Annotated in this window: 44 protein-coding genes and 1 riboswitch (1 of these 45 running past the window's edge); of the genes, 25 read left to right on the top strand and 19 right to left on the bottom strand. The window is 68.0% G+C overall.

Going from position 1 to position 57,671, the window contains the following annotated elements:
* Positions 1-2,687: the 5' portion of a DUF6259 domain-containing protein gene (locus LLH23_16290; GenBank protein MCE5240021.1), read on the bottom strand. Its footprint begins 928 nt before the window's first position; the window shows 2,687 of its 3,615 coding nt (coding positions 1-2,687); it begins with the start codon at positions 2,685-2,687; its stop codon lies beyond the left edge, outside the window.
* Positions 2,688-2,802: 115 nt separating this feature from the next.
* On the opposite strand from LLH23_16290, the gene LLH23_16285 reads away from it, so the two are divergent.
* Complete coding sequence (locus tag LLH23_16285; GenBank protein ID MCE5240020.1) at positions 2,803-6,720, top strand: hypothetical protein; 3,918 nt, start codon at positions 2,803-2,805, stop codon at positions 6,718-6,720.
* 66 nt (positions 6,721-6,786) lie between these two features.
* Here LLH23_16285 and LLH23_16280 read toward each other — a convergent pair whose 3' ends face one another.
* From LLH23_16280 to LLH23_16265, 4 genes are all read right to left on the bottom strand, one after another.
* A complete protein-coding gene (locus tag LLH23_16280) occupies positions 6,787-7,410 on the bottom strand; it encodes a hypothetical protein (protein MCE5240019.1) in 624 nt (207 codons plus the stop codon).
* Positions 7,411-7,586: 176 nt separating this feature from the next.
* On the bottom strand, positions 7,587-7,793 hold the full coding sequence (locus tag LLH23_16275) for a cold shock domain-containing protein (GenBank protein ID MCE5240018.1): 207 nt from the start codon (positions 7,791-7,793) through the stop codon (positions 7,587-7,589).
* 203 nt (positions 7,794-7,996) lie between these two features.
* Positions 7,997-8,854 (bottom strand): gamma-glutamyl-gamma-aminobutyrate hydrolase family protein, encoded by an 858-nt coding sequence (locus tag LLH23_16270; protein MCE5240017.1) that lies wholly within the window; start codon positions 8,852-8,854, stop codon positions 7,997-7,999.
* Positions 8,848-9,990 (bottom strand): Gfo/Idh/MocA family oxidoreductase, encoded by a 1,143-nt coding sequence (locus LLH23_16265; GenBank protein MCE5240016.1) that lies wholly within the window; start codon positions 9,988-9,990, stop codon positions 8,848-8,850. Before LLH23_16265 ends, LLH23_16270 begins: the two co-directional genes overlap by 7 nt.
* A 201-nt stretch (positions 9,991-10,191) precedes the next feature.
* Between LLH23_16265 and LLH23_16260 the strand changes: the two genes are divergently transcribed.
* From LLH23_16260 to LLH23_16250, 3 genes are all read left to right on the top strand, one after another.
* On the top strand, positions 10,192-10,479 hold the full coding sequence (locus tag LLH23_16260) for a DUF2089 domain-containing protein (GenBank protein MCE5240015.1): 288 nt from the start codon (positions 10,192-10,194) through the stop codon (positions 10,477-10,479).
* Positions 10,472-11,230, top strand: coding sequence for a hypothetical protein (locus LLH23_16255; protein MCE5240014.1), 759 nt, complete (start codon positions 10,472-10,474; stop codon positions 11,228-11,230). Before LLH23_16260 ends, LLH23_16255 begins: the two co-directional genes overlap by 8 nt.
* A 114-nt stretch (positions 11,231-11,344) precedes the next feature.
* A complete protein-coding gene (locus LLH23_16250) occupies positions 11,345-12,370 on the top strand; it encodes a UDP-glucose--hexose-1-phosphate uridylyltransferase (protein ID MCE5240013.1) in 1,026 nt (341 codons plus the stop codon).
* A gap of 44 nt (positions 12,371-12,414) precedes the next feature.
* On the opposite strand, the gene LLH23_16245 is transcribed toward LLH23_16250, so the two are convergent.
* The 9 genes from LLH23_16245 to LLH23_16205 all read right to left on the bottom strand — a co-directional run bounded on the left by LLH23_16245 (position 12,415) and on the right by LLH23_16205 (position 26,446).
* Positions 12,415-14,325 carry a hypothetical protein gene (locus tag LLH23_16245; GenBank protein ID MCE5240012.1) on the bottom strand — a complete coding sequence of 637 codons (1,911 nt, stop codon included), beginning with the start codon at positions 14,323-14,325 and terminating at the stop codon, positions 12,415-12,417.
* Between the two features lie 117 nt (positions 14,326-14,442).
* Positions 14,443-15,333, bottom strand: a complete 891-nt coding sequence (locus tag LLH23_16240) for an NAD(P)-dependent oxidoreductase (protein MCE5240011.1) — start codon at positions 15,331-15,333, stop codon at positions 14,443-14,445.
* Positions 15,334-15,382: 49 nt separating this feature from the next.
* Positions 15,383-17,080 carry a CocE/NonD family hydrolase gene (locus LLH23_16235; protein MCE5240010.1) on the bottom strand — a complete coding sequence of 566 codons (1,698 nt, stop codon included), beginning with the start codon at positions 17,078-17,080 and terminating at the stop codon, positions 15,383-15,385.
* A gap of 67 nt (positions 17,081-17,147) precedes the next feature.
* Positions 17,148-18,665 (bottom strand): 4Fe-4S binding protein, encoded by a 1,518-nt coding sequence (locus LLH23_16230; protein ID MCE5240009.1) that lies wholly within the window; start codon positions 18,663-18,665, stop codon positions 17,148-17,150.
* A 13-nt stretch (positions 18,666-18,678) separates the two neighbouring features.
* Positions 18,679-19,686 (bottom strand): tetratricopeptide repeat protein, encoded by a 1,008-nt coding sequence (locus LLH23_16225; protein ID MCE5240008.1) that lies wholly within the window; start codon positions 19,684-19,686, stop codon positions 18,679-18,681.
* A gap of 1,412 nt (positions 19,687-21,098) precedes the next feature.
* The gene (gene uvrB, locus LLH23_16220; GenBank protein MCE5240007.1) at positions 21,099-23,081 is read right to left on the bottom strand and encodes an excinuclease ABC subunit UvrB; all 1,983 of its coding nucleotides are present in this window, start codon (positions 23,079-23,081) and stop codon (positions 21,099-21,101) included.
* Positions 23,082-23,283: 202 nt separating this feature from the next.
* Complete coding sequence (gene groL, locus LLH23_16215) at positions 23,284-24,903, bottom strand: chaperonin GroEL (protein MCE5240006.1); 1,620 nt, start codon at positions 24,901-24,903, stop codon at positions 23,284-23,286.
* A 31-nt stretch (positions 24,904-24,934) separates the two neighbouring features.
* Positions 24,935-25,219 (bottom strand): co-chaperone GroES, encoded by a 285-nt coding sequence (groES, locus tag LLH23_16210; GenBank protein MCE5240005.1) that lies wholly within the window; start codon positions 25,217-25,219, stop codon positions 24,935-24,937.
* A gap of 222 nt (positions 25,220-25,441) precedes the next feature.
* Positions 25,442-26,446, bottom strand: coding sequence for a hypothetical protein (locus LLH23_16205; protein ID MCE5240004.1), 1,005 nt, complete (start codon positions 26,444-26,446; stop codon positions 25,442-25,444).
* 187 nt (positions 26,447-26,633) lie between these two features.
* On the opposite strand from LLH23_16205, the gene LLH23_16200 reads away from it, so the two are divergent.
* The 6 genes from LLH23_16200 (at position 26,634) to LLH23_16175 (ending at position 31,142) form a co-directional block, all read left to right on the top strand.
* A complete protein-coding gene (locus LLH23_16200; GenBank protein ID MCE5240003.1) occupies positions 26,634-27,152 on the top strand; it encodes a hypothetical protein in 519 nt (172 codons plus the stop codon).
* Entirely contained in the window at positions 27,070-27,906 is an 837-nt protein-coding gene (locus LLH23_16195) for a sugar phosphate isomerase/epimerase (GenBank protein MCE5240002.1), read from the top strand. Before LLH23_16200 ends, LLH23_16195 begins: the two co-directional genes overlap by 83 nt.
* A gap of 95 nt (positions 27,907-28,001) precedes the next feature.
* Positions 28,002-28,568, top strand: coding sequence for a DJ-1/PfpI family protein (locus LLH23_16190; GenBank protein MCE5240001.1), 567 nt, complete (start codon positions 28,002-28,004; stop codon positions 28,566-28,568).
* Entirely contained in the window at positions 28,568-29,773 is a 1,206-nt protein-coding gene (locus LLH23_16185; GenBank protein ID MCE5240000.1) for a Gfo/Idh/MocA family oxidoreductase, read from the top strand. The genes LLH23_16190 and LLH23_16185 overlap by 1 nt, the downstream gene beginning before the upstream one ends.
* Positions 29,774-29,881: 108 nt before the next feature.
* The gene (locus tag LLH23_16180) at positions 29,882-30,703 is read left to right on the top strand and encodes a sugar phosphate isomerase/epimerase (GenBank protein ID MCE5239999.1); all 822 of its coding nucleotides are present in this window, start codon (positions 29,882-29,884) and stop codon (positions 30,701-30,703) included.
* A 187-nt stretch (positions 30,704-30,890) separates the two neighbouring features.
* Entirely contained in the window at positions 30,891-31,142 is a 252-nt protein-coding gene (locus LLH23_16175) for a hypothetical protein (protein ID MCE5239998.1), read from the top strand.
* Positions 31,143-31,272: 130 nt separating this feature from the next.
* Here LLH23_16175 and LLH23_16170 read toward each other — a convergent pair whose 3' ends face one another.
* Genes LLH23_16170 through LLH23_16160 form a run of 3 tightly spaced genes read right to left on the bottom strand, consistent with a single transcriptional unit; the run spans position 31,273 to position 34,087 of the window.
* Positions 31,273-32,316: an iron ABC transporter permease gene (locus LLH23_16170; protein MCE5239997.1), complete on the bottom strand. Its 1,044-nt coding sequence runs from the start codon at positions 32,314-32,316 to the stop codon at positions 31,273-31,275.
* A complete protein-coding gene (locus LLH23_16165; GenBank protein MCE5239996.1) occupies positions 32,313-33,122 on the bottom strand; it encodes a heme ABC transporter ATP-binding protein in 810 nt (269 codons plus the stop codon). The genes LLH23_16170 and LLH23_16165 overlap by 4 nt, the downstream gene beginning before the upstream one ends.
* Positions 33,119-34,087: an ABC transporter substrate-binding protein gene (locus tag LLH23_16160; protein MCE5239995.1), complete on the bottom strand. Its 969-nt coding sequence runs from the start codon at positions 34,085-34,087 to the stop codon at positions 33,119-33,121. The genes LLH23_16165 and LLH23_16160 overlap by 4 nt, the downstream gene beginning before the upstream one ends.
* A 90-nt stretch (positions 34,088-34,177) precedes the next feature.
* Positions 34,178-34,390, bottom strand: a riboswitch (cobalamin riboswitch).
* Between the two features lie 148 nt (positions 34,391-34,538).
* On the opposite strand from LLH23_16160, the gene LLH23_16155 reads away from it, so the two are divergent.
* The 13 genes from LLH23_16155 (at position 34,539) to LLH23_16095 (ending at position 50,220) form a co-directional block, all read left to right on the top strand.
* On the top strand, positions 34,539-35,465 hold the full coding sequence (locus tag LLH23_16155; GenBank protein MCE5239994.1) for a hypothetical protein: 927 nt from the start codon (positions 34,539-34,541) through the stop codon (positions 35,463-35,465).
* Positions 35,466-35,630: 165 nt separating this feature from the next.
* Positions 35,631-37,853, top strand: coding sequence for a DUF5110 domain-containing protein (locus LLH23_16150; GenBank protein ID MCE5239993.1), 2,223 nt, complete (start codon positions 35,631-35,633; stop codon positions 37,851-37,853).
* 437 nt (positions 37,854-38,290) lie between these two features.
* Positions 38,291-40,234, top strand: a complete 1,944-nt coding sequence (locus LLH23_16145; GenBank protein ID MCE5239992.1) for a hypothetical protein — start codon at positions 38,291-38,293, stop codon at positions 40,232-40,234.
* 185 nt (positions 40,235-40,419) lie between these two features.
* Entirely contained in the window at positions 40,420-41,718 is a 1,299-nt protein-coding gene (locus tag LLH23_16140; GenBank protein ID MCE5239991.1) for a phenylacetate--CoA ligase, read from the top strand.
* 25 nt (positions 41,719-41,743) lie between these two features.
* A complete protein-coding gene (locus tag LLH23_16135) occupies positions 41,744-42,052 on the top strand; it encodes a nucleotidyltransferase family protein (protein MCE5239990.1) in 309 nt (102 codons plus the stop codon).
* Positions 42,039-42,380 carry a DUF86 domain-containing protein gene (locus LLH23_16130; GenBank protein ID MCE5239989.1) on the top strand — a complete coding sequence of 114 codons (342 nt, stop codon included), beginning with the start codon at positions 42,039-42,041 and terminating at the stop codon, positions 42,378-42,380. Before LLH23_16135 ends, LLH23_16130 begins: the two co-directional genes overlap by 14 nt.
* Before the next feature lie 20 nt (positions 42,381-42,400).
* Positions 42,401-44,227: an indolepyruvate ferredoxin oxidoreductase subunit alpha gene (iorA, locus tag LLH23_16125; GenBank protein MCE5239988.1), complete on the top strand. Its 1,827-nt coding sequence runs from the start codon at positions 42,401-42,403 to the stop codon at positions 44,225-44,227.
* A 143-nt stretch (positions 44,228-44,370) separates the two neighbouring features.
* A complete protein-coding gene (locus LLH23_16120; protein ID MCE5239987.1) occupies positions 44,371-44,952 on the top strand; it encodes an indolepyruvate oxidoreductase subunit beta in 582 nt (193 codons plus the stop codon).
* Between the two features lie 58 nt (positions 44,953-45,010).
* A complete protein-coding gene (locus tag LLH23_16115) occupies positions 45,011-45,220 on the top strand; it encodes an AbrB/MazE/SpoVT family DNA-binding domain-containing protein (protein MCE5239986.1) in 210 nt (69 codons plus the stop codon).
* Positions 45,217-45,612, top strand: a complete 396-nt coding sequence (locus tag LLH23_16110) for a type II toxin-antitoxin system VapC family toxin (GenBank protein ID MCE5239985.1) — start codon at positions 45,217-45,219, stop codon at positions 45,610-45,612. The genes LLH23_16115 and LLH23_16110 overlap by 4 nt, the downstream gene beginning before the upstream one ends.
* Before the next feature lie 63 nt (positions 45,613-45,675).
* Entirely contained in the window at positions 45,676-46,980 is a 1,305-nt protein-coding gene (locus LLH23_16105; protein ID MCE5239984.1) for a phenylacetate--CoA ligase, read from the top strand.
* An 89-nt stretch (positions 46,981-47,069) separates the two neighbouring features.
* Entirely contained in the window at positions 47,070-47,522 is a 453-nt protein-coding gene (locus LLH23_16100; GenBank protein ID MCE5239983.1) for an amino acid-binding protein, read from the top strand.
* 43 nt (positions 47,523-47,565) lie between these two features.
* Positions 47,566-50,220, top strand: a complete 2,655-nt coding sequence (locus LLH23_16095; protein MCE5239982.1) for a right-handed parallel beta-helix repeat-containing protein — start codon at positions 47,566-47,568, stop codon at positions 50,218-50,220.
* A 157-nt stretch (positions 50,221-50,377) separates the two neighbouring features.
* Here LLH23_16095 and LLH23_16090 read toward each other — a convergent pair whose 3' ends face one another.
* Complete coding sequence (locus tag LLH23_16090) at positions 50,378-51,037, bottom strand: DUF1559 domain-containing protein (GenBank protein MCE5239981.1); 660 nt, start codon at positions 51,035-51,037, stop codon at positions 50,378-50,380.
* Between the two features lie 176 nt (positions 51,038-51,213).
* Between LLH23_16090 and LLH23_16085 the strand changes: the two genes are divergently transcribed.
* Both LLH23_16085 and LLH23_16080 read left to right on the top strand, forming a co-directional pair.
* Positions 51,214-52,707 (top strand): L-fuculokinase, encoded by a 1,494-nt coding sequence (locus tag LLH23_16085; protein MCE5239980.1) that lies wholly within the window; start codon positions 51,214-51,216, stop codon positions 52,705-52,707.
* Positions 52,708-52,748: 41 nt separating this feature from the next.
* On the top strand, positions 52,749-54,803 hold the full coding sequence (locus LLH23_16080) for a hypothetical protein (GenBank protein ID MCE5239979.1): 2,055 nt from the start codon (positions 52,749-52,751) through the stop codon (positions 54,801-54,803).
* A gap of 73 nt (positions 54,804-54,876) precedes the next feature.
* On the opposite strand, the gene LLH23_16075 is transcribed toward LLH23_16080, so the two are convergent.
* A complete protein-coding gene (locus tag LLH23_16075; GenBank protein ID MCE5239978.1) occupies positions 54,877-57,489 on the bottom strand; it encodes a glycosyl hydrolase-related protein in 2,613 nt (870 codons plus the stop codon).
* Positions 57,490-57,671 lie beyond the last annotated feature (182 nt).

Here is a 57,671-nt window from a genome sequence, read left to right as displayed (position 1 = left end):
TAGCCCTCGATGTACACGCCCATCCGCACGCCCTGGTCCTGGGCTTCCTTGAAGGCCGCGCGCATGGCCGGCAGCCCGCCCAGCTCGTCATAGTGGTTGTAGTCGCCTACGCGCCCATACTTGCGGCTGTCGCCGAAATCGAAGACATGCAGGTAGTCCAGGCAGCCGAAGGCGTCCTTGCAGCGCTGGATGCGCTCGGACATGCGCCACTGCCCGGTCTTCGGGTCGCGCAGTTGGCTCCACGCGAGGGCCTGCTGGTAGTAGAAGACCTCCTGGAACCAGCGTTTGCGGGGGACCTGGGGCCTGAACCAGGATTGCGCCCACTGCCGGTACATGCCCAGCGCCGCGCGCCAGTCACCGAAGTGCCCGCGCAGGGCGGTGGGCACTGTCTCGATCTTGGCGCCCGGCTGCACCTCCTGCTGCCAGTACTCCATCTTCCACGTCACGCCCTCAGCGTCTTTGCTCATGTTCCAGAAGCGGTAGACGTCGTTCAGGTCATAGGTCAGCAGCGCCAGCCCACCGCTCTGGGGGTTGAAGACGTCCGCGACCTGCAGCGGGTATTCGCCGCCATAGGCCTTCCGCTGCGCCGTCGGGCGGTTGCTGACGAGCCCGCCCTTGCGGCAGTACAGATACCACGTGTCGTCTACGCTGCCGATCTTCATGCCGCGCAGCAGGGGGAAGTTGACGATCGGCTTGATGACGGTCGAGCCGACGTTCGCCACGTCGAGCCGCATCAGCACCTGGTCGTCCTCCAGCGTCACAACCAACTGCCCCGCCACAGCGGCCCCGCCGGGCCGGCCGTCGACCGGGATGGTCAGCGTCCGCCCCTCCAGCTTCGGCGTGCCGACCGTCACCTGCGTCGAGTCCAGCAGCGTCTTCCCGTCTGCGATCTCGAACAGCGGCCCGGGCTGCACCGCCAGCTTGACGATCGTGTTGTACGGCGACCCCAGGCGACGGACGGCCAGCCCCCCTTCGGTCTGCAGGTCCAGGCACAGGTTGCGGCTCTGGATGAAGTACCCGCCCGTGATGGGCTTGATGGCAGCCTGCGGCACGGGCATTGCGAAGACCATGGGCTTCGGCGCCGGTGGGAGCGCCTGCACGGCCGGCGCCACCATCGCGGGCTTCCCCTCATTCAGCGTCACCGCCGCCAGCAGGAAGCTCCCGCTCTCCATGCGGTTGATGAGGCTCAGGCGCTGGATCGGCTGGCTGCGCAGGCCGGTCAGACAGTACACGTCCGGGCCGCGCGACACCTCGAACTGCCCCGACCCGCACGCCAGCGGGAACATTTCGTCGCTCATCCCGTCCGCATACTCAACGCGCACGCGGAAGCGCTCCGGGTTGCGGAACACGTCCATCGGCACGGGGTCGCCCATCCTCGCCGCATCGGTCGAGGGCAGGCGCGACAGGAGCAGCAGGTACGCCTCCGTCGCCGCCTTGCCGCCGACGGGCACGCTGGCCGTCTGCGCGATGTCCGGCGGCGTCTGCAACACGTCCTTGGCCCCGGACAGGACACTGAACGGAATGCCGCGCGTGGTCAGCTTGCCGGCGGGGAGCCACGACTTGAGGCCGTTGGCCCGCAGCTTCGCCTCGGCCGGCGCGTTCGCCACGGGTGTCAGGTCAACCGTGCGGAACTGCGCCAGCTTGCTGTTCTCCCAGCCGCTCCGGTACGGCAACACATCGGCCATCTCCAGCAACGGGCGCTTGGTCGAGAAGCGAATGCTGTCTATCCACACGTCGCCGCGCGTCTGGGCTGTGGAGACCTGCAGGGCCATGTCCACAGCCTTGAAGTCCTCGCCCAGCGGCGTGATCGCCACATGCCACTCGCCGTCGGCCTTCAGGGCACGCAGGTCCAGCGGCCGGGCGAACCGGTCGGGCATCCCGCCCCCGCCGCTGCCCAGCCACACACAGTAGTCGCCCCACGGTGCCGTGCCCCGTGCCTTGTAGCGCACCGCCGCAAAGCGGAACGGCGACAGGTCCAGGGGCTCCCTGAGCTTCGTCGAGAACTTCATCCCCGCGTCCTGCCCCTCGGCCCACAGGTGCACGGCCCCCTCGGCCACGTCAATCCCGTAGCGCGCCGCATCGGCCGCCAGCCAGTCCGGCTCGGCCTTGGGCAACGGCAGGTCCGTCAGCTTCACGACCGCTTCCTTGGCCTCCGGCGGCGCGGCTGGGACGACCTTGGCCCCTGCCGGGATGTCATCCTGCAGGGCGATCGTGTCAAACGCCAGGTACGCCGGGGCCTGCTTGCACTGGACTTCCACCACCAGCGCCCGCACCGCCCCGGTCACGCCGCGCTGTACCAGGTCCACCGCCAGGTCATGCCACTGCCCGTCAGCCGCTAGATCGCGCGGATTGATGATCTCCAGCCCTTCCCGGCTGCCATCGAACGCCCACAGGCTGTAGCCGCCCCCGCCCAGGTTCTGCGCCCTGTAGCGCACCACGAGATACGGGTAGTAGCCCGAGTCGAAGGGCTGCAGGGGCAGCTCCCACTTCATGCCCTTGCCGGTCTCGTCGACTTGGAGCGTGTTGACCCCGCTGGCAGCGACAAGCTGCGCTTTCGCCGTCGGGTTGGCCAGGTAGCTGGGGCGCATCTCCCAGCCGGGATCGGTGTCGAAGCCGAGGGGCAGCTTCGCCTGCGCCCAGGCAACGGTAGCGACAAGTAGCACCAGACAGCAGAGACGTGGTTTCATGGCGGTGGTCCTGACGACAGAGTTCGGGTGTTCTTCCCGGCCGCGCGCCGCGAGACCTGCAGGTCTGTCGCGCCACCGGGCTGAACCCTAAGGCAGCAACCAAGGAGCCCCGCACATGCACCACTGGCCTACCATCCTGTGTGCTCTTCTCCTCGTCGGCGCTGCCGCTGCCCAGCAGGGCGAGGGCAACCTCGTCAAGAACCCCGGTTTCGAGGAGCCCGCCGCCGCCAACGCCTACCAGGGGTGGGCCTTCGTGGATCACGGGCAGGACTTCGCCCGCGGGGAGATTGAGGCGGTGGACTACCACAGCGGCCTGAAGGCCGCGCAGATCACGGTGGGTCAGCAGCCGAAGGTCTACGTGTCCTGGGCCCAGCATGTCCGCGTCGCCGACGACAACCAGGCCCCGGACCAAGTGGCGCTGTGGTACCGTGCCCCGGACGCCCCGGCCCAGCTCATCCTCAGCTACATCGCCATCGTGGACGGCAAAGGACAACCGCGCGGCGGGCAGGTCTTCACGCTCGACCCAGCCCGCGACTGGCAGGAAGTGAAGCACGACCTCGACGTGCCGGCCGGGACGCGCGACATCCAGCTCGAACTCCGCGTCAGCAAGCAGGGCCAGTTCCGGTTCGACGATGTCAGTCTCGTGCGCCGCGAGCTGGCCACAGGCGGCAAGTCCAGTCGCCTGCTCTTCGTGGGCCTTGACCGTAGCGATCTGTCATACCTGTGGAAGGACGAGTTGCCGAAGGCCGGGTGGGAGAGGATCTCCTTCGAGCAGTGGGACAACCTCACCCCGGAGCTGCTCAAGCAGTGCCGTGTCGTGTTCCTCACCGGCTTCCCCACGCGCTCCGATGTCCTGGATGCCGATGCGGCCATCGCCGACATGCTGGTGGACTACGTCAATCAGGGCGGCGGCCTGCTGCTCACGCAGAGCAGCGGGCAAGTCATCACCGCCATGACGCTCCACTACTACCTGGCTGAGCGCTTCGGCACGCGCATTCTGTTCGAGAAGACCATCTCTGACGCCAAGGCCGCCAAGCATTTCGGCAACTGGGGCAGTGACTACTTCACGTACACAGACAGAGTCGCCGCGCCACTCAACGACGGCGTCGCCGGCCTGCCTTACCAGTCCAGCGTGAGCATGGAGAGCCTCGCCGGCGTCCTGCCCTTCCTGCCGAACGCCGACTGGCAGGTCGTGCTGAGCGCCGGCCCCGGCACCAGCTCCCAGCCCACACTCCTGGGCCTGGAGGAAGTGGACAAGGGCTCGCGCCCGGAAGGCTTCGCCGCCGACGTCCCCCTCGCCGGGGTGCGGCAGATGGGCCAGGGCCGCGTCGCCTACTTCGGCCAGCGCCCGGACATCATCTTCGCGCGCGCCATGAGGACCGACGGGGACCGGGACATCTACGAGAGCTACATGCGCCGCGCCTTCGATGGCCGGCCCAATGGCCTCGTGCGCTTCATCCTGAACACCCTCAAGTGGCTGGGCGAGAACGCCGACGGTGTCGCGACCGCTCCGCTGGCCCTGCGCCCGGTGCCGCCCCAGGCGTTCACGACCGCCTGGAAGCTCCACCGGGGCGTCATCGGAGCGCGCACGACGTACTCCATCGGCGCCAGCACGCCCGAGGAGTACGTGCAGAAGGCCCGGGCTGCCGGACTGGACTTCATCGTCTTCCTCGAGGCCATGGCGCAGCTGAAGCCGGACGGCTTTGAGAGCCTCAAGCGCGATTGCCGGCGGCTCTCCACGGCGGACTTCCTCGCCATCCCCGGCGTCACGTACCAGAACTCGGATGGCAACCACGAGTACGTCATCGGCGACCGGGTGAAGCTCCCTTCGCGGCTCTTCCTGGACGACCAGCGCCGCCTGAAGGTCTATCCGCGCGGGCCCGACAAGGAGGGCGTCTGCGCCGAGCAGACATGGCTGTACCAGCTCCTGGGCTTCGAGAACTGCGCCGGCTGGTACCTGTTTGGCCAGAACCCTTACCCGCACTTCGACACCCGCGATGTCAACGCCATGGCTGTCGTCACCCAGCAGGGCGGCAAGACGCTCGAACGCATGGTGGACGCCTACGGCCAGGAGGCGCGCAACGGCCAGACGCTGTGGCCGCAGGCGCTGGTGCTGATGCAGAGTGCCGACGAGATCGGGCTGGTGGCCTCGGGCGCGCTCTATCAGAACATCATCGGCGCCGACGGCACCAAGATGCTCAACACACTCTTCAACACCCTCGGCGGTCGCAGCGCCCGCAACCTCTTCCCCGGCGCCCCGTGCTTCGGCTCCACATCCGTTACCAATGGCCCGATCATCGAGCTGACCATGCCGCGCGGCGACACCGACGCCCAGGGCAACATCTACAACCCCGCGCTGCAGGAGTGGCCCGTGAGCCTGAAGGTCACGTCGCCCGACGGCTTGCAGGAAGTCCGGCTCATGGACGGCGACACCGCCATCCGCACCTTCCGGCCCGGCGGCAAGGCCGAGTTTGCCTTCCGGACGACGCTGCCCAAGGAGCGCCAGAAGTACATCTGGGTCTACGCCCTGGACGGCAAGGGCCACGAGGCCCTCAGCCGCGACATCTTCTGCGACTCGTGGCTGCTGCGCGACCAGCAGTGCGCCGACCGCAACAACCAGCTCCTGTACAGCATGCAGCGCCGAGCGGATGGCTCGGACTACTTCGTCAGCTATGGCGCCGACACGTGCGTCCCGGACAAGGGCCCGTGGAACGGCCGCGTGCGGCCCGTCGGCACGTTCGTGTTCGACAGCAAGCTCGGCTCGGGGGCCATGAGCTACGATGGCTCGCCCGAGAACCACCCGCAGCTCTCGCTCAACCCGTTCGTGATCTTCGATGGCAAGGCGCCGGACTCAATGGGCTGGTCGCGCCGCCTCGTCGGCGACCTCGAGGGCTCGCCCCACGTGCAGCCCTACCGCGTGGTCTCCTCGTCGGAGGTGCTCATCGGCGACCGCATCCTCGATGGCGTCTTCCCCGTGGATGCCAAGCCCGTCATCCACGTCTGGCACACGCTCTATCCCGTCAAGCCCTCGCAGTACCTCAGAACCACGGCACGCTGCACCTTCTACCTGCCCAAGCCTGACGGCATTGCGGCCTACCTGTGGGATCAGACCTTCGAGACCCTCCGGGATATCCCCGTGAGGGCCGACCAGCCCTTCACGTTCGGCCTCGGCACCATCGGCGGCTGGCCCGGCCAGACCGATAAGTCCCAGCGCCTCATGGTCGTGGGCGGCAGGCAGACGGAACTGGTCAAGCTCGCCGGCCACCCCATGGCCGTCACGCGCTTCAACCGCGGCGACTACATCGGCATCCTGCATAGCGTCTTCGGCTCGCTGGCCGTCTACAGCCTCACCGATGGTCTCGTCCTGTGGGGCGATGGCATCAACCACCAGGTGGGGATCAAGACCCCGGCGGGAACGGTGGCGAGAGGGACGAAGCTCACGGCGAAGCTGCTGCTGGTCGGCATGAACCGGCTCGTGCCCGAGCCGGACAAGCTGGCGGCGCAAGTCGCCGCCGACTACGGCCTCAGCGGCCCGCCGGCCTACCAGGTGGTGGCCGAGCAGGGGAAGGTGACGGCCCAGGGCGCCGTGCTGGACCTGGACGCGAGCCAGGGCCAGTGCTTCCGGGGCAAGCTCACGGGCGTGGCCAGCCTGCCCGGCAACCTGGGCGCGCAAATCGCGGGCCTGACGGACACCTGGAGCGCCGTGCTGCAGGTCCAGGACGGCAGCGGCAAGACGCGGATCATCCCGGTGGAAAAGGACACGGGCTACGCCGTGCTGCGGACCGAGGACGAGGGCAAGCGCCTGTTCATTGGTCACCCGCTGATCTGCGACAGCCCGCAGGTGGTTATCAGCGTCGCCCGCTCGCAGGACTGGAAGACCTGGGAGGTGGAGATACACAACCCGACCGCGAAGCCGCTGACGGTCCAGGTGCGGCCCAACCCGCATGTCGAGGGCTTCAAGCTGACCGAGACGATCCAGTTGCCGGCGGGCTCATCGGTCCTGCGCACCGCCGGTCCGGCGCCACAGCAGTAAGCCTATCCCCACGAATCACCACGCCCGGCCAGACTGGCCGGGCGTGGTCGCTTCTCCGAGGCTCAGCTAGTGTTTCGCCATCGCCTGGATGATCGCGCTCAGGATGTTCAGCGCGATGCTCACGAGGAAGATGATGATGCCCCACATGTTCCAGGCCTTCATCGTCTCCTTGTACTGCTGCATGCTGTCAAAGTGGCGGTTCTGCCAGGCGAGCTTGTGGCCGGCGATACCCAGCCAGATCGCGATACCGATGTTGACGCAGGGGATCAGCGCCAGCAGCGCGATCCAGACCTTGTTCCCGATGCCCCAGATCCAGTTCAGCCCGAAGCCGCCCCAGCTCCAGCCCATCTGCTCGACTTCCGGCGGCACGGGCATGGCCGGGTTGCCGGAAGTGTTGCCGTCCGAGGCCGGGGCATAGGCCGGGGCCATCGGCGCGGCGTAAGTCGGCGGTACGGCTGGCGTCACGGGCGTTACGGGTGCGGCCACCGGCGGGGCAACTGCCGGGGGTGCCACGGGCGGTGGCGCCGCGGCCGGCTCGGTCTGTGCCCATGCTGCCGGCAGGTACTCGTTTACCTCATCCTCGCTCCACCCGCCCCCCAGGACTGCGGCTCTCACCTGGTCGTACGTCTGTCCGGCGGCTCGCGACTGCTTCACGTAGTCGGTCAACTGGGCCAGCCTAGTCGGGTCCATCTGTCACCTCCTGAGTGCGCTGCGTGGATGTTCGCCACCATCGTGGGACATTCCTGCTTCCGCCGAACACAGACATTGGGAGTTCGCCTGACACCTTCGCCCTCAACTGCTTTGCCTAACGCAAAACGCCCCCGGATGCACAAAGCACCGGGGGCGTTCGGGTCGGCCCGATGACGCTAGTCGTTCAGGATGGTGACCTTGTCGGCTCGCGGACCCTTGGCGTCGCTGACGATCTCGAACTCGACGCTGGCGCCTTCGGCCAGGGTGCGGTAGCCCTCACCACTGAGAGCCGAGAAATGCACGAACACGTCCGGCCCCCCGTCGTACTCGATGAAACCGTACCCCTTGCTGTCGTTGAACCACTTCACTTTGCCGGTAGGCATACTCTTTGCTCCGTTCTCTCTCGGTACTCGCTGGTTTCGCACCTGCAGCGAGACCTGGACGGGAGAGTATCCCAGACAAGCCGGCAAGTATCGTATCCACCATCAAGTACGTCACGCTTTTTTGGGCGGCACACGCCGCCGTTGACACTATGGTACACCAATCCGCCAAGTGCGTCAACGACCACTCCGTTCACGGGGCGGCGTTAGGGCGCCCTTAGCCCCGCGAGTGCGAGGAAATTGCCGATCAGGCGCCCACCATCCGGGTGTCCGGAGTCGAAGCGCTCCGCATGGAACTGTGTCCCGACGATCAGCTTCGTCTTGTGGCGGACGACCTGCACGGGACACTCGTCCGTCGCCGCGAGGCACTCCAGTTCCGGCGGCAGACTGCTCAGCCCGAAGGCGTGGACCTCGCGCACGATGAGAGTGCTGCCCAGCCCCGCGAAGAGCGGGTCGGGCTTCACGATTCGCACCGGCAGGAAACCGACCTCCTTGAAGGTGCCGGGGTAGTACGTCGGCATGGGGTCGGCTTCGCCCGGGCGCAGCGACCGCAGCCGCTCGCTCCTGGCCCCGAACGCTTCGCCGATGAGCTGCAGCCCGCCGCAGAAGCCGAGGATGGGGATGTCGGTGGTGCGGATCAGTGCCCGCAGCCTGCCCGTGTGCTCGGCACTGACACTCCGGTCCAGCGCCGTCAGCAGCAGCGCCCGGCAGATGGTCGGTGCCGGCGGCTGGTCCTCAAGCTGCAGGTAGTGCACCACCACCGCCGGCAGCCCCGACAGCCGCTCTGCAAGCTGGCGGGTGGTCTCGAGGTACGGCAGGTACCCATGCCCCTGCGTGGGCTCGTGCAGGGCCGACCGCAGGGGCTCCGGGTGCCGCGCCGCCACCACACACACGACCGGCTGCCCCGCCCGGCACACCGCGCCCCAGTCGTCAAAGAGCCCGTCACAGCCCTGTAGCAGGCCGTCGGTGAAGACCATCTTCCCGTCGGCGCGAACGCAGGTGGCGGCGAGAACCCCCGCCGCCACCATCCCGATCAGCAGTCGCCCTAGAAGCGAACCTACCACGCGACCTCCGGCACCTCCTGCACCTGTCCGCCGCTCCGCAGCGAGTCCGCGCCCGCGCAGCCTGCCGCTACGCTCATGCGGCCGGCCAGCGGCGTCGCCAGTGGCTCCTTGCCCTCCAGCACCATGTCCAGGAAGTCCTCGGTGATGACCGGGTCGGCGCCGCCGTGGCCGCCCATCGCCGGACGGATCTCATAGGTGCGGTCGGCCAACTCCTTCCAGGTGTTTGCCCGCCGCATCTTTACCCACACCTTGCCCTCGGGCTCGGAGTTCTCCACCCGGCCCTCGGTGCCGATGATCGTGTAGTTGCGGTGGTAGTCGGGCGTGAAGTGGCACTGCAGGTAGCTGGCCTTGATGCCCCCGTCCAGCTCCATGATCATCACATGGTTGTCCTCGACATCCACTTCCTGCCGGAAGCAGCACTGGTTGCGCGAGCAGCTCGGGTCGGCCACTTCCCAGCAGGTGTCCGCCTCGTCGCAGTCCGGGCAGCGCAGGTCGTTGGGCTTGTCGCCCCCGAACATGTCCAGCCCGCCGAAGGCGGCCACACGCTTGCTGTATTGCCCGGTCAGCCAGTGGATCATGTCAAGGTCGTGGCTGCCCTTCTGCAGCAGCAGCGTGTTGCTGCCCTGGCGGGTGGCGTGCCAGTCCTGGAAGTAGAACGTGCGCCCGTGGCCGACGAAATGCCGGCACCACGCCGCCTTGATTTCGCCGATGGTTCCCGTGTCAATGATCTCCTTCATCACGCGGAAGATGTTCATGTATCGCATGTTGAAGCCGACCATCAGGTGCTTGCCGGAGACCTTCCAGGTGCGCAGGATGCGGTCGCACCCGGCCGTCGAGATGGCCAGGGGCTTTTCGCAAAAGACGTGCTTCCCGGCCTCCAGCGCCGCGCAGGCCAGCTCCTCGTGCATGAAGTCCGGGGCGGTCACGGCGATGGCGTCCACGTCATCGCGCTCCAGCAGGCGCCGGTACTCCAGCGTCGTGAACACGTCCTCACCCATGCGCTCCCTGAAGTTCGCGAGCGCGGCCTCGGACACGTCAGCGCCGCCGACGACCTCCGAGCGCTTGTTGTTGTGCCAGTTGTTCGCGATGCCGCCGCGTCCGCAGACTCCGATGACACCGATGCGCAGCTTGTCCATCCGGTACGTCTCCCTTCGGGTTGGGGGATCTGGGGGGGCACAGGCCGGCGTTGCGGCCGCGAGCCCGTCCCACGGTGCCTGCTTCCACACCAGAGGTGTGTGCACCTGCACTTCTGTTTTCTTTATCGTCCGCTTGACATTCGTGATTGCTCGCTATATTATCGCTATCGTGTGATGCATGAAAGGAGGCGATGACTAGACATGGCTTCGGTAGTCGGCAGTTGTCCCAGTTGCGGTGGGCCGCTGAACATCCAGCGGCTGTGGTGCGCCAAGTGCGAGATTGCCGTGGAAGGGAACCTGACGATGGGCACGCTGGCGCGCTTGCCCCGGGAGGAGCAGCAGTTCATCCTGGAGTTCGTCAAGTCCAGCGGCAGCCTCAAGGAGATTGCGCGGCGCTACGGGGTGAGCTACCCCACCGTGCGCAACCGCCTCAACGAGTTGATCGCCCACATCGAGCAGATCGAGGGAGCAGGTGAGACCGATGAGTGACGAAGTGGTACGCGAGTTCCTCAGAAGGGACGAGGCGACGAGTCGAGGGATGCTTCTGGTCAACCCCTTCACACTGCTGTCGGGCGGCTCAGCCCTCCTTGTCGGTCTGCTGGTAGTCGCGGCGACAGTGCTCCTGGCGGCACACGGAGGTGTGCGTTTCGACGGGATTGCAGACTTGCACGTGGGGACCGGAGCCCCGGTGCAGATGTGGCGGACTCCCGGCGTAGAGGCTCACGCGGAGCCGCCGTACACCGGGCCCCCCTTCCCCGTCTGGGCGATCGCGACTCTCCCGGTGATGGACTGGCTGGTGGTGGCAGTGCTCTTCTGGGTTGCCGGCGCGGTCTTCGGCTCGGGTCCGCGTCGTCTGGTAGACTACTTCGCCATGTCGGCCGTCGGCCGCTTGCCCTTCGCGCTGGCCGGTCTGATGTGGACCGATGGCCTCCTCGGACACTTCCTGGGATCGCTTGGGAACCTCCAGGCTAGCCAGGTCATCTCCTACCTCCAGCAGACCGGGGCGTTCCCCTGGATCATTGCCGGCGGCTTGCTCACGATGCTGATCATGGCCTGGGGGCTGTTCCTCAACTTCTTCGCGCTGCGCGAGAGCAGCGGCATGAAGACCGGGAAGGCGATTGGCGTCTATGTTGGCGTGATCGTCGTCGGTGAGATCATCAGCAAGGGGCTGATCGTCCTGCCGTTTGTGCTGCTGACGGCACGGGATGTGAGCGCGCTGATGCGCTATGGCACGCCCTAGTATGCTGACGCGCACGTGGCTCGCGGGCAGGGAGGGGCAGGCCTCCTTGCCCCGCGCGGCGAACTCACCCTCGCCGTCTTGCGGTCCGCCATTCCCCTCCTACGGAGTCTGCCTGTGTCCACCTTCTCTCTGACCGACCATCCGCACCGCCGCTTCAACGCCCTGACGGGCGAGTGGGTCCTCGTGTCACCCCACCGCACCAAGCGCCCGTGGTCGGGGCAGGTGGAGGACGTGCCGCCCGACACGCGGCCGGAGTATGACCCCCAATGCTACCTCTGCCCAGGCAACACTCGCGCCGATGGCAGTGTGAACCCGAAGTACGAAAGCACGTACGTCTTCAACAACGACTTCGCGGCGTTGCTGCCGGACACGCCGGAGGGGGAGGTCCGCGAGGGTGACCTGCTGCTCGCCAGCGCCGAGCAGGGCCTGTGCCGCGTCATCTGCTTTTCGCCGAAGCACAACCTGACCCTCGCCCAGATGAGGCCGGAGCAGATTCTGCCGGTGGTGAACGTGTGGGCCGAGCAGACGGCGGAGATCGGGGCGCGGCCGGAGATCGGCTACGTGCAGGTCTTTGAGAACAAGGGCCCCATGATGGGCTGCAGCAACCCGCACCCGCATGGCCAGATCTGGGCGACGCGCCATCTCCCCAACGAGCCGGCCAAGGAGCTGGCCCGCCAGGAGGCCTATCGGCGCGACCGTGACTCCTGCCTGCTGTGTGACTACGCGGCGCTGGAGCTGCAGCGCGGCGAGCGCATCGTGTGCGCCAATGACCACTTCATAGCCGTGGTGCCCTTCTGGGCCTGCTGGCCGTATGAGACGCTCGTCGTCGCCCGCGCCCACTGCGCCGACATCCCAGTCCTCTCCCCCGACCAGCGCCGCGGCATGGCGGAGTTGCTCAGCACCCTCACCGGCGCCTATGACAGGCTCTTCAAGGTCAGCTTCCCCTACTCGATGGGCTGGCACCAGCAGCCCACCGACGGCGGGGAGTACCCCTTCTGGCACCTGCACGCGCACTTCTACCCGCCCCTGCTGCGCTCAGCGACGGTGCGCAAGTTCATGGTGGGGTTCGAGATGCTGGGGACGCCGCAGCGGGACATCACTCCCGAGGCAGCGGCGGAAACGTTGCGCGGGCTCGTATGAGGCGGCGGGTGCCGCGCCGTGTGCGGCACCCATGGCCTCAACGGCTACCCCGGCGAGAAGTCGTAGATCCGCTCCTTGAGGATTACGCTGAGTGCGCTCCAGAAGGCCCCCACAAAGTACTCCCCGAGGATGACCCCGTAGACCATGGGCATGAAGTTCCGGTGGGTCTTGTGGCCGCCCCAGCGCAGGATCGCCCACTTGATGAGCCAGGCAATCAGCAGGCAGCTCCAGAAGTAGTCCGTCCCGAAGAGCGCGCCCAGGGCGTAGCCGGCCGGGTGCAGCGGCCACCACAGGAAGTTCATCCGCATCCACATCATGCCGACCGTCGCCGCCCCGCCCAGGCCGATGAACAGCATCCGCTGCCAGCTCGGGTCCTTGGGGTAGTTCAGCCACGAAGCCAGTTCCGACCACTGCCCGCCGTTGTGGCCGACCAGGGGCGTCGTGCCATACTGGTAGGTCAGGTGGATGGCCGACCAGTAGGTGAACAGCGCCCCCAGCCCGAGGGCCAGGGCCATGCCCACGGCCAGGCGCTGCGGCTCGGCCCCCGACACCTCCGCCATCTTGAAGCCCTCGAGTTGCACCGGCATCGGCGTGGTGCGGTAGCCCCGTCCCGTGAACCACCAGAACAGCGGGAAGATGGTGAGGCTGCGCGCCCCGAGGCCCTTGGTGCCCGCGAAGATGGTGCCGAGGGTCACGGCGTTCATGTTGCCGGCCATCTCGTGGGCCGGCGGCCCCAGCTCCGCCCGCACCCGTGTCACCGTCAGGTGGATGAGGAAGCCGAAGCCATACAATAGCAGCGTGGCGGGCAAGCTCATGCCGGCCTTCATCGTCACCCACAGCAGGAACACCAGGCCGAGGCCCATGGCGCCGACGGCCGCGCGGTAGCTCATCGGGTCGCCCTCGGCGGTGGTGTCGTCGAGCGCCCCGCGCCACAGCCGTCGCCCCAACCGCGCCAGGTGCCGTCGCGCCACCCAGAGGCCGTACACGCCCAGCGCGAACCACGCCCCGAAGGACTGCTCGCCGAAGTACGGCAGCCCCGGCATCATGCGGATCGGCAGCGCCACCGCCCACACCTGCATGAGCTTGCGCACGATGAAGAAGAACCACATCGAGAAGCACAGGTCCAGCGGAATGAGGAAGCCCAGGGCGATGCAGAAGGGATACAGGGGGAAGTCAATGCGCCCCATGGCGCTCCACGGCTTGTCCCACGGCCGCGTGTCAATGAAGTGCTTGGGGCTGTCATGCCGCACGTCGAAGCTGAACCAGGCGGGCCAGAAGTGGTGCAGCCCGTTGGACAGGTCTATGGCCGCGGCGATGGCGATGCCGAGCCACAGCATGCGGCTGGCATAGAACGCGCGGCTGCCGCCCTCGGCCGTCATGGCCAGCGGCAACTGCACGATGGGGTAGCCCAGCCGCTCGTTCTCGGTCCACTGTCGCCGCATGATGACGTTCAGGCCGACCATCACCACCCCGACCGCCAGCACGATCCCCACCCACCACAGGGCCGGACCGACCCACGCCATCAGATGCTGCCGCGTGTAGAGCGTGCTGTCGCCGCTGTAGTAGGGCTTCAGCACCGCCTCGTCACTGACGGTCAGGAAGCGCGGCAGGTACTCGTGGAAGAGTTGCTCCCAGTGGTTGGCCTCGGTGGCGAACCACCAGCCATACGACATGTTGGGCACGCCCAACTGCAGCGTGTCATGTCCCGCAAGCATGACCGCGATGGCGACCATGGTGTAGATGGTGATGAGTTCGGCCTGGGTGAAGGCATGGCGGGGGGCGAACCGGCGCAGCAGCACGTTGACCAGCAGCAGGATGACGAGGTTGAACACCGCCCCCCAGGGCAGGGCCATGACCGAGGGATGGCCGCTGTGCCAGATGCCCTCGACCATCATCACCCAGTAGACATTGAGGGGGATGAGCAGAGCGCCCAGGACGATCGCCCGCACGGTCACACGCGCACGTGCAGGAGCAGCGGCGTGCGCGCCCGAGTGCTCAGCGACCAGTTGGGGAACAGTGGGCACCGACATGGCGGTAGTCAGGGAGCGGAAGGCAAGGCGTCGCGGAGCATTCTACTCGATCAGCCAGTATCGCCGGTCATACCCGAACGTCCGCCGCGCCCTGGTGATGGACATCAGCGGGGTCCGGCCGGGCAACTCCTCGGTCGGGCTCGCCGCCAGGTCCGGCCGGAAGCGCTCCAGGATCTCCATCGTCGGCTCCGGGCAGCGCGTGTCGGGCCCGGAGAGGGTGTAGACGCCGAAGTCCGGCAGTGTCGGGCATTCCAGCGCCGCCTTGATCCCACCCGCGACGTCCGCTGCGTGGACCCACTGGAACAGATCGTCGTTCCACGCCATCGTCGGAGCCAGGCTGTCCCGCAGCTGCTCATAGCCTTCCTGTCCCCGCACCCCGGCGAATCGGAAGGCCGCCGTCGTGATGCCATAGGCGCGCGTGAACGTGGCGCACGTCTCCTCGTTCACGCGCTTGCTCAGGCTGTACGGGTCCTCCTCGACCGTCTGGAAGTCCTCCGTCAGCGGCATCGTCGTGTACGGCGACGGCCGGCCGCTCAGGCGCCAGTAGATCGTGCCGAAGGCGTTGATGCTCGAAGCGCAGAAGAACCGCCGCACGCCTGCCTTCCGTGCCGCGTCCACGACGACGTACGTCCCCACGGCGTTGACCATCATCACGGCCTTGCCCTCGTCGGGATGACCCGTGGGGATGGCCGCCAGGTGAATCACTGCCTCCATGCCCTCGCAGGCCCGCAGCATGGCCTCCTCGTCGAGGATATCGGCGCGGACATAGGGCCACCTGGTGCGCAGCGGCACCTTCTGCCGCAACGGGCCCCCAAACACCGTGGCCTCCTCGGGGTCCACGCAGTCCACCAGCCGCAGCTCGTGGTCGGCCTCCAGGGCGGCTATGACGTGACGGGCCACGCCTCCGCCCGCCCCCGTGATGAGCACTTTCATCTGACTTCCTCCAGCAAGACTACGCTCCGCGAGGCGTCTGACGCCCCGCCTACGACTGCACAGGCAGCACCAGCCGGGAGGGATGCTCACGTGAGTGGTGCACCGCCTGTCGGGCGGTCACCAGCTCAGTCTCCGACAGGTCGTCGCCGCCCGTGTTGTGGTTCCGGTCGTGGTTCGGGAAATCGCTGCTCGTGACCTCCAGGCGAATGCGGTGGCCGGCCCGGAACGTGACCGCCGTCGGCCCCAGGCGGATGGGCAACTCCGCTACCTCGCCAGGGATGAGCAGTTCCTCCTGGTCCAGACCGTGCCGGTGCCGCGCCCGCACAAAGCCATAGCAGACCTCCAGGGCGAGGCCGTCCGGGTCGTCGTCCACCAGCCGGGCGAAGAAGTCCGTGTCCGGCGCGGAGGACGACGCATGCAGCACCACCTCCGGGCACCCGGCAACGGTCAGGTCTTCAGCCAGTGGCTCGGTCAGGTAGTGGAGGATGTCGGGCCGGTGGTCCAACTGCCGGCGGTCAGACGCCAGCGTGAACAGGGCCTCCGTCCACAGCGTGCGCACCGGATCGCGCGGGTCGTAGACGTACCGGTCTGGACGGTCCTCCGCCGGGGGCTCCGCTCCGAGCGTCCCGGCGGCGGCAACAGGACGGCCGGTCCCATCGCCCCCCAGGTATAGCACTTTCTCCCGTGCCGCCGGTGGCGGCCATGTGGCGCTGTCCTGCCACTGCCCCGCGCCCATCACGAAGTACCGGCAGGCCGGCCACCGCTCGACGCCGTTGTCCGCCCCTTTGAGCCAGTGGTCGAACCACTGCAGGGCCATCAGCCCCATGTCCACCTCGGCCTGGGGCCCGAAGTCTATCTCCCCACACTTGCGGCTGCCGCGGCCGCCGTGGTTCCACGGACCGATGACCACCTTCGTCTGCTCGCGGGCCACTGCAGTGGCCCCATGCTGCTGCATGCTGCTCATGTGCCCGGCCGACCAGCAGTGGTCGTAGTAGCCGGTGAAGTCCAGGTTGGGCACCCGCACCTGCCGGTGCTTCTCGCCAAAGCGCCACACGGGCGTCAGCGGGTCGGCGAACCAGGCTCGCACCTGCTCACCCAGCGGCGGCGGGATGGCGTCCGCGAGGTCCCGCCAGGGCAGGAAGGACATCCACATGTCGCCGTAGGGGCGCAGCCACAGTTCACGGCTCAGTTGCGTGTCATGGGGCGGCGGCCAGCCGGCCCGCCGGCGCAGATCAGGGGCGATCGAGTTGAGCCACCAGTGCAGGCGACGGCCGGGCCGGAAGCCTCCCGGAAAGTCCAGATCAGTGAGTTCGACGGGGATGGTGCAGGCCGACATCGCCACCAGGTGCGGCGGCTGCGCCGAGGCGGCCTCCCAGGCCAGCCAGCCGGGATACGACGACCCCATCAGCCCCACCTGGCTGTTGCAGTACGGCTGCGCGGCCAGCCATTCGACGCTGTCGTAACCGTCCTCGGCTTCGTGGCTGTGTGGCGTATGGAAGGACTGGAACTCGCCGTCGGAGGCGTAGCGGCCGCGGCAGTCCTGGATGACCACCACGTAGCCTGCTCGCACGAACCGCAGGTCACAGCCCCCACCCTTGTTGTACGGCGTGCGGGTCAGGATGGCCGGGAACTGGCCCGGCATGTCTGGTCGGAAGACGTTCGCACGCAGGATCACACCGTCCCGCATGGGGACCTCGACATCCAGCTCGGTGATGACACCGAGCGCACCGCTGCTGTCGTCGTTCACAGAGACCACCTCCCGGCTGCTGCACGCCGCCCGGGCCCCCGGCCGGTGCGGCGACGCCCTGCTCGCGTCAGACCCTCGGCCCCCGGCGCGACACGGTGATCGCCGCCGTGGGCTGGACCGGGCAGGCATTCTCACACTGCCCGCACCCGACGCACACATCGCTGCTGACATACGGCCGCCGACACCCGTCCTCATCCACCAGCACAATCGAGCCATACGAGCAGTGCTCGTTGCATACCAGGCACTCGCGATACGCCTCCCCCATCCCCCACGCCAGGCAGCGCCCCTGGTCGAGGTGCGCTTCCCCAATGCGAATGAACGGCTTCTCCTCGGCACTGAACGTCACCAGCGCCCCACTGGGGCACACCTCGCCGCAGGCTCGGCAGCTCTGTTCGCACCAGCCGACGCGCGGTTTGAGGACCGGGGTGTAGAAGCCGTCCAGCCCCGCCTCGGTCACGGCCGGCTGCAGCCCGCCGGTGATGCAGGCCTTCATGCACTGGCCGCAACGCAGGCACTTGCTGCGGAACTCACCCTCAGTCATCAGGCCCCGCAGCGCTCCGCCGGCGCCCCGCACGATGGCCCCGGGGGGGCGGATCAGCCGCCGCGTCGCGAAGCGGGGGATGATCCCCCAGTACGTCAGCCCGCCATAGGCCAGCCCGGTCCCTGCCGCCGCCAGAAGCTGCCGCCGCCCCACGTCCACGGTGGACACGACCGGCGTGCGGCCCAACGCGAGTGTGTTGCCCTTGCCCGGACACGCGGCCACGCACTCGTAGCACTGGATGCACTCGGCCTGTCGCGTCTGCGTCGGCGCCGCCGTCGGGATGGCGTGCATGGGGCACGAGTGCGCGCAGCGCCCGCAGGCGTTGCAGCCCTCTCCGGCCCTGCGCCGCCATAGGCCAAGGCGCCCCACCACGCCGAGCAGCGCCCCGAGCGGGCACAGGCTGCGGCACCAGACGCGGGTCCCGATGAGGCCGCCTAGCAGGATCAGCAGGAATGCCGACCCCGTCACCGCAGCGAGTGCGAAGGGGCGCTCCGCCACCGGCCGAGCGCGCAGCCCCACCTCGCGCAGCAGGGGTACCATCGCGTTGTAGGCGTCTCTCCCCTGGCTGTCCAGGACCACGGCATAGGCGCGCGTGAAGGCCGGCAGGGGGTCCAGCACCCAGAACAGGTGCATGCCGAACAGGGCGGCGGCCAGCACCAGGGCCAGCAGCAGGTATTTGACCGCGTGGGGCGGGACGTCCCGGACCGCCCGAGTCCGCCGCTTCCGCGCCCGCGCGAGCCCGTTGTCCGCACCCTCGATGCACGCCCCCAGAGGGCATAGCCACCCGCAGAAGAAGCGCCCGAACACCACCGTAGCCGCCAGGACCACCAGCGCGGGCCAGAAGACATGCAGCACAGCCCACGAGCGATAGGGCGACAGCAGCACGCACAGGGCGGCGAGGGGATCGAGGCTCAGGAAGAGGTGCCGTGGCAGCTCCAGCCCTGCCGGCCAGGGCGCCAGGGGCCATGTGGTCTTGGCCAGCAGACCCAGGAAGAGCAGCAGGGAGAGGAACTGCACGCCCCGCCGCAGGAGACTCACGCGCATCGTTGCCTTTCGGTCATGCCTTGCGTTGCAGGAATTCCAGCATCTTCTGCGCCGGCGCGAAACCGGGGTCGTGCTTCAGGAGCGTTCGGCATTCCGCCGCCGCTTCCTGCTTGCGCCCCATGTCCAGCAGGCATCCGGCCTTCGTGAACCGGGCCTTGCTGTCAGTGGGATCGAGCTTCAGGGCCTGCTCGGCGGCACGGATCGCCCCCTGCAGGTCACCCGTGAAGGACAGGGCCACCGCCAGATCGCCCCAGGCCTCACCCCGCGCCGGATCGGCCGCCGTGACCCGCTGCAGCAGGGGCACCGCCTCGGCCATCCGGTTGCCGGCCAGGCACAGCTTCGCCATCACAGTCAGCGCCTCGACATCATCGGGGTGTTCCCGCAGGATTGCCTCGGCGTTTGGCCGCGCCTGGTCAAGCTGCCCCAGCCGCCCGTACGCCAGCATCAGCACCCGCCGGGCCGCGATCAGCTCCGGTGCCAGCTTCAGGGCTTCCTGCGCCAGTCGGACGGCCTCCCGGGCGTCGCCGCGGTCCAGCGCCAACCGCGCTTGCGTCAGCGGCACCAACTCGCCCCCCGCCACGCGGGTCGGGCCGCCGGCCAGCACGCGCTCCGCCTCGGCAGTGCGCCCCAGGCGCTGCAGACTCCGCGCCAGCCGCATCACCGCCTCCGCCCCGCTGGGGTCGAGCTCCAGGGCCCGCTCGTAGTACGGCACCGCCGCGGCGTCATGGCGTTCGGCGGCCAGCGCATCGGCCAGGATCACCAGGGCGTCCCAACGGCCCGGCTGCTGCGCCACAACGGGCTCGACCCACTCGCGGGCCTCAGCGGGGCGTCCAGCCTGGATCAGGCAGTTGGCCAGCGCCAGGCGCGGCTCCAGCCGTTCGCCATTGGCCGCGACCGCCCGGCGCATGTCGCGCTCGGCCTCGTCGAGCCGTCCGGCCTGCAGGTACGCCTGCCCCAGGTCCAGGTAGGCCTTGGCGTAGTCAATCTGCCCCCGGTGGTACAGGTCGGTGTTGAGCAGCACCACCAGCGCCACGGCGGCCACACCCGCCACGACCAGCGGCTTGAGGCGGTGCTCCTGTGCCAGCTTCACCCCCGACACCACCCCGTACGCCGCCAGCACCAGCAGCGCCGGCACCAGGGGCATGCGGTACCGCGCGCAGACGAAGAAGGCGATGATCGAGGCGCTGTAGACCAGCACGTACAGGCTCAGCGGCGTCAGGCGCCGCTCGCGACCATAGACTGCCAGGCCCATCCCCACCAGCGCCAGCGGCCCGAGCAAGCCGAACGGGTAGCGCAGCGGCCCGATCATGCCCATCAGCGCCGCCAGCAGCGGTGAGAACCACGTCGCCGCGTACTCCTCGGCGTTGTTGCCCAGCTCGTGCCCGTACCAAAGCAGGAACGTCTTGCGCCCCATGAGCCGCAGCCACGCGCCCGGCTCGGAGGTGATGAACTCGACCGTCCGCCGGGTCCAGTACGCCGACACCTCGGACGGCCTGAGGGGGTGCCGCATCTCCCGCTCGGCGATGGCGTTGGCGTCCCGATAGCCGCCCCACCACGTTGCCCGCGTCCCGGGCACGACGGCCGAGGTCCCGTCCGCCTCGGGGTTGTTACCGATGTAGAGGTTCAGTCCCCCCTGCGAGGAGATCAGCACCCGATCGTGGCCCACCACGGCATTGCGGATGCTCACTGGGGCGATGAGCAGCGCCGTCGCGAGCACCAGCGCCGCCACGGGCACCACCGCCCGGCGCAGGCCCAGGCGAACGGCCAGGTACACGACCAGCATGGGCAGGAAAGCGAGGATGTTTGGGCGGGTGATGGCAAACAGGCCCAGGAGGAGGCCCGCCACGACCCAGGGCCGGCGAGACGCCGGCACTGGGCGATCGTTGGGGGCAGCGGAGGCTGCTGTTGGCTGCGACATCCTGCTCTCCAGCGCCCCCGCCAACGCCAGCAGCAGCGCCGTCCCCAAGAGCGTCTCCAGCACCGGCAGCAGCAACTCACCGTCGAAGTAGATCAGGGGCCCGTACGCCGCCGCCCCCAGGCCCGCCACGCGCCCGACGCCGCGCCCCCCGACGCGCCAGCCCAGGAGGCACGTCAGCGCGCACGTGAGCGCTCCCAGCGCGAACTGCACGACACGCGCCGCCACGGGGTTCGGGCCGAAGACGGCGTACAGCCCCCCGAGGCAGTACGGGTAGAGGGGCGCGCGGAAGAAGACCTCGCGCCCCAGCCAGTCGCCGGCGGCAAGCCGCCGCGCCCACTGGTCGTGATAGGCGGCATCCATGAGGGGCTGGGCGAACGTGGGGTTGGTCTGCAGGCCATGCAGGTAGATCAGGCGCAGGGCGAGGGCCAGGACGAAGACGAGGCCGGCCATGGCGAGGGCTGAGTTGGCGAGGCGCCGGGGCATGTGCATGGTCTTCGCGCGCGCACGGCAGACTGCTATTCGGCCAGTAACGCCTTCAGTTCCTTGATCTCGTCGCGCAGCTCCGCGGCGCGCTCGAAGTCCAACTCCGCCGCCGCCTCGTGCATTTCGCTCTCCAGCGCCGCGATGACCTCCTCGAGGTCCTCCGCCCGTAGCTTCTTGGCTGCGTCCTCGCCAATGAACCGCCGCGCCGCCTCCTGCACTTCCTGCGTCGCCCGGATCGTGTCGCGCACGGCCTTGTGGATGCTCTGTGGCACGATGCCGTGCTCTTCGTTGTACTTCCGCTGCTTCTTGCGGCGGCGCTCCACCTCACTGATGGCCGCCCGCATGGCCTCGGTCTTCGTGTCGGCATACATGATGACCCGGCCCTCGACATGGCGCGAGGCCCGGCCCATGGTCTGCACCAGCGACGTCTCCGACCGCAGGAAGCCCTCCTTGTCGGCATCGAGGATCGCCACGAGCGACACTTCCGGCAGGTCCAGCCCCTCGCGCAACAGGTTGATCCCGACCAGCACGTCGTACTCGCCCAGCCGCAAGTTGCGCAGCAGCTCGTGGCGGTCCAGGGTCTCGATGTCGGAGTGCAGGTAGTGTACGCGGATGCCCAACTCGGCCAGGTAGTCCGTGAGGTCTTCGGCCATGCGCTTGGTCAGCGTCGTGACCAGCACGCGCTGCTCGTTCTCCACGCGCTTACGGATCTCAGCGACGAGGTCGTCTATCTGCCCCTGCGTGGGCCGGATCTCGACCTCGGGGTCGAGCAGGCCGGTGGGCCGCACGACGCACTCGACGATCTGGGTAGCCCGCGCCAGCTCGTACGGCCCGGGCGTGGCCGACATGTACACGACCTGCCCGATCCGCTCTTCCCATTCGCGGAAGGTCAGGGGGCGGTTGTCGAACGCCGAGGGCAGGCGGAAGCCGAAGTTGACCAGGCTCTCCTTGCGCGAGCGGTCGCCCTCGTACATGGCCCGCAGTTGCGGGATCGTCTGGTGCGACTCGTCCACGATGACCAGGAAGTCCTGCGGGAAGTAGTCGAGCAGCGTGAAGGGCGACTGCCCCGCCTCGCGGCCGTCCAGGTGGCGCGAGTAGTTCTCGATCCCCGAGCAGTAGCCGATCTCGCGGATCATCTCCATGTCGTAGCGTGTCCGCTGTTCGAGCCGCTGGGCTTCCAGCAGCTTGTTCTCGCGGTGGAACAGCGCCAGGCGCTCCTGCAGCTCCGCCTCGATGGTCTGCAGCGCCCCTTCGAGGCGCTCGCGCGAGGCGACGAAGTGCGTGGCCGGGTAGATGGTGATGTGGTCGCGGCCTTCGAGTATCTCCCCGGTGAGTTGGTCCACCAGGCAGATGCGCTCCACCTCGTCGCCGAACAGCTCCAGGCGCACGATCACGTCCTGATCCACGGGGTGGACCTCGATGACGTCGCCGCGCACGCGGAAGGTGCCCCGGTCCAGACCGATGTCATTGCGCGAGAACTGCATCCGCACGAGTTGGCGCAGCATCTCGTCCCGGTCTACTTCCTGCCCCACCCGCACCGCCAGCACGATCTCCTCGTACTGCTCGGGCGAGCCGAGCCCGAAGATGCACGAGACGCTGGCGACGACGATGGTGTCGCGCCGCTCGCGCAGTGACTGCGTGGCCGAGTGCCGCAGCCGGTCAATCTCCTCGTTGATCTGCGAGTCCTTCTCGATGTAGGTGTCGGTCTGGGGCAGGTACGCTTCGGGCTGGTAGTAGTCGTAGTAGGAGACGAAATACTCGCAGGCGTTGTTCGGGAAGAACTCCTTGAACTCCATGGCGAGCTGACCGGCCAGGGTCTTGTTGTGCGCCAGCACGAGTGTCGGCCGCTGCACGCGCTCGATCACGTTGGCGATCATGTAGGTCTTGCCCGAGCCGGTGACGCCGAGCAGGATCTGCTCCTTGTCGCCGCGCTGCAAGCCAGCCGTGAGGCCCTCAATGGCCGCGGGCTGGTCGCCCTTGGGTTCGTAGTCGGAGATGATCTGGAACTGGGGCATGTGGGTTGACAGTTCGGAGTTGAGAGTTGGGAGTGAACGGCAGGCCCCCTCAGCGGCGCGCACTGGCCGGGAGACCAGTTGTGCATTATACCACACAAACAAATGTTTGATACAGCCGTCACCACAGAAAACAGGGGCGCGCCGATCTTCCGGCGCGCCCCGTCATTCCGTTCTTCCGTTCTTCTGTTTTCGCCGTTCGCCGTTAGTAGTCCATCCCGCCGGGGCCGCCGGGCGGCATGGGCGGCTCGGGCTCGGGGATGTCGGCGACCAGTGTCTCGGTGGTCAGGACCAGCGAGCCGATGCTGGCGGCGTTCTCCAGGGCTGAGCGCACGACCTTGACCGGGTCAATGATGCCGGCCTTGAGCATGTCGCCATACTCCTCGGTCGCCGCGTCAAAGCCGTACTTGGCGGACTTGTGACCCAGCACCTTCTCGGCCACGACGGCGCCGTTGAGGCCCGCATTCTCGGCGATGCGCTTCAGCGGCTCCTGGGCCGCCTTCTTGACGATGGCGATACCCGTGGCCTCGTCGCCGGCCTCCGCCTCGAGTTCGAGAGCGGCCGCGGCGCGCAGTAGCGCGACGCCGCCACCGGGGACGATGCCCTCTTCCAGCGCCGACCGCGCGGACGACAGGGCGTCCTCGTAGCGGTGCTTGAGTTCCTTCAGTTCGGTCTCGGTGGCCGCGCCGACCTTGATGACTGCCACGCCGCCGGCGAGCTTCGCCAGGCGCTCTTCGAGCTTCTCGCGGTCGTAGTTGCTGTCGGTGGTCTCGATCTCCTTGCGGATCTGGCCGATGCGCGCGGCGATCTCTTCCTGGCTGCCGCCGCCCTGCACGATCGTGGTCTCGTCCTTGCCGATCGCGACGCGCTCGGCGGTGCCGAGGTCAGTCAGCTCCACGTTCTCGAGCTTGATGCCGAGGTCCTCGGAGATGAACTGGCCGCCGGTCAGGATGGCGATGTCTTCCAGGTTGCGCTTGCGGCGGTCGCCAAAGCCGGGGGCCTTGACGGCGCAGGCCTGGATGGTGCCCCGCATCTTGTTGACGACGAGGGTGGCCAGAGCTTCGGCCTCGACGTCCTCGGCGATGATGAGCATGGGCCGGCCGGCGCCCGCGACCTTCTCCAGCACGGGGACGAGGTCGGCGGCGGAGGAGATCTTCTTCTCATACAGCAGGATGAAGGGCTTCTCCAGCACGGCCTGCATGCTGTCGCCCTCGGTCACGAAGTACGGGGAGATGTAGCCCTTGTCGAACTGCATGCCCTCGACGACCTCGACCTCGGTGCGCCCGACCTTGGACTCCTCGACGGTGATGACGCCGTCCTTGCCCACCTTGTCCATGGCGTCGGCGATGAGCTCGCCGATCTCGTGGTCGTTGCCGGCGATGCCCGCCACGTTGGCCACAGCGTCGCGGCCTTCGAGCGGCTCGGACATCTTGCGGATCTCTTCGACCATGGCGGTGGTGGCGCGCTCGATGCCGCGCTTGATGAGCATCGGGTTGGCGCCGGCGGCGACGTTGCGCAGCCCGGCCTGGACGATGGCGCGGGCCAGCACGGTGGCGGTGGTGGTGCCATCGCCGGTGTCGTCATTGGTCTTGGAGGCGACTTCCTTGCACAACTGGGCGCCCATGTTCTCGTAGCGGTCGTCCAGTTCGACTTCCTTGGCGACGGTCACGCCATCCTTGGTGATGGTGGGGCCGCCCCACTTCTTGGCGATGACGACATTGCGGCCCTTGGGGCCGAGAGTGACGGCGACCGCGTCGGCGACCTTGTCCACGCCGCTCTGCAGCGCCCGCCGTGCCTCCTCGCTGAAGGCGAGTTGCTTGGCCATTATGTGTAGACCTCCCGTTGATTTCGCGTGCTTAGGCCTTCACGGCCAGGATGCTGCCCTCATCAATGAGCAGGTAGTCGGTGCCCTCGTACGAGATCTCCGTGCCGCCGTACTCGCTGTAGACGACGGTGTCGCCGACCTTGACGGTCATGACCTTGCGGTCGCCCTTGTCGTTGACCTTGCCCGGTCCGACAGCAATGACTTCACCCTCGCGGGGCTTCTCCTGGGCCTTCTCGGGCAGGATGATCCCGCCGGCGCTCTTCTCCTCGGCTTCCAGCGGCTTGACGAGCACACGGTCACCCAATGGTTGAAGCATAGGCTACGCACCACCTTGAAATGGAAAGGCTCCGGAGCGGGGTTGGGCTCCGGGCCGTACAGGATTCGGCCTGCTTCCGGCCGAGCGGACATACCATCCGCGGGTGTCTGAGAGAATTAGCACTCGATAGAGTAGAGTGCTAACGAGGGCATTATACCAGCGGGGGCGCAAATGTCAATATGGGAGCCACGCACCGGCCCTATGGGTCCGACACCGCGGGCCTCAGACGTACACGAAGGCACTGCCGGGGGCGATCAAAGCTGCCTCGGCCGCTGCCTCCCCCGCCTGCGACATCAGCGTGCCGACCTCTAGCGGCCCGCTTTTCTCCCACCCGCTCACCCCGAGGCTGAAGGACACGATGCCGGCGATGGCCCCATCGGCGCCCAGCGCCTCGGCGATGCGCCCGGCGGCGATCAGCGCGGGGCGGGGACCGGTGCCGTGGAAGAAGACGGCATACGTGCGCTTGCCGACCCGGCCCACGATATCCGATCGGCGCACATTCGCCACGATATGAGACCCTATCCGGCGATGCAGATCGCCTGGGATCTCGCCCAGCACCCGCATGGCCTTCAACTCCACGACGGCCAGGGACAGTTCGCTCTGGTAGCGCCGGGAGCGGTCCACCTCCCGCTCGATGGCGTCCATGAAGTAGGGCCAGCTATACATGCCGCTCTCCACGTCAATCATGCCCCGGGTCGTGTCCGGGTCCACCAGGCTCATGGAACGCAGGTACGGCGCGGCGTACTGCACCATCATCGGCAGACGGTCCCACGCGGGGGTGGGGGTCGCTTCGTCGGCGGCCGCCAGGTTGGCGGCCCGAATGATGACACCCGTCTGGTCCCCGGTGGGCAGGTGCGTGTCACGATACTCGGCCAGCTCGCCGGTGTGTGCGGGCTGCTGGGGGGCGAGGCACACCACTCGTTGCGCCGCCTGCGACCAGTCGGGCATGAGCAGATCGCCCTCACAGGGCAGTGCCGAGGCCGAGGCTACGAAGTGCGCCAGTTGGCTGGCGGCGCAGTCCGGGTCCACCGGGGCCTCGGTGCACAGGTACACCTCCGGTACGTCGCAGCGGGTCACCGCCATGGCCCACAGGTCCAGGCCGCACGGCATCCCGTCCTCGGCGAGCGCGCACAGCACCTCGAGGGGCGTGTGCGCCTGGGGCAGCATGTCTGGCAGCCGTGACGTCTCGGCCGCACGGACCGCAGCAGTGCTTGCGTCAATCCCCATCGTTGGACACCTCATCACCGGCAGCGATCGCCTCTGGCGTACCAGCATCATCGGCCCGCGCTCTGCAGCCTGAAGACCCCGCCGCGCACCATGCCGTAACCGATGCGCAACGCCTGGTAACACCCGAGAAGGAGTCGCGGTGAGGGTCGGCGAAGGGGCGTGGCAGTCACGTCGCAGGAGCGGGCCCATGCACAAGCCTACCGAACGGCTCGAGTGCCCCAAGTGTGGCGAGATGGTTCAGCACGAGGACCTGACCTGTCCGCACTGCCGGGCGCCGCTGGAGACCGTGCTGGTCAAGCGCGCGACGCGCGGCCGCCGCTACGTCTACGGCAAGCGCAAGGCCGGCTTGTCCCCAGAGGTCATCTGGCTGCTCATTGTCATCCTGATCGGCTTGCTCATCATCGTGGGCGCCCAGCTCTTTGCGTTCATGCGCTCCCGCAAGCTGGTCGAGCGCCCTCATCCTGCCGCGCGCGTGACCATGGTCCTCCCCGCCCGCACAGGCGAATCGTCCTGCGGGGGAGCGGATGACAGCGGCAACTTGCCACGCTATCACCAGATGTCCGCCGGCAGGGCCGACAGCGCCTCGGCAGTAGCCGACACGACCGCCCGGAAAGGCACACGACATGGAGTTCGCCTACGGCACCTATGCCATGCCCACCGTCCCCCTGGAGGAAGCGCTTCCCGGCCTGGCGGCACTGGGATATAGGGGCGTCGAGATCTGCATCGGCCCCAACCGCGACCGGGGCGACCTGGGCGACTTCGACGGGCCACGCCGGGCACATCTGCGACAACTAGTCGCCGACTCTGGCCTGCGCCTCCCTGCCCTCTTCATGCTCGGCTCGATCTTCACCCCCGACGATGACGCCCATCGAGTCAACCTGCAGCGCGCTGCCACGGCGGCGCAACTGGCGCGTGACCTGGGCATGGGCGAGCCCCCCGTCCTCGCGATCGGCTTCGGCGCCGGCCGCGACCAGTGGGAGCAGGTCCGGGGACGCATGCTGGACCTGTTGGGCGACTACGCCGCCCTGGCCGGGGAGCACGACTTCATCCTCGCCGGCGAAGCCCACACCGGCGCTGCCGTCAACTGCTCCGACCGTATCACCTGGCTGCTGGACACCGTCGGTAGCGCGCGCTTACGCCTGCACTTCGACATCGTCCATCTCTTCCTGGCCGGCGAGGGCATCACCGAGGCCGTCCAGCGCCTCCTGCCCTACACCGCCCACACACACGTCACCGACGCCGTCCGCCACGACGATGGCAGCTTCGCCCTCGTCCTGCCAGGGACGGGACAGCTCGACCTGGTCGAGTACGTCGCCGCCATGCACCAGTACGGCTGGCGCGAGGTCATCACACTCGAGATCAGCACGATGGTCTGGTCGAAGCCGGAGTATGACGTCTGGGGCGCGGCGCGGCACTGCTATGGTGTGATGCAAGCCGCGGCCGAGGCGGCTGGAGTGTAGGTGATGTTGTGGGGCGGGGGCTCGTACCCCGCCCCGCGTGGCACGATGCAGACGGCAGGGCGGGGTACAAGCCCCCGCCCTACAGGAGACACCCAATGCAGAAAGTCCTGCTCGTCATCGGCGAGGCCGCGGAAGTCACGGACACGCTCTACCCGTACTACCGCGTCCAGGAGGACGGCTACCAGTGCTGGGTGGCCGCCCCCCAGAAGCGCGTCTACCACCTCGTCCAGCACGACAAACCGGCCGACTGGGACATCACCCAGGAGTCCAAAGGCTACAACTTCGCCGCTGACATCGCCTTCCGCGACATCCGCGAGGAGGAATACGTCGGGCTCATCCTCTCGGGCGGTCGGGCCCCTGAGTACATCCGCTACGACGAGGACCTGATGCGCATCACGCGCCACTTCGCCACCGCGGGCAAGCCCATCGCGGTGGTCTGCCACGGCATCGAGATCGTGGCCAAGGCCGGCGTCATCCGGGGCAAGCGGGTGACCACCGTCGCCAAGTGCGCCTACGACGCCGAGGTCTGCGGCGCCACCTATGTGGACGAGCCGTGCGTGGTGGATGGCAACATCGTCAGCGCCCGCACGTTCCACGACAACGCGCCGTGGATGCGGGAGTTCATGAAGCAACTGAACGCCTTCCGGGATGGCAAGGCCTGATGGAACCAATCAACCTGCTCCTCGTCGGCTGTGGCATGATGGGCGCGCGCCACGTGCGCGGCCTGGGGGAATTGCAGCGCGTCTGGCCGGGCCATGTGCGCCTGACCGCGGTCTGCGACCGGCGGCTGGACTTGGCCGAGAAGGTTGCGGCCGAGGCCGAGCAACTCCTCGGGGCCCGGCCGGTCGTCTACACCGACCTGGCGCAGGCGCTGCGCGACCAGCCTGACCTGCAAGCCGCCGATGTCGTCACCGATCCACGCTCCCACGATGGGCTGGTGGTCGGCCTGCTGGAGGCCGGTCTGGACGTCTTGTGCGAGAAGCCCCTGGCCATTACCGTGGCGCGCGGGCAGCGCATGGTCGAGGCAGCCGCGAGTCACGGACGCGTCCTGGCCACAGCCGAGAACAACCGCCACGACCCGATCAACCGCCTCGCCAGGGCCTGCATCAGGGACGGGCTCATCGGCCACCCGAGCTTCGCTCTGCAGCTCGCCATCGGCTCGGCATACACGATCATCGGCACCGCCTGGCGCCACAAACTCGCGGCGGGCGGTGTGCTGCTGGACGTGGGCATCCACGCCCTCTACATCCTCGAGAGCCTCATGGGGCCGGTGGCCACGGTGGCCGGCGAGGCCCAACTGGTGCACTTCCTGCGCGCCGGCAAGGAGTACGACGGCACCGAAGTGACCGTGGACGTGGACGCCGAGGACGCCTGCACGGCCGCCCTGGCCTTCGAGAGCGGCGCGCAGGGCCACCTGACCATCAGCTTCGCCAGCCCCGGCCACACGTTTGGCCAGCGCACGATCTTCGGCACCGCCGGCACGCTCAACCTGCCCGGCGACCGTACCGGCGCCCCGCTGACGCTCTCCCGTGAGCGCAACGAGGTGCCTGCCGACAAGATGCTGGAACTCACGCCGTCCTACCAGCTCAACGAGATCGAGACGCAGTTGTTCGGCGACCGCCCGTCGCAGTACTCCTTCCCCTACCCCGAGACCGACCGCAAGCTGCTGGCGGCGGAGTTCTACAGCTTCGCCCGGGCCGTGGCCCGCGAAGCTCCGCCCGAAGCCGACGGCGCCCAGGGCCTCCGCGCCCTGGCTGTCACGCAAGCCATCCTCGAGTCGGCGACCGCCGGACGCAAAGTCACGGTCGCGGAGGTGCTGGACGGATCCCTGCACCGATATCAGGACCGCATCGAAACGGCGATGTAGCGGCGCGATTCATCGCGCCCGTTGGCCCTGCGACGCATCTGGCGACACCCGGCGCGATGAATCGCGCCACTACACAATCGGAACCATACCCGTAGGAGGGCATGACAGATGATAAAGTCCATCAGTTACTGGTCGTTCCCGGGCGGCATGAAGCTCAAGGACCGCATGAAGCTGGCCAAGGCGTCCGGCTTTGAGGCCATTGAGTTGACGCTGGAGGGCCCCGACGCCGAGATCAACATGAAGACGACGGCGGCCGAGATCAAGGCCATCAAGCAGATGGCCGACAAGATCGGTCTGCAGACGCCCACCTTCGCCACCGGCCTGTACTGGTCGCAGCCGATGGTCCTCGACGGCGGCAAGATCAACAAGGTCGGCCTGGACATCTGCAAGAAGTCGCTGCAACTGGCCAAGGCCATCGGCGCCACGACAGCCCTGACCATCCCCTGCACGGTCACGCCTGATCTGCCCTACGATGTGGCCTGGGAGAAGAGCCTGGAGGTCATCAAGAAGATGGTGCCCGAGGCCGAGAAGACCGGGGTCACCATTGGCATCGAGTATGTCTGGAACAAGTTCCTGCTGTCGCCCCTGGAGTTCCGCAACTTTGTGGACGCGTGCGGCAGCCCGATGGTCAAGGCGTACTTCGACGTGGGCAACGTCCTGGCCAGCGGCTATCCGGACCAGTGGATCCGTATCCTGGGCGACCGCATCAGCGCGGTGCACTTCAAGGACTTCAAGCGCAGCATCGCCGATCTGGACGGCTTCGTGGACCTGCTGGAGGGCGACGTGCCGTGGGACGCGGTGATGAAAGCCCTCAAGGCCATCAAGTACAAGGGTGCGGTCACGGCCGAGATGATGCCGCCGTACCAGTACTTCCCGGAGTACCTGCTCCAGGCCACCAGCGGCGCGATGGACAAGATCCTGAGCCTGTAGGGGGCCGCGATGGGGCCACGGCGGGATGAGGCGATGGCGCGATGGGGAGATGGGCAGATGACGGGGTGGCGCGCCGTTGAGCGCCGGAGGCGCGGCCCAATCTAGGCGGGGGCGGGAGCCCCCGTCACGGGGCGCCCCTCCCCCACCTCTTGACGTTTGGGAATGTCTGACCCGGAAGGTGATCGCAATGGCGCAATTCGAGTATCAGGTCGTGGAACAGGGCGGGGCGAAGGTAGGGCACTTCAACGAGCGGATCGCGGAGATGGTGGCCAAGGGCTTCGACTGCATCGGCATCACCGGCACCGCGCCGCAGGTGAGCGTCCTGATGCGCCGCCCGGCTCAGACGGCGCCGGCGCAGGTCGCGCAGGCCCCGGCGGCACAGGCCGCCCCGCGTCCGGCGGCCCCCCAGCCGCAGCCCGTCGGCGCGCCACGTCAGTAAGCTTGGCAGGCGGTCGCGAGGATGGGGTCTGTCCCCGGTGGGTTGCCGCAGGCAATCCGCCGGGGGCTGACCCCATTGCCACTTGGCCCTGCAGGATGGGGACAGCCCCCTGCGGGGACAGTCCCCTCTGCTACATCCCCTGCCGCCCCTGCGTCCGCAGCAGGTACAGGAAGAACGGGCATCCCAACGCACTGGTAATGATCCCGAGGGGCAGCTCCGTCGGCGCCAGGACCGTCCGGGCCAGCGTGTCGGCCAGGACCATCAGCAGCGCCCCCAGCAGCGCCGATACCGGCACCAGAGTGCGGTGATCCGGCCCCACCAGCAGCCGCGTCACATGCGGCACCACCAGCCCAACGAAGGCGATGATGCCGCTGACGGCCACAGCCGCCGCCGCCAGCAGTGACGCCAGCGCCAGCAGTAGTCGCTTGGCTAGCTGCAGGTTCAACCCCAGGCTCGCCGCCGCTTCATCCCCCAGCAGCAGCAGGTTCAGCGCCCGCACCGCCACCAGCGCACAGGCCAACCCCACCACTGCCGCCGGCAGGATCGTGCCCACGGCGGGCCAGCTCCGCCCGCTCAGCCCCCCCAGCAGCCAGAAGAGCACCGTCCGCAGGTCCTCGTCCATCACCATCATCAGGAAGGACGTGAGGGCCGAGATCAGCGAGCCGACGGCAATGCCGGTCAGCAGCAGCGTGCCCGTCTGCACCCGCCCGCCCCGCTGGGCCAGCGCGTAGACTACGAACACCACCAACAGGGCGCCGACGAAGGCCAGGCCAGGGACCGAGACCGCCGCCACTGCGGCGAGACCGCCCAACATCATCGCTGCCACCGCCCCCAACGCCGCCCCCGAGGACACGCCCAGGATGTACGGATCGGCCAGCGAGTTGTGAAACAGCGCCTGCATGATCGCGCCCGACAGCGCCAGGCAGACGCCTACGAGCACTGCCAGCAGCAGCCGGGGCAGGCGCAGGTCCAGCACGACCGTGTGGGCCTCATCGGCCGGCACAGGCGCCCCGGTCAGCACCCCGCGCGCCCCGTCCGCCAGCGCCCGCATGACCTCCGATGGCGACTGGTGTGCCACCCCGATGCCCAGGGACAAGACACTCGCGGCCAGCAGCAGCACTGCCAGCAGCACGATCAGCACCGCGACGCGACGCCGCCGCGCGGGAGAGATCATGGTGCGTCCCCCCCGGCGCCACTGAGCACAATCTGCGGCCTCCCGGAGAGCGGGTTGGGGTTGACCGGCGCCCGCAGGCCGTACACGCGCTCCACGATGTCGCTGGTCACGACAGCCTCCGGCGGGCCGTCGGCCACGATCTGCCCGGCCTGCAGCATCACCAGCCGGTCGCAGAACTCCGCCGCCAGGTTCACATCGTGCGACACCCACAGCACGGTGATCGCGTGCTCGCGGTTCAGTTGCCGCAGCAGGCGCGCGATGTCGAGTTGGTGGTTCAGGTCCAGGTGCGCGGTAGGCTCGTCGAGCAGGAGCAGTTGCGGCTCCTGCGCCAGCGCCCGGGCGATGATGACCCGCTGCAGCTCACCCCCGCTCAGCTCCGTCGCCAGCCGCTCCTGTAGATCGAGGCAGTCGGTCTGCCGCAGCGCCTCGTGGATGACCGCGAAGTCACGCTGCCCGGCGGCCCCGAGCAGTCCCAGGTGCGGGTGGCGGCCCATGGCGACGACATCGAAGACGGAGAAAGCGAAGGGGAGAGCGACGGACTGGGGCACCAGCGCCACCCGCCGTGCGCGCTCGCGGGCGCCGTACTGTGCCAGGTTCCGCCCCGCCAGCGCCACCGTGCCGTGTGAGGCCCCCAGCAGCCCGGCGATGACCCGCAGGAGCGTGCTCTTCCCCGACCCGTTCGGCCCCAGCAGGCCCACCAGTTGCCCCACCGGGATCTCCAGGTCCAGCCCGCGCAGCACTTCCCGCACGTCGTAGGACGCGCTCAGGTGCTGCAGCCGGAGCAGGGGGCCGGGGGCGTCGGTCATGGCGCGAACAGCTCCGGGTGCAGTTGCCGGGCCAGCTCGCGGAACCCCAGCACCAGCCTCGGCCCGGGGATGCTGATGTAGTCCACGTTGACGACGACGACGCGACCGTTCTTGACCGCCGCCACACTGCGCCAGGCGGCGCTGGCCCGCAGACGCTTGAGCTGTCCGTCCACGGTCACGGTCTGGCCATTGTCATTGCTGGGGAAGATCACGACCTGCGGGTCGGCTGCCACGACGGCCTCCTCGGACAGGGCGCCGAAGGGCTTCTGCAGGCCCGACACTTCACTCGCCCCGCACGCTTCGAGCATCTCGCGCTGGAAGCTGCCGGGGCCGCCCACAAACAGCGGCTGCAGAGACAATACGAGCAGCGCGCGAGGGCGCTGGTCGGCGCGCAGGGGCTGCGTCTTGGCCGTGATTTCCTGCCGCACATGCCGCAGCTCACCGCCGAGCTTGCGCCCGGCCTCGGGCACGCCGCACACCTGCGCGATGCTCTCCATGCTGGCGATGACCTGCCCGTAGCTGGTCTGGTCCACGGCCATGACCGCCAGGCCGAACTTCCGCAGGCCGTCCATGAAGCCTGTCGGGGTGCCGCGCGTGGCAAGTACGATGTCCGGCCGGAGCGACACGATCTTCTCCTGGCTGGCGTTCACATACCCCCCGATCTTCTCCTTGCGCAGCGCCTCGGGCGGGTACAGGCAGAACTCGGTGACGCCGACCAGCCGCTCACCCAGGCCCAGGGCGAAGATGATCTCGGTGAGGCTGGGGGCCAGGCTGATGATGCGCTGCGGGGGGCGCGGCAGCGTGACCTGCTGGCCGAGCGCGTCGGTCACGGTCAGGGGGAAGCCGGACGAGGCCTGGGGCCCCGGGGTGCCGACCGGCGCGGGCGGCGGGGACTGCCTCGTGCAGCCTGAGACAGCCACAACCGCTGCGGCGACCATCAGCACGGTGAAGCGCTTGCGTATCATACGGCTCCTGTAAGCACAAAAGACCGCCGGGGAGATCGGCGGACGATCTCAGGGCAGTCTCACAAAGCAGCCGCCATTCCCGCCCTCGAGGAATGACTGGGTTACGCCAGATGGTATCCCGGCTTTCGGATCATCCTACCGGCCACGCCTTCCCGGGCGGTTGCCCGGTGGCCTGCGTTCGGCCATGCCGACCGCGGTGTGGCTTTCGTCCCCGATCACGGTTGCGGGGCAGCGCTGGACTTGCACCAGCTTCCCGATGTGATGTCAGCGGCGATTGTAGCCTCCCCCGCCGCCACCGTCAAGCGGCGCAACACAACCACCTCCCCGGCACAGGTCAAACCACGTCGCCGGACGAACTACCGTCTGTGGGGCGATGGCAGCCCGAAGCTGCCTCCCGGAAGCAGGTGCGATGATGCACACGCGGATTGGCCTGCGGTCATGTCGCCGGGCTGTGGCAATCCTACTGGCCCTCCTCGGCGGGGCGGCCCTCAGCCTGGCCCAGTCCGAGACCGAGCCGGCCACCTACCCCGCCACCCCGGAGGAGCTCCTGGCGCGGCTGAAGCCGCTGCCGGCCCGCCTGAAGGGCTGGACGATGGCTCCGGACTCGCAGACTGCGGCGGGACAGGCCGCCTCAGCACTGCTGCCGCCGGAGGTGGCTCCCGTCGTCCTGAGCTACCGCTTCGACTGGGGAGTGCGCCTCCAGCTCATCCCGGAGACGCCGCACGACCCCGTCGTGGTCGAGGTGCTCCGGTTCGCCGATCCGCTGGATGCCTTCGGCGCCTTCGCCCACTTCCGCACCCCGACCTCGGAGGCGGCCAACCTGAAGGCCATCTCCTACTGGACGGGCACTCAGCATCACGTGTGGCGCGACACCTTCTACGTGCGGACGACCCCGCCGCCCACCGCCACCCCGGCGCGGGCCACCGCTGAGGCTGCCGCCGAGGCCGTCATGAGCGTCCTGCCCCTCCCCGGCCCCCTGCCGCTGATGATGCGCCTGATGCCCGAGGCCCGGCAAGTCACCAACTCCCTGCGCTACTACCGGCGCGACCTGCTCGCGAACCCGGCGTTGGGGGATGGCCTGGTGGCCGACTACCTCGAGAACGGCACGCAACTGCAGTTGGCGCTGCTCCGGTATGGCACCGACGAGGCGGCGCGCCAGGCGTACCGTGAGGTGGCCGCCCTGCTGGCCCCGGGCGGCGGCGGCACGCCATTGGCCTTGCTCGGCCGGCAGGCCCAGACCATCACCTCCGAGCAGTTCGGCCTGACCTACCTGGTGCAGGAGAGCCGCTATCTCATTCTGGCCCTTGGTGTCCACGACCCCGACACCGCCGAAGGCCTCTTGCGCATCACGGCCACGAGCATCCGGATTGTGAGGTAGGGATTGGGGATTGGGGATTGGGGATTGGGGATTCGGGGGACGGGAGAGGGCGCCGGGCCAAGGGCGGAGGCGGATAGGAACCCGGCCGCGAACAACTGACACGACCCTATCGGGCAGGCGCCCCCGCCTGCCCCTGCTGCTGTTGCCACACTTCAGGAGACCACCATGCCTACGCGAATTGACTTCCTCACCCCCGCGATCGTCCGCCTCCGCCAGTACGACGGTGAGACCCCGCCCGAGCAGCCGCTGATCCGCTACGGCTTCTTCCGCGATGACTGGCCGGAAGTCCCCGTCCGCACCGACGAGACCGACGCCGAGCTGACCGTGCGCTCCGATGTCCTCACGGTCACGATGCACAAGGCCGACGGCTCCGTGGCCATCGCGGATGCTGCGGGCAAAGAACTGCTCCGCAGCGCTGAGCCGCCGACCGTGGACGAGGGCCTCACCGAAGCGCGCTTCATACTGCCGCCGGACCGCACGTTCTTCGGCCTGGGCGACCAGCAGCGCGAGCGCCTGGAACTCCGCGGCACGCTGGGCGACCTGTGGGTCCGCAATGTCACCGGCTACATCCCCATCCCCGTCGTCTGGACGCCCGACGGCTTCGGGCTGCTGGTCAACACCACGCGGCGGCTGATCGTGGACCTGGGCCACTCATCGCCCGACTGGTTCGGCTTCCGACAGCCGGCCGGCTGCCTGGACTACTACTTCATCCACGGCCCCTCGCCCCTGGAGATCATCGAGCGCTACACGGACATCACGGGCAAGCCGCCGCTGCCGCCCAAGTGGGCCTTCGGGCTCTGGTTCATCTGCCGGACCCAGGCCAACGACCGTGAGTTCATGGAGGACTGCCTGAAGTTCCGTGACCGCGACATCCCGTGCGACGCCATCAGCCTCGAGCCCGGCTGGATGGAGAAGAACTACGACTTCTCGATCACCAAGGACTGGAGCAAAGACCGCTTCCCCGTCCCCGGCTACGACCGCACGCCGGGCCGCTACACCTTCATGCGCGCGGCGCGGCGCATGGGCTTCAAGCCGGGCCTGTGGCTGTGCATGGACTACGATGTCTCGTACGAGGCCGAGCGCCGCGTGCAGTCGCAGGCGAGCGCCAGTGCGGACACCGCCGAGAAGCGCGGCTTCGAGCAGGATGAGCATCTCGCCGCCGCTCGCCGCATGGACCAGCTCACCAAGCCCGACGAGGCGTGGTTCGAGCACCTCAAGGACTTCGTGGACCAGGGCGTCGAGTGGTTCAAGCAGGACGGCAGCAACCAGGTCCTCGACCACCCCGACCGCCTGTACGGCAATGGCATGCGGGATGACGAGATGCACAACCTGTACCCCATGCTCTACTCCCAGCAGATGTACGAGGGCTTCGCCGCGCACACAGGCCGCCGCCCCTTCGGCTTCACCGTCGCCGGCTGGGCGGGGCTGCAGCGCTGGACAGCTACCTGGACCGGCGACACCGGCGGCGAGGAGGGCCCCCTGGTCGGGTGCCTGAACATGGCGCTGTCAGGCCACGGCATGAACACCGTGGACATGGAAGTAACCACCAAGGCGGGCATCCACTTCGGCTTCCTGCTCCCCTGGGCGCAGCTCAACTCGTGGAACTACTTCCGCCACCCGTGGTTCCAGGGCGAGGAGCTGGAGGGGTTCTTCCGCCGCTACGCCAACATGCGCTATGACCTCATCCCCTACTTGTACACGGCTGCCTGGCAGGCGTACCGCACTGGCGTGCCCATGATGCGCCCCATGCCACTCATGTGGCCCCGTGATCCCGAGGCGCCCAAGTGCCTACGGCAGTTCATGCTCGGCGACGATCTGCTCGCCGCCTGTTTCGCCGATGAGCTCTACCTGCCCGAGGGCCTGTGGCACCACTACGACAGCCTCGGAGAGAAACCGCTCCAGGGCGGGCGCTGGGTGCAGTTGAGGGACCGCGAGGAACACGGTGCGCTGCTGGTGCGCCACGGCGCGATCCTCCCGGTGGATGAAGCCGAGCATCGCTATGACCGTTCGCACGCCTACGTTGGCGACGACCGCGCCTACGCCCAGGGCTACAGCCTCTGGCCCGCCGAGCGCGGCGAGACGGTGCTGTACGAGGATGACGGCCTCACCTTCGGTCACGAGCAGGGGCACTTCCGCACCACCCGCGCGTCGTACGAGCAGACCGACAAGCGCCTGGTAGTGAAGATCCGGGCGCCGGAGGGGACGTACCCCGACGCGCCGATGGTGCGGTCGCTCGACGTGAACTTCCACGGCATCCGTGAGCCAGAACGGGTCGCCGTCAACGGCAGCGACCAGGGTTTCGAGAAGGGGTATGAGGAGGGGTACGGTTGGGTCACTGTGGACGACAGCCCGGTGGACCGTCTGACGACGATTGAGCTGTTCTACTGAACCACCGGCGGCCCCTCCGGGGCGCCGAGGTCGCGAGGGGGCTGCACCGAACCGTGGGCTCCCGCCCACGGCTACATACGGTGGCCCGCTTCGCGGGCGCACGGCGCACGGCGCACGGCGCACGGCGCACGGCGCACGGCGCACGGCGCACGGCGCACGGCGCACGGCGCACGGCGCACGGCGCACGGCGCACGGCACATGGCACATGGCACATGGCACATGGCACATGGCACATGGCATGACACATGGCATGACACATGGCATGACACATGGCACATAGCGCACGCCCATGGCGTTCGTCGCGGCGCCTTGCCGTTGCCGTCCGGCCCGAAGGGCCCGCCGTCCGTAGCCGTGGGCGGAAGCCCACGGGAGACGTCGCCTGATACCCCCCGCGCCCCGAAGGGGCCGCCGGGATAATCGCAAGGAGTCGAATGCACATGGCTACCCGCGTCCTACTGCTCTGCGCCGTCCTCTCGCTCGCCGCCGCTGGCTTCGCCGCCGACCTGCCCAACCTCGTCACCAACCCCGGCTTCGAGGTCAAGGGGGCCAACGGCCAGCCCGAGGGCTGGAGCGGCCCGGCTGATGTCTACAGCTGTGTCACGTCCCCGGTCCGCACCGGCACGGGGGCCCTGCAGTTCGTCAACGCCGACGCGGGCAAGTACGCCTTGTGCGGCCACCCGCTGCCTTTGCAGGCTGGCCGCATATACGAGTTCAGCGTCTGGGTGAAATGCGAGAACGTGGTCGGCAATGACAGCGGCGCGACCATCTGCCTGGAGTGGTGGAGCCCGGACGGCCAGTACCTCGGCGGCTCCTATCCCGGCGGGATCAAGGGCACGAAGGACTGGACGCGAGTCAGCGGCACTACCGGCCGCATCCCCGAGAACGCCCGATGCAGCGTCGTCTGCTACCTGCGCAAGGGCATGACCGGCAAAGCCTGGTGGGACGACGTCGAGGTGAAGCGCTACACCGAACCGCCGATGCGCACAATGCTCCTGAAGCCCAACTACCGGGGCCTGGTCACCCCCGAGACCAAGCGGATCGAGCTGGCCGCGCAACTGCGCCTCGACGACTATGACCTCACCCCGCGCCAGACCGAGCTGTCGGTTCTGCTCCTCAAGCGCGGTGAGATCACCCCGGCCAGGGCCACGCGCCTGATACTCGCCGACAATGCCCCGCGGGTCGGCTTCGCCACGAAGGGCCTCGAGCCGGCGGACTACACGCTGCGCATCTTCCTGCGCCGTCACGACGACCGCCAACTCCTGGACTCGGATCAGTACCGCCTGACCGTCCTGGCTGAGGGCGACCTGCAGAAGCGTCCCGCCTACATTGACGAGCACAACCGCCTCATCGTCAACGGCAAGCCGTTCCTGCCTCTGGGGATGTACTTCAGCGGCCTGAATGAGGCCGAGTTGAAGCAGTACGCCGACAGCGCCTTCAACTGCGTGATGCCCTACGGCGGGGCCACCCCGGAGAAGATGGACCTGCTGCAGAGCCTGAACCTGAAGATCATCTACACCCTCAAGGACGCCTACTATGGCACCACCTGGTGCCCGAAGGCCATCCAGAGCCAGAACGACGAGCGGCCGTTCATGGCGGACAAGACAAAGCAGTTCCGCAACCACCCGGCCCTGCTGGCGTGGTATCTCAATGACGAGTTGTCCCTGGACTACATGTCGCGCCTGGAGGCCCACCAGGAGTGGATGGAGACGCTCGACCCGGACCACCCCACCTGGATTGTGCTCTACCAGGTCGGCCAACTGGAGCTGTACCGCAAGACCTTCGACGTGCTCGGCACCGACCCGTACCCGATCCCCATGGCGCCGGCCCGCCGCGCCGCGTACTACACGGAGCGCTCGGTGGAAAGCGTCATGGGCAGCCGCCCAGTCTGGCAGGTCCCGCAGGTGATGAACTGGGCCTGCTACAAGAAGACCGAGGAGGAGAAGAAGGACCTGCGCCCGCCTACATATGACGAGCTGCGCTCGATGACCTGGCAGTGCCTCACCGAGGGCGCGACCGGGCTGATCTACTACTCGTGGTTCGACCTGAAGAAGGAGCCGGCGGTCTTCGACCAGCGCTGGGCCGAGGCTAAGCGCGTGGCGGCCGAAGTCAAGCAGTGGGCGCCGGTGCTGCTGTCCATCGAGCCCCGGTTGCATGTCACGACGCTGCAGCAGGACTGGCTGCACTTCACGGTTCGTCAGGTCGGCAAGACGGCCTACCTGTTCGCCGTCAACGACGAGAACCAGGAGCACGAGGCGACGTTCGTCACGGACCGCAAGCCGTCGAGCATCAAGCTGGGCGACGAGGTCATCAAGCCGAAGGCGCCCCACTGGACGGCGCAGTTCAAGCCGTTCGAGTTGAAGGTGTACGAGATCACGCCTTGAGGGCCGATCTGCCAGCACTCAGACCTGTGGGGCGGGGGCGTACCCCGCTCCACAGGCCCCCCGGCCCCTTGTCACGCCTCGCCGGTTCGGGTATTCTGACCCTTACACTCTCCACAAACAAACCAAGGTGGTGAACCGGAGGCTCCGCGCTTCCCTGTAGGCGCCCCAGAGGAGCCTTCGTTTGCATGTCTGACTACACCCAGCACGACTTCCTGACCCGTGACGAGATCCTGGCCCTGCAGGACGAGCGCCTGCCGCAGGCCGTCTCTCGCGCGGCCAACGCGCCCTTCTATGCCGCCAAATTGGCTGAGATGGGCCTCGACCCCGCCTCCATCAAGGGCCTCGACGATCTGCACCGCCTGCCCTTCACGACCAAGAACGACCTGCGCGCCAGCATGCCCTATGGGATGCTGGCCGTGCCGCGGGCGCAAGTCGTCCGCATGCACTACTCGTCGGGCACCACCGGCGTCGCCACCGCCGTCTACCACACCGCCGACGACCTGCGCTACTGGGCCGAGTGCGTCGCGCGTGGCATGATCGCCGCCGGCCTGACGAACGAGGACGTCTTCCAGAACATGATGGGCTACGGCCTGTTCACCGGCGGCCTGGGCTTCCACTACGGCTCGGAGCTGCTCGGCTGCATGACCATCCCCGCCGGCTCGGGCAACACCGCCCGGCAAGTGCAGCTCATGCGCGAGTTCCAGACCACCGGCGTCCACATTCTCCCCTCGTACGCGCTGCGCGTAGTCCACTACTGCGAGGAGAACGGCATAGACATCGAGCGCGATCTGGCGCTGCGCATCGGCTTCATCGGCGCCGAGCCGCACACCGAGAAGACCCGCCAGCGCGTCGAGCAGATGCTGCATGTCAAGATCCACAACTGCTACGGCCTCTCGGAGATGGCCGGCCCCGGCGTGGCCATTGAGTGCCCCGCCCAGGACGGCCTCCACGTACGCGAGGACCATTACCTCGTCGAGATCATTGACCCGGAGACGCAGGAGCCGATGCCCGAGGGCGAGGCCGGCGAGATGGTCCTCACCAGCCTCAACCGCCAGGCCATGCCGCTGCTGCGCTACCGCACCCGCGACATCACCAGCCTGAAGGCCGGCGAATGCCTGTGCGGTCGGGTCCACCGCCGCATCGAGCGCATCACCGGCCGCAGCGATGACATGCTCATCGTGCGCGGGGTGAACCTCTACCCGCTGCAAGTCGAGCGCGTACTCATGGGCATCGAAGAGGTCGGCAGCAACTACCTCATCCGCCTGCAGACCACCAACGAGATGGATGACATGATCGTGCAGGTCGAGCTACGCCCCGGCACGTTCTTCGACGAGATGCGCAAGGTCGAGGCACTCCGCGAGCGCATCGTGGCTGACCTGAAGAGCGAACTGCTGTTCACGCCGAAAGTCGAGATCCACCAACCGCACGCCCTGCCGGTTAGTGAGGGCAAGGCCGTGCGCGTGATTGATGAGAGGACGAAGTAGGGGCAGACGGGACGGAGGAACGAACATGACCTATCATGGCATCGCGATCCCGGAGCAGGCGTTGGGTGGCTTCTGCCAACGTCATCACATCAAGCGCCTATCGCTGTTTGGCTCGATCCTGCGACCGGATTTCCGCGACGATAGCGACGTGGACGTGCTGGTCGAGTTCGAGCCCGGTCACACCATTGACTTCTTCATGCTCTTCGATATGGAGGAAGAGCTATCGGCGATGCTTGGCGGGCGGCGCGTGGAGATCAACACGCCCAACTCGCTCAGCAAGTTCTTCCGCGACGAAGTGCTGGCGGGCGCGGAGGTGCAGTATGCCCAAGAGTGATCGCGCCCGCTTGCAGCATATTCTGGAAGCCGCGCGTAAGGCGCTTGAACTCTCTGCTGGCCGTTCGCGCGCTGACATGAACACCGACGACGCGCTCCGCTTCGCGCTGATCCACTTGCTGGAGCTGGTCGGGGAAGCAGCGACGGGTGTGTCGTCTGAACTTCGCCAGGCGGAGCCCGGCATCCCTTGGGCGAAGACCATCGCGCTCCGCAACCGACTGATTCATGGCTACTTCGACGTTGACCTGAACATTGTGTGGGACACGATCCAGACACGCCTCCCGGAACTGATCGAGGCGGTTGAGGCAGTCCTCGCACGTACTGAGTGAAAGGCTGGAAAGCTGAAGGCATGTCCCAGAAACACCTGATGTCCGGCAATGAAGCCATCGCCCACGGGGCCTGGGAGGCCGGCTGCACCTTCGGCAGCGGCTACCCCGGCACCCCGTCCTCGGAGGTCTTGCCGACGTTGGCGAGGCTCAGCGCACAGGCCAGTAGCGCCGGCTTCCAGCCCGCCTACACCGAATGGGCCGTCAACGAGAAGGGCGCCCTCGAAGCTGCCGCCGGGGCCTCCCTCACCGGGGCCCGCTGTATCGTCACGATGAAGCACGTGGGCCTCAACGTCGCCGCCGATCCCTTCTTCACGCTCTCCTACACCGGCGTGAAGGGCGGCGTGGTGGTCCTGTCCGCCGACGACCCGCAGATGCACAGCTCGCAGAACGAGCAGGACAACCGGCAGTATGCGCGCGCGGCCAAGGTGCCGATGCTTGAGCCGGCCGATGCCCAGGAGGCGCTGGACTTCACGAAGCTGGCCTTCGAGCTGAGCGAGCGCCACGACACGCTGGTCCTGCTGCGCGTCACGACCCGTCTGGCGCATTCGGATGGCGTGGTCATCACCGGCGAGCGCGAGCAGCGCCCGCCCAACACCGTGCCCACCCCCGAGGCCGAGAAGTACGTGATGATTCCGGCCCGGGCGCGCGCCCGCCGCCGCGTCATCGCCGAGCGCACGGCGGCCCTCCGCGCCTGGAACGAGACCGCGCCGGTCAACCAGCTCATCCCCGGCTCGCCGGAGATCGGCATCATCGCCGCCGGCATCGCGTACCAGTACGCCCGCGAGGTCGCCCCGGAGGCTTCCTTCCTGAAGCTCGGCATGACCTGGCCGCTGCCTGAGCAGCTCATCCGCAGCTTCGCGGCCACCGTGCGCCGGCTCGTCGTGATCGAGGAGTTGGACCCGTACCTTACCGAGAGCATCCGCGCACTGGGCGTGACCGTCGAGCCCCTGCCCGAGAGCCTACAGATAGACGAGCTGTCGCCGGCACGAGTGCGCGCCGCCCTCACCCCCCTACCCCCTCTCCCAGAGGGAGAGGGGGAGTCAGGGGCGAACGAAGCCGTTCTCCCCTCCCCCCCTGGGGGAGGGGCCGGGGGTGAGGGCCTCCCCACCCGCCCGCCCCAGCTCTGCCCCGGCTGCCCGCATCGTGGCGTCTTCCACACCCTCCGCAAGCTCAAGGTGTTCGTGGATGGCGATATCGGCTGCTACACGCTCGGCACGCTGCCGCCCCTGCAGGCCCTGCACACCTGCCTGTGCATGGGCGGGGGCATCGGCATGGTGCACGGCATCAATCAGGCCTGTGGCGGCAAGCAGAAGGCGGTCGCCGTGATCGGCGACTCGACGTTCATGCACAGCGGTATGACTGGCCTGCTCAACATCGTCTACAACCAGAGTCCCTCGGTCGTCATCATCCTGGACAACTCGACCACGGCCATGACCGGCGGTCAGGACCACCCGGGCACCGGCACGACGCTGCCGGGCCGGTCGGGCGGCAAGGTGGATCTGGAGGCGCTCTGTCGGGGCACTGGCGTCGCGCACGTCCAGGTCTTCGAGCCCGCTGACCTGCAGGCGACGGAGGCGGCCATCCGCGAGGCGCTGGAGAGCGACGGCCCGGCGGTGCTCATCGCCCGTCGCCCCTGCGTGCTCATCACGCGCGACCGCGGCCCGGTCCACGTCGTGGACGAGACGCGCTGCATCCAGTGCGGCGCCTGCCTGCGCCTGGGCTGTCCCGCCATCTCCGCGCGGACGCTGGAGAACGGCAAGCAGCAACCCGCGATTGACGCGGCCCTGTGCACCGGCTGCACGCTGTGCGCGCAGGTCTGCCCGAAGGGCGCCATCGGCGAGGCCTAGCAGTAGTTGCCGTGGGAGCGGTCACCGACCGCGATCGCCAGGCCTACCAGCACCCGCCGTGGGAGCGGTCACCGACCGCTACGGTCGCGGTCGGTGACCGCTCCCACGCCATCAGTCAACCATCAATCACCAACGAGACTCACATGATCACCAACGTACTTCTCAACGGCGTCGGCGGCCAGGGGACCATCACCGCCTCCCAGGCGCTGGCCCAGGCGTGCCTGCTGCAGGACTGGCAGATCAAGAAGAGCGAGATCCACGGCATGAGCCAGCGCGGCGGCAGCGTCGAGAGCCACCTGCGCTTCTCGCCCGACCAGCCGATCTTCTCCCCCACCATCCCCGAGGGCGAGGTGGACGTGCTCCTGGGCTTCGAGGTACTGGAGGCCCTGCGCGCGCTGCCGCAGGTCCGGCCCGGCGGCACGGTCGTCGTGGACCCCCGGCGCATCGTGCCGATGACCGTGGCCCTGGGCGGGGGTGTCTACCCCGAGGACGCGCTGGAGCGCCTGCAGAGCAGCGGCCGCCGGGTGCTGGTCGTGCCGGCCTTTGACACAGCCTGCGACCTGGGCGAGCCACGCGCGGCGAACATCGTCCTGCTGGGCGCAGCGTGCCCCGCGCTGGGAATTGCACCCGCCGTCATGCAGGAAGCCGTGCGCCTGACGGTGAAACCCAAGGCGCTGGCAGTCAACCTGGCGGCACTGCAGCGGGGCGTGGACTTGGCGGGTTGACAGCAACCGTGTCCGCCTGCATAATGCCATCGAACAAAGACGTAAGGCAGGTGGCAGAATGCAAGCAGTTACCTTGTCGTCAAAATACCAGATATCGATCCCGAGAAGTGTCCGCATGCAGATCAAGCTTACTCCGGGACAGAAGCTCACTATCACAGTCAAGGATGGGGTGCTCTGCTTGGCCCCGGTACCGACCCTAGAGGACATCGCGGGGTCATTGCCAGGACTGACCGGGGAAGGGCTTCGGGACGAGGGCGAATGGGCATGATCGTCATGGATTCGTCCGGCTGGGTGGAGATCGTGGCCGGAGGCCCGAGGCAGCACTCCTTCATGGACACGATCTCCGGCGAGGACGGTGTGTTCGTCCCGACCCTTGTGCTCTATGAGGTCTACCGGTACGTTGAGCGCGAGCGCGGGGAGGACGAAGCCGACCGCATCGCGGCTCACCTTCGCTCTCACACCGTCGTCGAGCTGAGTGATGAGATTGCACTCGCCGCGGCCAGACTGGGGAAGCGACACCATCTGGCAACCGCCGACGCAGTCATCTATGCCACGGCGCACCACCTGGGGGCAACGCTGGTGACAGGCGATCGCCACTTCGCCGAGGTCGCGGATGTGATGTACATTCCCGTGGAGTCGGACGCCCAGCCTCCACGTTGAGCGTTCCCTGGCCTGAGGCATCATGACTACGCACCTCATACCCGCAGACGCAGGAGGCCCCCTATGATCTGGGACCCCAAGCATGAATGCATGGACGTTGAGGAGCGGCGCAAGCTCCAGCTCTTCCGCTTGCGCGAGCAACTCGCCCGGCTCTGGGCTGCTGTCCCCTTCTATCGCGAGCGCTGGCGGGAGGCCAGGATCACGCCGGATGACATCCAGTCGCTCGACGACTTGCCAGGCCTGCCGTTCACCGTCAAGAACGATCTGCGCGATACCTACCCCACCGGCATGTTCGCCACGCCGCTGGACGAGGTCGTGCGCGTCCACGCCTCCAGCGGCACCACCGGCAAGCCCATCGTCGTCGGCTACACCAAGGGCGACCTGGAGGGGATATGGGCTGAGACCATTGCCCGTACCCTCGCCATGGGGGGCGGCACTTCGCGTGACATCCTGCAGATCGCCTATGGCTACGGCCTGTTCACCGGCGGCCTCGGCCTGCACTACGGTGGCGAGCGCCTCGGCTGCACCGTCATCCCGATGTCCTCGGGCAACACGGAGCGCCAGTTGCTGATGATGCGCGACCTGGGCGCGACGATGCTCGGCTGCACGCCCTCCTACGCCCTGACCCTCGCGGACGCTGCCGAGGATGCCGGCCTCGGGGCGGATGACTTCCGCCTGCGCGCCGGGATATTCGGGGCCGAGGCGTGGAGCGAGGGCGCCCGGGCAGCCGTCGAGGCCAAGTTCGGCCTGTCCGCCCACGACATCTATGGTCTGACGGAGATCATCGGCCCCGGCGTGGCCGCCGAGTGCGAGTGCAAGGGCACCATGCACGTCTTCGATGACCACTTCTACCCCGAGGTCATTGACCCGGAGACCCTGCAGCCGCTGCCCGAGGGGCAGGTTGGCGAGCTGGTCTTCACGACGCTCACCAAGCGCGCGTTCCCGGTCATCCGCTACCGCACGCGCGACATCAGCGCCCTGCACTACGAGCCCTGCCCGTGCGGCCGCACCCACCCGCGCATCTCGCGCATTACCGGCCGCACCGATGACATGCTCATCATCCGCGGGGTCAACGTCTTCCCCAGCCAGATCGAGCACGTCCTCACCGGCGTCAAGGGCGTCGAGCCGCAGTACCAGCTCGTGCTGACCCGCGCCGGACGCCTGGACGCCCTGGAGGTGCAGGTCGAGGTGTCGCCGCAGTTCTTCTCCGACACCATCGCCGGGCTCGAGCACCTGGAGCAGGAGATCGGCGCCAAGATCCGCTCCACGCTCGGCATCAGCGTCAAGGTCAAGCTCGTGGAGCCCAAGACCATCGAGCGTAGCGTCGGCAAGGCCAAGCGCGTCATTGACCTACGTGACAAGGCGTAGTGAGCCATAGCCGTACAGCAGAACCCATTCGCATGGTGGCAGGTGTAGGAGCGGTCACCGGCCGCGACCACGCAGAGGGAGAGTACATGATGTCCAACACCCCCAAGATCGTTCAGCAAGTCTCGGTGTTCCTGGAGAACAAGTCCGGCCGCCTCGCCGAGGTCTGCAGTACCCTCGGCGCAAACGACATCAACATCCGCGCCCTGTGCATCGCGGACACTTCGGACTTCGGCATCCTGCGCCTGATCGTCAATGACCCCGCGCGCGCCACCAGCGTGCTCCAGGACGGTGGCTTCTCGGTCGGCTCCACGGCGGTCATCGCCCTGCAGATCCCCGACCGTCCCGGCGGCCTCGGCGGCGTGCTCAAGCTGCTCGAGGAGTCCGGGATCAACGTCGAGTACATGTACGCCTTCTTCGTGCGCCGTGAGGGCGACGCCGTCGTCGTCTTCCGCGTGGCGGACGAAGCGCTCGACCAGACCATCGCCGCGATGCAGGCGGCGGACATCCCCATCCTGCCGGCAGAGGAAGTCTACGCCCTGTAGCGCGGGGGCTTCCCGCACCTATCCCAGTCTCAGGAGGGCCCCTATGGTCCGTCTGCTCTGCCTGGCCGTGCTACTCGTGGCCGCCGTGGCGGCCGTGGCGGCGCCCACACCCCTGAAGCTCTACGTATCGCTGGCGGGCAACGACCGCTGGTCGGGCACGTTGGCCCGCCCCAACGCCGCTCACACGGACGGCCCTCTCGCCACAGTGTCCGCCGCCCGCGATGCCGTCCGCAACCTGCGCGCCGCCGGCCGCACCGGTCCGGCCACGGTTGAGCTGGCCGCGGGAACTTACCGCCTCACCGAGCCGCTCACCCTCCAGCCCCAGGACTCGGACCTCACCTTCACTGCCGCTCCGGGCCAGCACGCCGTCATCTCCGGTGGGCGGGCCATCACCGGCTGGAAACAGCAGGCCCCCGGCCTGTGGGCCGCGCCCGCGGGCGGCCTCAAGGACCTGCGCCTCCTGTTCGTCAACGGCCGCCGCGCCACGCTGGCCCGTAGCCCCAACAAAGGCTACTTCCGCATCGTCGGCAAGGCCCTGCCGTTCGCCGAAGGCGGCAAGGAGCGGGACTCGTCCAAGCAGGCCTTCCGCTTCAAGCCCGGCGACCTGGCCAACTGGCCCGACGTGGCCGGTGGCAATGTCATCGTCTTCTACCACTGGGAGACGGGCATGCTGCGCCTCAAGTCCGTGGATGAGGCCGGCACCACGGCCGTCCTGACCGGCGAGATGAAGTGGCCCTTCTGGGGCAACCAGCGCTACTACGTCGAGAACGTGCGCGCCGCCCTGGATGCGCCCGGCGAGTGGTACCTCGACACCGCCCGCGACACGCTCTACTACCTGCCGCGCCCCGGCGAGGACATGAAGAAGGCCGAGGTCGTCGCGCCGGTCGTCACCCAGCTCGTGGTGCTGCAGGGCGATGCGGCAGCCGGGCTGCTCGTCGAGAGGATACGCTTCCAGAACCTGAGTCTCCAGCACACGAACTACGTCCTGGAGCCGGAGGGGCATTCCGACTGGCAGGCCGCCGTGACCGTCAGGGCCGCCTTCCAGGCCAACGGCGCGCGCAACTGCGTCATTGACAACTGCGAGATCGCCGGGCTGGGCAACTATGCCGTGTGGTTCGAGAACGCCTGCCGCAATAATGCTGTCACCCACAGCTACATCCACGACTGCTCGGCCGGCGGCGTCCGCCTGGGCACCGGCGGCATCCCCAATGAGATCAGTGAGACCGGCTTCAACACCGTGTCTGACAACCTCATCCGCGACCTGGGCCGCGACTTCTACGGGGCGGTAGGCGTGTGGGTCGGCCACGCCAGCGACAACATCGTCGCCCACAACGAGATCTGCGACCTGAACTACACGGGCATCTCCTGCGGATGGAGTTGGGGCTTTGGCCCGACCAAGCACCACCGCAACCAGATCGAGTACAACTACATCCACCATGCCGGCCGCGGGCGGCTGTGCGACATGGCCGCCATCTACACCCTCGGCATCTCACCGGGTACGGTCGTGCGCAACAACCTCATCCACGACATCTGGGACTGGGAAGAGGGCTACGGCGCGGGTGGCATCTACCCCGACGAGGGCAGCAGCCAGATCCTGATCGAGAACAACGTCGTCTACCGCACAGCCTCGGGCGGCCTGACCGTCCACTACGGGCGCGACGACATCGCCCGCAACAACATCTTCGCTTTCGGCCGCGACAGCCAGATCCACCTGGGGCGGCGTGACAAGCAATCCAGCCTCACCCTCGACCACAACATCGTCTACTACGAGGAGGGCGCGCTCTTCCAGCGGGAGAGCGACCTCGTGGCCGACTACAACATCTACTACAACACCGCCGGCGACGAACTGTCGTTCCCGCTGGGCCTGGACTTCGCGGCCTGGCAGGCCAAGGGCGAGGACGTCCACTCGCTGATCACCGACCCCAAGTTCGTGGACGCCGCCCACTACAACTTCAACCTGCAGCCCGACTCCCCGGCCCTCAAGCTCGGCTTCAAGCCGGTTGATGTGCGCCAGGCCGGCCTCACCGGCCCGCCGGAACTCGTGAAGCTGGCGCGGAGCATCAAGCGCGACGCCTTCGCCATGCCGCGTCGCGCCCAGGCCCCGCCGCTGTCGCTCAACGACGGCTTCGAGTCCACCCCGCTCAAGGCCAACGCCGATCTGGCCTATACCCACGGCGAGGCCGGCAGCGCCACGATCCGCGTCACCGACGAGCAGGCCGCCTCGGGGAAGCGCAGCCTCAAGTTCACCGACGCGCCCGGCCTCGATCAGCCCTGGAACCCGCACATCTTTTACTCGCCCAACATCCGCGAGGGCCTCGCGACCTGCAGCTTCGACCTGCGCCTGGAGACGGGCGCGCTGGTCTGGCACGAATGGCGCGACTCCTCCTCCCCCTACCGCGTGGGACCGAGCACGGGCGTCAACGCGGCCGGAGAGCTATCGGCCGGCAAACAGACTCTCATGACGCTCCCGCACGGTCAGTGGATCCACTTCGAGATCACCGCGGGCCTCGGCAAGGCCGCCGACGGCACGTGGACCCTCACCGTGACCGTCCCGGGCCAGGAGCCCCGCCGCTTCGACAAGCTGCCCTGCGACCCCAAGTGGAAACAGTTCACCTGGATGGGCTTTGTCAGCAACGCCACGGACACCGCGGTCTTCTACCTGGACAACCTGAAGCTGACCACCGCGAAGCAGCCGTAGGGACCGCGGGCTTTCCAGCCCGCAGCCGTAGCCGTAGGAGCGCCGGCTTCCAGCCGGCAGCCGTCTGGAGCGCGGCTTTCCAGAGCCGCAAGCCGTCACCCACAAAGAAGCCCGTGGACCACATGGCCCACGGGCTTCGTCGCCTCACGACCACCAGCTACGGGGCGAAGTACTTGCCCGAGGCGTTGTCGTAGATGGTGGTGGACTTGAGCCACTTGGCGTGGCCGTCACACATGGCGCAGTTCGAGCCACCGTTGTGGACGGTGGACGGCTCCTGCGCCGAGGGCGTGGTGCGGACCGTGCACGGGTTCCCCGATCCGGGCAGAACCGAGGGGCACTTCGGCCAGGCGATCCGCCAGTCGCCGCCCATGGGATGGCAGGCATCACCCAGGGCGATGCAGTCAGCCGGGTAGCGGATGCTGGCCAGCGCAATGCCGTATAGCGACTGGTTCATCCCGTATGAGGGCATCAGCGGGAACACGTGGCTATTGTACGTCCAGGTTGTCAATGTGCGGGGGTAGCTGGGGCAGACGTAGCACTGAACGTTCTTCACATACGGGTACATCCCGCTCCACCAGTCCGTGTATCCGCCCGGCGTCGCGGGGTTGGTCCATGGCGGGAGATAGGCGGCCATGCGCTCGTCGTAGTCCTGAGCGTACTGGATGAGCGCCAGGGCCAACTGCTTGACATTGCTCAAGCAGCTCGTCTGCCGCGCCTTCTCGCGGGCCTTGGCGAACACGGGGAACAGGATCGCCGCCAGGATGGCGATGATCGCAATGACAACCAGCAACTCGATCAGCGTGAAGCCACGTCTCATCTTGCGTGCCTCCTTAGTGTGGTGCTGTCCTCCGGCAGGTGCCACAGAATACTTCGCGATGTCTTACCACTTTCCTTCTGTCCTTCCCACGAGCACTCGCCAGGAGGGGCCGTCGCTTGCGCGCGGAATACTCTCGTGTAGGCTGCACCGATACCCCCGACAAGAAGGGTGATCCTATGCCCCGCGTCGTCGTCATTGACTGTGGTTCCACCAACCTCCGCGCCATCGCCGTGGATGAGAACGGCCAGATCGTGGCCAGCGCCGGCCGCCCGAACGAGCCGGTAGCCCAGCCCGGCCAGCCCCGCGGCCATATCATCTGGGACATGGAGGCGCTGTGGGGCAAGATCTGCGAGGTGTGCCACGAGGTCGCCAACCAGGCTGACGACATCCGGGCGGTCAACCTGACCACCTGGGGCGCCGATGGCGCGCCTGTGCGGCCGGATGGCTCGCTCGCCTATCCCCCCATCTGCTGGCAGGACAACCGCACCGAGGAGATCATCAAACACCTCGACGACTATCTGCCCGCGTGGGACTTCTACGCCACGACCGGCTACCAGATCATCCCCTTCAACACGCTGCTCAAGCTCATCTGGCTGCGCGAGCACGAGCCGCAGACTCTCGACGGCACGCAGTGGCTGATGATGCCCGGCCTGCTGTCGTTCCTGCTGTGCGGCGAGCGCTCCATCGAGCGCACCGCGGCCGGCACGATGATGGCCATGGACATGGCGCAGGGCGACTGGTCCGCGCCCCTGCTGAAGCTAGCCGGCCTGGAGCCGTCGTTCTTCCCGCGCTGGGTGCTGCCGGGCGACGTCATCGGCCACCTGTCGGCCGCGGCCGCCATGGCTACCGGCCTCCCCTCCGGCATACCTGTCGTCGCCGCCGGCCACGACACGCAGTTCGCCGCCATTGGCTCGGGCGCCCAGGCCGGGGAGGCGATCCTCTCCTCGGGCACGTGGGAGATCCTGATGCTCCGCCAGGGCAACTTCCAGGCCACGCGCCAGGGGTTTGAGGACGGGGTGCTCGTGGAATGTGACGCCGTGCCGGGGGTCTACAACCCCCAGCTCCTGATGATGGGCTCCGGCGTGCTGGAATGGATCCGCGACTACTTCTACCACGACCTCGGCACAGGTGAGGCGGCCTATGCCAAGCTGGCGGCCGAGGCCTCCGAGGCGGGCCCGGGGGCGGGCGGGGTCAGCGTCCTGCCCAGCTTCGTCTCCTCCACCGGCCCGGCCAAGCGCTACCACACCCAGGGCACGGTCCTGGGCCTGAACATCACCACGACCCCGGGGCAGGTCTACCGGGGGGTGCTGGAGGGCCTCACCTACCAGTTCCGCCACGCCCTCGAGGTGCTGCGGTCCTCGGTGGGTGCGCAGCCCGAGTTGGTGCGCGTGGTCGGCGGCGGCAGCAAGAACGCCCTGTGGAACCAGCTCCGCGCCGATGTCACCGGCCTGCCGATGATTACCATCGAGCAGAAGGAGGCCACCGTGGTCGGCGCGGCCATGTTCGCCATGCTCGGGGCCGGGGTATACTCCAGTTTGAGTGAGGCGCAGGAGCGGATGACCGGCGCTCAGGCCACGGTCGAGCCGTCTGCCGACCGCGGCTTCTACGACGAGCAGTACGCGCGCTATCGCCGGGCCCTGGAGAGTCTGAGCGACTACTACGGCGCCTGATGGCGGCACGTGTGTCCGACTACTGATGGGAGGTGGTCTGCATGCCGAATCTGCCCAAGAGAGGTGTTGCGCTCCTGTTCGTGCTCGTGTGCACGGCGGGCCTGGCCCTGGCGGCGCCGCGCAACCCGTCCCTGCTGCGCCCGGCGGCACAACTCAACGCCCAGGCGCTGAAGCTCAACTTCGCCAACTCACTGCAGACGTACAAGCTCACCCCGGCCGTGCGCGAGCGACTGACGGCCACCTACGGGCAACTGCCCCTCGACGTCCAGCAGACGGCGGCGGCCATGCTGGACCCGAAGCTGGCCGACACCCTTGGTATCCCGGGTGTGGTGTTGCCGCGGGCGAAGGCGCAGGCCGTGCTGGAGCGCGTGGACATCAGCCTCGTGCGGGTGCTGCTCAAGGTGCGCCTCACGGAGGTCGCCCCGGCGTCGGGCGGCACGCCAGGCGGGGTGGCGGCCGCGGTGGGCGCCAACTTCACCAACGATTGCATCGTCCAGATCAACGGCGTCGCTGCCCCGAACACCTACTACTGGGCCAACACCATAATCCTCTTCCGCATCCCTGACACCGCCACGCTGGGTTCCACCGTGAACATCACTGTGCACAAGCCCAGCGCTGGTGAGACGAGCGCCGTGCGTACGCTCAAGATCGTCGCCGAGCGCGGCTACCGCGGCGTACACGGCCTGAGCTTCCCGAACTTCGGCGACCCCAACATCTCGTGGAGCGTCTACAGGTCCTGCTTCGGGCAGAGCAACGTCGAGTTCGCCGACGGCACCCACCGCCCCAGCGCCCAGACCTGGTATGACAGCACCTACAAGACCATCGGCCAGAATGGCAACTGCTATGGCATGTCCCAGCTCAGCCTGCGCCTGCGCGAGTTCACCCACTATGGCAACACCTCCGCCCTCAGCAACGTCATGCACGCGGACTGGGTAGGCAGCAACGTCACCTGGGGCGCCTGGACGCTGGCCTGGAACACGACCTCCATGGAGGCGGTGGAGTCCCTGCAGGGCCAGCAGGCGGTGGAGCCCATGGCCACCCACATCGCGACCCAGCGCGCCAACCAGGACAACAAGACGGCGTGGGACTACGCTCGGAACATGCTCAACATGCAGGGCCGGCCGGTCCAGAACACCCTCTATGGCCACGCCGTTGTGACCTTCGCCACCGAGGTGGATGGCGCCAGCCGCAGGTTCTGCTTCTACGACAACAACAACCCGTACGCCGAGACCGATACGGACGCTCCCGACCCCGACCATGGCGTGACCAACTGGGATACGGGCTCCTTCAGCTACCATACCTACTGGCGAACCCGCTGCTACGACCCACACCTGCTCACCGGCCAGCCGCTGCTCCCGGCCGGCGTCGGGCCTGCAGACAGCGCCGCCGAGGGCTCGGGGGCCACACGCGCCGTCCGCTTTGAGGTCCCGCGGGTGGCCGGGCTCATCATCACGGATGAGGCCGGTCGGGGCGGCGCCGAGGGCGCGGGCGTGCCGGGTCTGCTGGAGGTCGAGCCGGAGATGGGCCTCGGCCCCGTCCCCGCCACCTTCCCCCGCATCTTCTTGCTGCAACAGGCCGCTGGCCGCTCGCTCGCCTTCACCATCCCCAATGCCGGCGGGCAGACGCGGCAGCTCACGTGCTTCTCCCGCGGCGGCATGCTCCAGCTCAGCCTCAGCGGCGCCTCCCTCCGCGTGGGCTTCAGTCAGCTTGCTCAACTCAACGCCCAGGCCACGCTACCCGACCCGCAGGGCTCCGGCCTGCAGCAGATCCGGATCATCGCGCCCATCGGCCAGGCCGAGGAGCGCCAGTTGCAGGGCGACAGCTTCACGGGCCTGGGCGCCACGCCGCTGGCCGCCTCGCTCAGCGCCGACCGCAGCGCCATCGAGCTGCTCAGCGCCCCCGGCGCCCAGCCGATCCGTCTGCGGCTGCAGCTTCGCCGCTTCCACCCCGGCGGCGCTGACACGCGGCCGGACATCCAGCAGTTGTTGACCGCCGGCCAACTGCACCGCATCGGCCCGCTGAACTGGGCCGCCCTGGGCGGCCAGCTCCGCCTGGAGCAGACGGTCGCGCCGCCCAACCGCCTGCAGCGCCAGTAGACCGCCAGCCAGACACGATCGTGGGGCGCCCTCCGCCGGAGAGCGCCCCACTTGTGTTCCGGCCTCGTTGCGCCTACGACAGCCGCAGCGTGACGATCTCCCAGGGCCGCAGCGCGAAGCGTAGCTCCTGCCCGGCGATCTCCGGGCTCGCGGCGTCCATCGGCGTCCCGTTGAAGTCCACGACCTCCGCCGCGGCCGGAGCCCACGGCAGCGTCAGCCGCACTTGCGCCGCCTGCCCCTCACTCTCCCACAGGCGCACCAGCACCGCCCCGTCTTCCTCGTACAGCGCGCTCAGCACCACATGCGCGGGCTCCAGGCTCAGTAGCGAACGCGTGGGCGCACCGCTCCCGGATGCGCCCGGCAGCAGCACCTCCACCGGCTGCCGCAGCCGGTCGGCCACCTGCCGCATCCCGGCCTGCCGCCAGTCGCCTTCGTGGAGGATGATGCTCCAGTGGAACTCGTGCCGCCCCCGCCCCTTGGTCTGGCGGTTGACGTGCTGCTCCCACCCGGCCGTGATCGGCCCGACGCTGTTGATCAGGATCTGCGCCAGCGACCGCTCCTGCGCATCGCGGATGAAGTAGCGGTCGCCATCATGGCTCACGTACGTCACGCCGCGCCGCCCATCGCTCAGACTGACGAATGACTTGGCGTAGAACATCCCCTCCCGCAGCCGCTCGATGTTGTCGGAGCGATGCCCGGCAATGCTGCCGTACTGGATGTCGTCGAGTGCCTTCACCTCGGCCCCGAAAGGCGTGTCGCCCTCCAGCGTACCGTCGAACGGCAGCGGGCACAGCGAAGCCAGGAAGCCGGCATGCCCGGCCCACTCCACGGTCAGGCTGAACTCGATGCGGGGCTGACCCGCATACAGGCTCGTCTCCAGCCGCAACGCATGTGGCCCGACCGTCCCCTCGGTCAGGGCTCGCCAGCGCAGCGGGCCCTGCTCCACCACGCACACCTCCCCCCACTGCGGCTCGTGTATGCCCAGGATGGACCCCACGTGCAGCGGCCCGCTCACGTCCACATCATAGAGCCGCAGACCGCCGAACGGCACCCGCCCGCGCCACGCCTCCCCCTGCCATTCCACTGCGGCGACGGCGTTGCCCTCGAGCTTCAGGCTGACCAACCCGTTGTCCATCTGCGGGGCCCTCTCCCCCGCCTCGGCCGGCGCCTGAGCGACTGCTTGCCACGATACGGTCGTGTACCCACACGCCGGCACCTCAACTTCTACGAGCGTCTCCGCCTCCCAGATCCGCCCGGCATACTCCATCGGTGTGAGAACCTGGTGCCGCAGAGGCCGCCCCTCACCGTCCCGCACCTGCAGGCCCTGCGGTAGCCCGGTCGAGTGCGTCAGCAGCACCGGCACGATCTCCTGCCGCGCATAGGGCAGGCCGTTGAACACCACGGCCGCAGCCTGCGCCGGCTGCTGCGCCTGGCTCGCCAACGCCTCCAGCGCCCGTCGGCGCTGTTGCCGCGCCGTCAGTATCGTGGTGTCGGCCAGCTCATCCAGCTCGTCAAAGTCGCGCTGGAAGAGCCACTGCGTCGCGTGCGCCGAGAAGAGCAGCACGTTCTCCCACAACGCATCGAACTGCGTGGGCGCGGACGTGCCGGACGCGCCATCGTTCCGCGTGGGCGGGCATGTCCCCATGCCCGCGTCGGGCGCGTGAGGACACGCGCCCCCACGCGCCAAGAGCGTCTGCCACAGCTGCGCCGCCACGATCTCGCCATCGGCCACCACCCGCTTCCGCCACAGGCCGTGGGAGCCGGCCCAGGCCGCGTTGTAGCATACGTCACACGGGTCCAGCGTGCCGGTGACGGTGGGGACCCGGTCGCGGCGCGCTTCCAGGGCCGCGAAGAACTCCACTGGCGTCGCGAAACGCATCGGCGCCTGCTCGCGCCGGTTCCACTCCGCCATGAAACCCGGCACGTCAATCGGGGTGTCGCCGCCGTGCGAGGCCAACGGGAGCGCATCGTCCATGCCCTGGCTGACCCACAGGACGCCGGTCGGTGAGTGGCGCGCCGCCAGCTCCAGTTCCGTCCGCCAGATATGCTCGACGGCGCCGGCCCAGTCTTCCCGGTAGCTGCTCGCCAGAGCGTCCGGGCTGCACAGCCCGCCGTAGCACCCCCGGCTGCACAGAACCTCGCTACCGTCGAGACCACGCCACACCCACTCGTACGGCACCCCGCCCTCGGTCAGGCCCGCCTGCGGCCGCCAGAAGCGCGCGTACCGGTAGCCGCCCAGCTTCATTAGCTGCGGCACCTGCGGGTGCCCCAGAGCCACGTCCACGATGTCGGCATGGGTGGAGAGGTCGGCGTCGGGGAACAGCGCCGCAAAGCGACGGCGGCCCAGAACCAGGCTGCGCACGAACGTCTCCTCCCCGACCATGTTGGGCCGCACGTTGGCGAAGCCGCCACAGATGGCGATGCGCCCCTCGGCCACACGCTGCTGCAGCTCCGGCAGCAGGTCGGGCCGCAGGTCCAGCAGCGTCCTGAGTTCCGTGACATACGTATCAAAGTACCAGCGGAAGCCCGGCGCGTCGCGCATGATCTCCAGCACGCGCTCGAAGGCATGCACGTACCGCAGCACATGCCACTGGCGCGTGTGTGTCCAGGCCCAATCGGCATGGCAGTACGGCACGATCAGGATCTCGCAGCCGTGCAGACGTTCGCGGATCTCGTCAGCCTTCATGGGGGGCCTCCACTGATGGAGCGACGCGGGGAGGTTCAACAGGACCAGGCACATTCCTCCCCAGGGGGAAGACCGATCCGAGCGGACAGGGGGTTGCTGAGGTCTGTACGAGTCGGGGAACAGGTCGTGGGTGTCGCGCCGTGTGCGACGGGCCCCACGACCGGCGGCGGGGGCCCCCCCAC

Source organism: bacterium (assembly GCA_021372615.1).
GTDB lineage: Bacteria > Armatimonadota > Zipacnadia > Zipacnadales > UBA11051 > JAJFUB01.
The sequence above is the reverse complement of the archived record's forward strand: the minus strand, read 5'-3'. Positions and strand labels throughout refer to the sequence as shown.

Excerpts from the sequence above, each read along its gene's own strand:
- groL (MCE5240006.1), bottom strand. The coding sequence starts at position 24,903 with ATGGCCAAGCAACTCGCCTTCAGCGAGGAGGCACGGCGGGCGCTGCAG.
- LLH23_16255 (MCE5240014.1), top strand. The coding sequence starts at position 10,472 with ATGAGTGACGAAGTGGTACGCGAGTTCCTCAGAAGGGACGAGGCGACG.
- LLH23_16200 (MCE5240003.1), top strand. The coding sequence starts at position 26,634 with ATGCACAAGCCTACCGAACGGCTCGAGTGCCCCAAGTGTGGCGAGATG.
- LLH23_16075 (MCE5239978.1), bottom strand. The coding sequence starts at position 57,489 with ATGAAGGCTGACGAGATCCGCGAACGTCTGCACGGCTGCGAGATCCTG.
- LLH23_16160 (MCE5239995.1), bottom strand. The coding sequence starts at position 34,087 with ATGATACGCAAGCGCTTCACCGTGCTGATGGTCGCCGCAGCGGTTGTG.
- LLH23_16095 (MCE5239982.1), top strand. The coding sequence starts at position 47,566 with ATGGTCCGTCTGCTCTGCCTGGCCGTGCTACTCGTGGCCGCCGTGGCG.
- uvrB (MCE5240007.1), bottom strand. The coding sequence starts at position 23,081 with ATGCCCCAGTTCCAGATCATCTCCGACTACGAACCCAAGGGCGACCAG.
- LLH23_16285 (MCE5240020.1), top strand. The coding sequence starts at position 2,803 with ATGCACCACTGGCCTACCATCCTGTGTGCTCTTCTCCTCGTCGGCGCT.
- LLH23_16135 (MCE5239990.1), top strand. The coding sequence starts at position 41,744 with ATGACCTATCATGGCATCGCGATCCCGGAGCAGGCGTTGGGTGGCTTC.
- LLH23_16145 (MCE5239992.1), top strand. The coding sequence starts at position 38,291 with ATGGCTACCCGCGTCCTACTGCTCTGCGCCGTCCTCTCGCTCGCCGCC.
- LLH23_16120 (MCE5239987.1), top strand. The coding sequence starts at position 44,371 with ATGATCACCAACGTACTTCTCAACGGCGTCGGCGGCCAGGGGACCATC.
- LLH23_16110 (MCE5239985.1), top strand. The coding sequence starts at position 45,217 with ATGATCGTCATGGATTCGTCCGGCTGGGTGGAGATCGTGGCCGGAGGC.
- LLH23_16100 (MCE5239983.1), top strand. The coding sequence starts at position 47,070 with ATGTCCAACACCCCCAAGATCGTTCAGCAAGTCTCGGTGTTCCTGGAG.
- LLH23_16260 (MCE5240015.1), top strand. The coding sequence starts at position 10,192 with ATGGCTTCGGTAGTCGGCAGTTGTCCCAGTTGCGGTGGGCCGCTGAAC.
- LLH23_16085 (MCE5239980.1), top strand. The coding sequence starts at position 51,214 with ATGCCCCGCGTCGTCGTCATTGACTGTGGTTCCACCAACCTCCGCGCC.
- LLH23_16150 (MCE5239993.1), top strand. The coding sequence starts at position 35,631 with ATGCCTACGCGAATTGACTTCCTCACCCCCGCGATCGTCCGCCTCCGC.
- LLH23_16205 (MCE5240004.1), bottom strand. The coding sequence starts at position 26,446 with ATGGGGATTGACGCAAGCACTGCTGCGGTCCGTGCGGCCGAGACGTCA.
- LLH23_16280 (MCE5240019.1), bottom strand. The coding sequence starts at position 7,410 with ATGGACCCGACTAGGCTGGCCCAGTTGACCGACTACGTGAAGCAGTCG.
- LLH23_16190 (MCE5240001.1), top strand. The coding sequence starts at position 28,002 with ATGCAGAAAGTCCTGCTCGTCATCGGCGAGGCCGCGGAAGTCACGGAC.
- LLH23_16265 (MCE5240016.1), bottom strand. The coding sequence starts at position 9,990 with ATGGACAAGCTGCGCATCGGTGTCATCGGAGTCTGCGGACGCGGCGGC.
- LLH23_16170 (MCE5239997.1), bottom strand. The coding sequence starts at position 32,316 with ATGATCTCTCCCGCGCGGCGGCGTCGCGTCGCGGTGCTGATCGTGCTG.
- LLH23_16090 (MCE5239981.1), bottom strand. The coding sequence starts at position 51,037 with ATGAGACGTGGCTTCACGCTGATCGAGTTGCTGGTTGTCATTGCGATC.
- iorA (MCE5239988.1), top strand. The coding sequence starts at position 42,401 with ATGTCCCAGAAACACCTGATGTCCGGCAATGAAGCCATCGCCCACGGG.
- LLH23_16240 (MCE5240011.1), bottom strand. The coding sequence starts at position 15,333 with ATGAAAGTGCTCATCACGGGGGCGGGCGGAGGCGTGGCCCGTCACGTC.
- LLH23_16180 (MCE5239999.1), top strand. The coding sequence starts at position 29,882 with ATGATAAAGTCCATCAGTTACTGGTCGTTCCCGGGCGGCATGAAGCTC.
- LLH23_16165 (MCE5239996.1), bottom strand. The coding sequence starts at position 33,122 with ATGACCGACGCCCCCGGCCCCCTGCTCCGGCTGCAGCACCTGAGCGCG.
- LLH23_16105 (MCE5239984.1), top strand. The coding sequence starts at position 45,676 with ATGATCTGGGACCCCAAGCATGAATGCATGGACGTTGAGGAGCGGCGC.
- LLH23_16230 (MCE5240009.1), bottom strand. The coding sequence starts at position 18,665 with ATGCGCGTGAGTCTCCTGCGGCGGGGCGTGCAGTTCCTCTCCCTGCTG.
- LLH23_16195 (MCE5240002.1), top strand. The coding sequence starts at position 27,070 with ATGGAGTTCGCCTACGGCACCTATGCCATGCCCACCGTCCCCCTGGAG.
- LLH23_16140 (MCE5239991.1), top strand. The coding sequence starts at position 40,420 with ATGTCTGACTACACCCAGCACGACTTCCTGACCCGTGACGAGATCCTG.
- LLH23_16275 (MCE5240018.1), bottom strand. The coding sequence starts at position 7,793 with ATGCCTACCGGCAAAGTGAAGTGGTTCAACGACAGCAAGGGGTACGGT.
- LLH23_16080 (MCE5239979.1), top strand. The coding sequence starts at position 52,749 with ATGCCGAATCTGCCCAAGAGAGGTGTTGCGCTCCTGTTCGTGCTCGTG.
- LLH23_16185 (MCE5240000.1), top strand. The coding sequence starts at position 28,568 with ATGGAACCAATCAACCTGCTCCTCGTCGGCTGTGGCATGATGGGCGCG.
- groES (MCE5240005.1), bottom strand. The coding sequence starts at position 25,219 with ATGCTTCAACCATTGGGTGACCGTGTGCTCGTCAAGCCGCTGGAAGCC.
- LLH23_16175 (MCE5239998.1), top strand. The coding sequence starts at position 30,891 with ATGGCGCAATTCGAGTATCAGGTCGTGGAACAGGGCGGGGCGAAGGTA.
- LLH23_16130 (MCE5239989.1), top strand. The coding sequence starts at position 42,039 with ATGCCCAAGAGTGATCGCGCCCGCTTGCAGCATATTCTGGAAGCCGCG.
- LLH23_16115 (MCE5239986.1), top strand. The coding sequence starts at position 45,011 with ATGCAAGCAGTTACCTTGTCGTCAAAATACCAGATATCGATCCCGAGA.